This window comes from Planctobacterium marinum (genome assembly GCF_020687805.1).
GTDB classification, from domain to species: domain Bacteria; phylum Pseudomonadota; class Gammaproteobacteria; order Enterobacterales; family Alteromonadaceae; genus Planctobacterium; species Planctobacterium marinum.
The window spans coordinates 941,589-999,259 of sequence record NZ_JAJEWQ010000001.1; the positions used below are offsets into that span (position 1 = coordinate 941,589).

A 57,671-nucleotide genomic window follows, 5' to 3' on the forward strand; every position below is an offset into this window, starting at 1 on the left:
TTCCAACGAACCGGAGAGCGGCCGCTGGTTTTTTACACCATAGTGAACAAAGAAGTGCGGGAAATCATCTCCAGATCGGAGGGGATCCACTATAACTTTTTGGACCAATATATAGCACCACTGGAAAAAACCCTGGGCGTACCCTCTAAGCCGGAAAAACACCGCACCCACAGCATCCACGAAAAAACCTATGATATTCGAATCGACGCAGTAAACTTTGCCTTGGCGAATGATGACGGTACCAACCTCAAAGAATACGGCAAAGCCGATATTATTTTAGTGGGTGTATCTCGATCCGGTAAAACCCCCACCAGTTTGTACCTGGCACTACAATACGGTATCAAAGCCGCCAACTACCCCTTTACCGAAGACGATATGGGCGATATTTTAAAATTACCACCGGCCCTTCGTCCTTACAAAAATAAACTGTTCGGCCTCACTATTTCCGCTGAGCGATTGCATCAAATTCGCTCGGAGCGCAAAGCCAATAGTCGATATGCCTCAAAACAGCAATGCCGCATGGAAATCAGAGAAGTTGAAAACATGTACCGCAAAGAAAAAATTCCCTTTCTGAACAGTACGCATTTTTCGATTGAGGAAATTTCTGCAAAAATATTGGCAATCACCGGTCTGTCTCGTCACAAATACTAGAGCGTGTTAACCTCTGCTATACGAGATTTGTTCTATATATGAGCGCTTTAATAAGGTTCCGCGATGAAATTTGGGCAATTTGACGAGTCTGTTTTTCAGTATCTGAAAAAGCTAAAAGACAACAATAATAAAGACTGGTTTAACGACCATAAACAGGAATATGAAGACCTGGTCAGAACGCCAGCCCTGAATTTTATTACGGCTATGGAAAGCTGGATCAAACTCATCTCACCACACTATGAGGCTATCCCCAAAAAGATGGGCGGCTCACTTATGCGGGTTTATCGCGATGTGCGTTTTTCCAAAGATAAATCACCCTATAAAACCAATGTCGGCATCCAGTTTCGCCACGAAATTGGTAAGGACGTGCATGCACCGGGTTTTTATCTGCATATCGAACCCGGTCAGGTGTTTTTAGCAGCTGGCGCCTGGGCTCCCGCTTCTGATGCATTAAAAGCCATCAGAGATTTGATCGTAGCCAAACCAGGCCCTTATCAGGATGCCATTAGCCATAAACCCATGCTGCAGCATTTTGAATTGCAGGGAAGTAAACTCACAAGACCGCCCAAAGGCTATGACAAGGAGTTGCCACTGATTGAAGAAATCAAACGCAAAGACTTTATTGCCGTGGCAGAGTTACCGGAAGCCTTTATTCTGGAACCGGCATTGCCCGAACGGGTTGCAAAACTATTTGGTACCACTCAGCCTTTTATGCGGTTTTTGTGTGAAGCCTTAAAACTGAGGTTTTGATTGCTGAGGGTTTGACTACTAAAATGAAAAAAAGCCCAATCAGAGTTGATTGGACTTTTGATTTGTCTCATTCCAGTGGCATTTACGCCACTTAATAAACTTATTGTTGTTCTACTTTTTGGTTTACCTGGCCAAAAATAGACTTGCCGTCTTTGTCGAACATTTCGATTTGAATAGTGTCACCAAACTGCATAAATGGCGTAGTTGGCTTACCGTCTTCAATCGTTTCAATCATGCGAATTTCAGCAATACAGCTGTACCCAACACCACCGTCTTTTACTGGCTTTCCTGGGCCACCGTCCAGCTTATTGGAGACAGTTCCAGAGCCGATAACCGAACCGGCGCATAGAGGACGAGTCTTGGCCGCGTGAGCCACCAACTGACCAAAGTGGAAGGTCATATCGATGCCCGCTTCAGGCTTACCAAACATCTCGCCATTGTAGTGAGAAACCAACGGTAGGTGCACTTTACCATCTTGCCAGGCATCGCCTAACTGATCCGGCGTAACACACACTGGTGCGAATGCACTGGAAGGCTTAGACTGGAAAAAACCAAAACCTTTAGCCAACTCATTGGGGATCAGGCCGCGCAGTGACACATCATTCACGATCATAATCAATTTGATGTGCTTCAATGCATCTTCAGCTGTAACGCCCATTGGTACATCATCAGTAATAACGGCAACTTCCGCTTCAAAGTCGATACCAAATCCATCAGCCTGAGGCATGATGATGTTGTCATTCGGCGCTAAAAAAGAATCAGAGCCGCCCTGATACATCAGCGGATCAGTCCAGAAACTTTCCGGCATTACCGCATTACGCGCTTTGCGCACCAACTCAACGTGGTTTACATAAGCACTGCCGTCAGCCCACTGATAGGCACGAGGTAATGGCGAATGACATTGCTTTTGGTTGAACTCTTCACCAGCAATTTCACCATTTTCCAGTTGTAAATACAAAGACTGTAGTTTTGGCTCTACATTTGCCCAGTCGTCCAGTGCTGCCTGCATGGTTGGCGCGATTTCTGCGGCACTTACCATTTTGGTTAAAGAGGCGTTTACGACAACTAACTGACCATCACGGCCGTGCTTTAAACTTGCTAATTTCATCAGGCATTATCTCCCTGTTTTGCTTTGAAGCCTTCACCATTGTGCAGCCAGTCGGCATGCTTAGGGGCTTTCTTAGTTTGAGACCATTCTTCTATCATGTCCGGGGCGACGCGTTTTAACTCCGCCAACATAGCCGGCTCAGAAGTATTGCAGGCCAGTTCAATTCGATGACCATTTGGATCGAAGAAATAAATAGACTGGAACAAAGTGTGATCCGTCGGACCTAACACGTCCAGTCCGGCCTTTTCCAGGCGAGCTTTAGCTGCCAACAAGGTGTCCATGTCTTCCACTTCAAAGGCAATATGCTGTACCCAGGCTGGAGTGTTTTGATCACGTCCCATTTCCGGCGAATTAGGAATTTCAAAAAACGCCAAAACGTTACCCATACCGGCATCCAGAAACACGTGCATGTAGGGGTCCGGCGCACCTGTAGAAGGCACATTGTCTTCGGCAATGGCTAACTGAAAATCCATATCCAGGTGTTTTTGATAAAACTCTACTGTCTCTTTCGCATCTTTACAGCGATAAGCGACATGGTGGATACGCTTTAGCATTATTCTGCTGCCTCAGTTTTGGTTTTAATCACACCGCGATTGACCTGGTCACGTTCGATAGATTCGAACAAGGCTTTAAAGTTACCTTCTCCAAACCCTTCGTCTTGTTTACGTTGAATAAATTCAAAAAATACCGGCCCCAGTACCGTTTCAGAGAAAATCTGTAACAACAAGCGAGGCTGTCCACCTTCAGTGGTGCCGTCCATCAAAATACCACGCTGCTGCAGCTCTGGTACATTTTCGCCATGACCTGGTAAACGCTCTTCCAGCATTTCATAATAAGTTGCCGGTGGCGCTGTCATGAACTTGGTGCCCTGCTTTTTCAAACGGTCCCAACAAGCGTAGAGATCATCACAGGCAAACGCAATGTGCTGAATACCTTCACCATTGTATTTCATCAGATATTCTTCGATCTGACCGCCACCGCCAGCTTCTTCGTTCAGAGGAATACGGATTTTACCGTCAGGAGCCGTCATAGCTTTGGAAGTCAGGCCCGTGTACTCACCTTTGATGTCGAAGTAACGAATTTCACGGAAGTTAAATAACTTCTCATAGAAGTCTGCCCAATATTGCATACGACCGCGGTATACGTTGTGAGTCAGGTGATCCAGTGTATGGAAACCACAACCTTCAGGTTTGCGGTCAACGCCTTCCAACCATTCAAAATCGATGTCATAAATGGTTGAACCTTCTTCGTAACGGTCGATCAGGTATAAAGTGGCACCACCAATACCTTTAATTGCAGGTAAGCGTAGCTCCATTGGACCTGTGTACACTTCTACCGGCTGAGCACCTTTTTCCAGAGCCAATTTATAGGCTTTTTGTGCATTCTTAACGCGAAATGCCATACCGCAAGCTGACGGACCGTGCTCTTCGGCATAGTAGAAAGCATGGCTCTTGGGCTCATAGTTAGTGATGAAGTTGATATCACCCTGACGCCACAATTCCACTTGCTTCGACTTGTGAACGGCTACTTTGGTAAAACCCATTGATTCGAATACGGGCTCCAGAATTCCGCGCTTAGGCGCCGTAAATTCAACAAATTCAAAACCATCCAACCCCATTGGGTTCTCAAACAAATCCGCCATTTCACTTCTCCACGTTAATATTATTCGAAGTTAATGTTCCTGTAGTGTAGACCAACAGCAACCAACTTAGTTGTAATTGCAACCAATTTAGTTGTAGGTACAACTATTGTCAAGGTAGACTCAGTTATCCTTGTATTGTTGACGAGTAAAACTGTATGGCTAAATTGCCAGATTCCTCAATACTAAAGCTGGAGCGTTATCTGCCCTATCGGCTCTCTATCTTGTCTAACAAGATCAGTAGTCTGGTGGCGCAGACCTACAAAGATAAGTTCGCCCTCTCTATTACCGAGTGGCGTATTATGGCGGTTTTGGGGGAATACCCGGGTATTTCAGCGGACGAGATTTCGGCCAAAACCCAAATCGAAAAATCCATTTTGAGTCGGGCTATCGCCAAATTGCTGAAGCGCAATTTGATTGAACGCAGTGTAGCTGCTGATGACAAGCGCCGCTCTGAAATTGTACTTTCTGATACCGGAGCAGCGGTTTATAAGGAGATTGTGCCTCTGTCTTACCAGCACGAGAACGACATTTTGCAATGCTTGACGGAAGAGGAACAAAGGCTGTTTAGCGATTTACTGGACAGGTTATACCATCACGCCGAGCGTTTATAATCAGGAGCAAGATTCAACGGTGCCAGGTTTAGGTACTTTTGCCCTGACCTGAGTTGCTTTTACCCGTTTGACCGTTTTTCATTCACCGGAATCGGCGATCTTACTGTAGTTTAGGGATATAGCCCTAATTTCCACAGTGCACTACTTGTTTTTCACGAAATTCATGATAAAACCCATATAGTCGATAAAAAGATGCACCTCCTCAATGACTTGGATTCAATAACATCATGGTAGATAAGGCCCTGGCGGCAAAATCAAAGGTACTCGTCATCGATGACCAGGAACTGGCCATCGGCTACATTAAGTATCCGCTGGAAAAGTTAGGCTTTCATGACATTACTATCGCCGACCGGGTGCAAACCGCTATGGATTTGATCAATACCCGGGTTTACGACCTGATTATGTGCGCTTATGAGTTCCGCAAGGAAAAAGACGGTTATTTTTTATTCGACGAGCTGAAGCGGCGCAATATGCTGTCAATGTTAACCACCTTTGTATTTGTCAGTGCCGATACCAGTAAAGAACTGATCCACAGTATTTTGGAATTACAACCAGACGACTTTCTGGCTAAGCCCTTCACCATAAAAGACCTGGACCGACGCCTTACGCGTGCCCTCTCCCGCAAGCGGGCGATGCGTAAAATTTACCGCTACATGCACGATAAAAAATTCAACAGTGCCTTAGAATCTGTTAACGAGTTTTTGGCTGATTCGGCACATGCTGATTATTTCCCAACCGCGCTGAAGGCCAAAGGTGAAATACTGCTTGGCATGAACAACGCACAGCAGGCGGTGGACTTTTATCAGGCAATAGTCGACATTCAGCCCCACTCCTGGGCGCAAATGGGTCTGGTAAAAGCCTTGCTGCAGGCAGACAAGGTAGAAGATGCCGAAAAACTGATATTGCGATTAGCAGTAAAACCAGATACTCAGTTGCTGGCCTATGATTTATTAACCGAACTGCAAATTTACCAAAAGGATTTTGATACTGCTCTGGAAAGCTCAGTGGTGGCTTCAGAAGTGTCTCCGAGAAACCTGAACAGGCATCAAAAAACAGTGGAGCTGTCACGGCTCACTAACGATCATAAAACCCTGTTCGAAACCACGAAAAAGATCGTACGCTACGCCAAAAACTCAGTGCATGACAAACCCAACATTTATCTGGATGTGGCCAGAGCCGGAATTGATTACGCCATGACCACTGAGGACGAGCAAACAGTTAACCTTACCAAAGAAGCAAACGATTACCTGACACACTTTTCAGAAATTGCCCAGGGTGGTGAAGTTCAAACCCAAATGGATGTTTGTAACGCCCGTATATTACAACTGCAAAACGACACCAAAGGCGCAACCGAACTACTGAAACAAATTCATTCCGACAACTGGCAGTCGCACAGCGAAAGCGATCTGCTGGACCGTGCAAAAGCACTACACTCGGTGGGCATGCACAAAGAAAGCGCCGAAATTATCGCCTTTCTGGCGGATAAGGCCGTTGAAAAGGACGGTGAAAACTCGGTTCATGCTCAGTATCTGCAACAAGAAAAACGCCTGAAGCACGATATTCTGCTTACCCCGAAAGAACTGAACAACAAAGCTGTGGAATACTATCAGCGTGGCGACACCGAGAATGCCATGGATGTCTTTGGCAAAGCCTTTATACTGATGCCAAAAAATACTTCCATTGCACTCAACCTGTTGCAAACACTCGGCATGAAAGCACAATCCAGCAACCTGGCCAAAAGCGACAAGGAAATACTAAAGCAGTGTATTTACACCATTGAAAATGGCGAGCTAACCGGTGAACAGAAAGAACGCTACCTCAAGGTAAAATCTTATTTATCGGATATGAGTTAGTGCTTTTACCTGTAAATTAACTGGAAAAGCGGTCTGCATAAACTTGAACAACCAATCCTTGCCCACATAAACTAAAATCTACCCTTTTCTGCCCTTAATCCGGAACTCTCAAATGCGCAGTAACCGTTTCCCTGTTGATGAAAACACCGATTTAAATTGGCGCGTCCTGTTGGATTTATGGCCTTATTTAACTGAATTTAAATCGCGGGTGATACTGGCATTGTTGTGTCTGATTGCCGCCAAGCTGGCCAATATTGGTTTGCCTTTTGTGTTGAAACACACAGTTGATGGTCTGAATACCGATGATACCACTACCCAACTTCTTGCTGTGACCTTATCGCTGGTGGTGGCTTATGGGGTGTTGCGATTATCAACAGTTTTATTTGGTGAAATTCGGGATGTTTTGTTTGGACGTGTCACAGAGCGAGCAATGCGCCGGGTGGGACTCAAAGTTTTTCGTCATTTGCACGCCCTGGACCTGGATTTCCACATCAACCGACAAACCGGTGGATTGTCCCGCGATATTGAGCGCGGCACGTCAGGCATTGGTTTTTTAATGCGTTTTATGGTGTTTAACATTGTGCCTACCCTGTTTGAAATTATGGCTGTGGTAGGGGTGCTATTTGTTCAATATGGTGTTGAGTTTGCCGCCATTATTCTGGGTTCGGTGGTGGCTTATGTCAGCTTTTCCATGAAAGCCACTGACTGGCGTACTCGCTTTGTCAAAGAAATGAATCATGCAGACTCATCTACCAATAGCCGTGCCATAGACAGCCTGCTGAATTACGAAACAGTGAAATATTTTAACAACGAACAATACGAAACCAGGCGCTATGACAAAGACCTTGCTGACTGGGAAGTCGCCAGGCGAAAAAACCGACTATCCCTGTTTGCCCTGAATGGCGGACAGGCATTTATCATCGCTGCGGCCATGACAGGCATGATGGCGATGGCCGCCTATAACGTTGCGCACGGTACTATGACCATAGGTGATTTTGTGCTGATCAACGCGATTACCATGCAGATATTTATGCCGCTGAATTTTCTGGGGTTTGTTTACCGGGAGATACGAGGCTCACTGGCAAACATCGAAAACATGTTCAACCTGTTAAAAAAGCAACCTCAGGTGGAAGACAAGCCGAATGCACCAGCCATCAGTATACAAAGCGGCCAAATTAGTTTTGAACAGGTTAATTTTCACTATCATCCCGACCGGCCCATTTTAAAAAATATCAGCTTTATGATTGAACCCGGTCAAAAAGTGGCGATTGTAGGTCCCAGCGGTTCCGGCAAATCAACATTGATTAAACTGCTGTTCCGCTTTTATGACGTCACGTCAGGACAGATTAATATCGACGGGATAGACATCTCAGCAGTCACCCAGGATTCATTGCGACAACTGATCGGGATCGTGCCGCAAGACACAGTATTGTTTAACGACAGTATTCTGGAAAACGTTCGCTATGGCCGTACCGATGCTTCAGACGAAGAAGTACGCCATGCCTTGCAATTGGCCCACCTTACTCAATTCATTGACAACCTGCCCAAAGGTTGGGACACCAAAGTGGGTGAGCGCGGACTGAAACTATCCGGCGGTGAAAAACAACGGGTTGCCATTGCCAGAACCATACTCAAAAAACCGCCAATATTGTTGTTTGACGAAGCCACCTCCTCCCTTGACAGCCAGTCAGAGCGAGCAATTTTATCCGCGTTTAACCAAATTGCCCGTGGGCACACCAGTATTGTGATCGCCCACCGACTATCCACGATCGTGGATGCCGACAAGATACTGGTACTGAAAAACGGTGAGCTGAAAGAATCCGGCAAACACGCTGAACTAATCGCCCAGCAGGGCGAATATTATGCACTTTGGCAGGCGCAACAAAAAAGTCATACCGACACAAATACAAGGAACAACGATGTTTAGCGATGTAAATCAACAGGAACTGCTGGAAACCATCAACACCATCATGCCCTTTGGTAAATACGCCGGACGGCCTTTGCTGAAATTACCTGAACCTTACCTGGTGTGGTTTAACGACAAAGGCTTTCCTGATGGAAAACTGGGCAAACAGTTGGCACTGATGTACGAAATCAAACTCAATGGCCTGGAAGGCATGTTAATGCCTTTACTTCGGGAACAAAATTAGCCGATATATTTGTTAGATTGGATTTCTGTGCTTAAATAGTAAAGCGTCTTATTCATTTTAAACGGCAGTAAATGAAGTATGTTAAGGATCCGACTGTTATTGATTTTTACCCTGAGTATTTGCCACCCGGCTTATGCTGAGTTTAGCTATGAAGGTCAGGGGCTGTTGCGTTTCCCAACCGGCACGGAAGTCATCTTTAATTTTGGATTCGCCTTTCAACAATCCGGATACAACAATGTATTTACCGCCGGAGAGCAGCAAATGGAGGTCACACAACGCCCGGAAAAATACTCTATCTGGCTAAGCATGAACCAAAACCACGAGGTGTACGTACAAGAGTTCGCGACTTCGTATTTCCGGGAGTTTGAATGGACGTTGGGTGAGCACAAAATTGCTTTACAGAAGAAGGTCCTTTCTCCTAAACGGTCGATTGGCGACTATGTACTAACCATAGATAACATCAGCTACTTTTTTAAGGGTAAGCAGGGGTCTGTTGATATCCTTTTTGATGATGAAGGTATTGCCAGCATCGAAGCCAACGGATTTGTCAAAGATTTGGGATTAAGCGAATAGCCAGTGAGCCACTCGTAACAAAACAGAAAGTAAGCTGGACAATCCATTAAACAACTGTATATTTAACCAGTATCATCAATTTTTGTTATTGACCATGTTTGCAGCATCAAGAAATCATAAGAAGACCGACAAGCCCTACTCTGTGCGTAAATCAGGCCTGAAAGAGAAGTTCGTAGATCGACAAATTCTGGCTATTCACAAAGTCATGGTGGAAAAACTCATCAGCCATCCTGAATTGCGTAAGCAAGTTGTTCAAACCATTGAGGAACGTTATCAGCAAGGGCGATTAAGGCATGGTGCCTATCTTACCTGGATATGTTTAATGGATAATATTGAGGATCACGACCGGTTTCGGGCAGGTGCGCTGGAAGATACTCCGAGAATGAATAAGCTGCGTCGACAAACCCCGTTTGTTGGCATACTCACCGAAACTGAACGGCAACAAGCTATTGAGGATGACGCTTGCGGTAATACCAGTATCGAGACGGTGTTTTAATGAACTGCGAATGTATATCAATCAGAAGATTGAGATGGCATGACCTCACCAGCAAAAATGCACTATTGAAAATCCTCAAACCTATACCCAAAATTAACAATATCGTCCTTAAACACCTCTGTTACTAACTCCTTGCCAAAATCGGAATAGTACTCGCTGTAATGTAAGTGATTAGAGTCGTTTACTATGGTAGAAAATGGTTGAATAACACCAATTTTGAGTAAGAACTTTTTGCTGTCTTGCGCATAGTTTTCAAAGCGACCAATATCGTTGACCAATAAATTACCTTCTTCATCTGTAAGCTGAAGCCATTGACTAAAACTCAACCAATCGCCACGAAAACTTTCAACCTTTTGAAGAGAGGCCTTTTCAAGAAACTCATCAAACCCTTTCCAGTGAGGCGAATCAGGATATAATTCCAGATGCTTACTATTCTTGTTGTAGTTGACTTTATTTAGGGCCGTTAAGGCGTGCCAGGAAACCAGCCTTTCCCAAGGATTACGTACGATGGCAAATTTGTACAAATGATCGAAGTCTGCACCAATGATCTTTTGCACTTCTTTCATGGATGAATGCTGTAAAAAAACACGCTCTGCGTCCGGAACATGCTCGCTAATATGCTTAAATAGTGAGGAACCACCGGTTCTTGGGACGTGGCAAAAAAGAAAATTATGTTGTTGTGATAAGTACATGCCTGTATTTTTTCTCTGCAAAAAATGGAGCTTTTTCTCTATTTCGTCTGATAGTCATGTTTAATAAAACTGTTTACCAGGCAATCACACATTTCATCCAGATGAGACACATCCGCATATACACCATCGATCAGTAATCTGGCCAGGCCATGCATGGTGGCCCAACTCACCTGCGCCAATCTGAGGCTGTCCTCCTGAGCGTTCAGTATTCCTTTTTGCTGCCACTGACGTACCAGTTCAACATGAGCCTGAAAACAGGGATAAGCCACTGACTTCAAATCCGGTGTAGCATTATCAGACTTCCAGATAGTGCGACCAAACATCAATTCGTAAATTTCCGGGTTTTCAGAGGCATAGTAAAGATACACCTTCACCATCGCGCGATATTTTTCTGCATCGTTCAATTCCGTGCAGTCAAGAATGGCATTCAGACGTGACTGCCAGCGCTTAAAGCCTTCCTGAGCGATACCACACAACAATGCACTCTTGTCCTTAAAATGATGATATGGCGCCGTGCGAGACACCCCAACCCGATCGGCCAGTTTGCGCAAACTCAAGCCCTCTATACCGCCATCCACCAGCATTTCAGTGGCGGCTAACAATAGCGTATTTCTCAGATCACCATGGTGGTATTGCTTTTTATCCTGCACTGACACTGCGCTTGTCATGCCAATATTTCTCGCTTGTAGTTTTCACTGGTTACCGACAGAAAGCTATTAAACCACAGTATCAACAAAATTCACATCTTGACAGTGTCAACATCAAGGTTTATTTTGAATGCATCTTGACACCGTCAAGTTAAAAGTTAATTGGAACTTATTGAGCTTAAAACCCCTGACATTGATAGCAACATGCGGAGCAGACCCTATGCACTCACAACCTAACGCCCACTACCCTCATTTATTTCAACCATTAGATTTAGGTTTTACCCAGTTGAAGAACCGCGTGCTTATGGGATCAATGCACACTGGTCTGGAAGAGGTGCCTGGTGGCTACAAACGCATGGCTAAGTATTTCGCAGCAAGAGCCAAAGGCGGTGTTGGTTTGATTGTGACTGGCGGAATCGGGCCTAATGCCGAAGGCTCTACTCATCCCGTTTGCAAATTACTGGATAACGACGCAGCCGTCACTGAACACAAATATATTACCGACGCAGTACATGCAGAAGGTGGCAAAATTTGTATGCAAATCCTGCACACTGGCCGCTATGCATTTAACGACAAGCTGGTAGGTGCCTCTCCTATCCGTGCCCCCATAAACAAATTCACGCCTAAGGAACTGGATGCCACAGGCATTGAAAAACAAATTCAGGATTTTATTTTTGCTGCCACTCAGGCCCAAAAAGCCGGCTACGATGGCGTTGAAATCATGGGGTCAGAAGGCTACTTCTTAAATCAATTTATTGCCGCACGTACTAATCAGCGGAATGACGACTGGGGGGGTGACTATCAAAACCGCATTAAATTACCGTTGGATGTAGTGCGCAGAGTGCGCGAAGCGGTCGGCGAACAATTTATCATTATTTACCGCCTGTCGATGCTGGATCTGGTAGAAGGTGGTTCCACCTTTGATGAAGTGGTACAACTGGGATTAGCCATAGAACAGGCCGGGGCTACCATTATCAATACAGGTATTGGCTGGCATGAGGCCAGAATACCCACTATCGTCACAAAAGTACCACGAGCCGCTTTCACCTGGGTGACCGCCAAATACAAAGAAAAACTGAACATTCCGGTGATCACTTCAAACCGCATTAACACGCCGGAAGTGGCTGAACAGGTTTTAGCCAAAGGGGACGCCGACATGGTCTCCATGGCCCGCCCTTTCCTGGCAGACCCTGATTTTGTTATCAAAGCCGAACAAGGCAAATCCGAAGAAATTAATACCTGTATCGGTTGTAATCAGGCCTGCCTTGATCATGTATTCGAAGGAAAAATTGCCAGTTGCCTGGTAAACCCACGGGCCTGTCATGAAACCGAAATTTCTCTGGATAAAACCCAGACTCCCAAAAACATTGCCGTAGTGGGCGCCGGACCAGCAGGTTTGGCTGCAGCGACTTCAGCTGCACAACGAGGCCACAACGTGACCCTGTTTGATTCCTCCGGCGAAATTGGCGGGCAATTTAATATGGCTAAAAAGATCCCCGGAAAAGAAGAGTTTTACGAGACATTGCGTTACTTTTCCGTGCAACTCAAAAAACAGCGAGTCGATGTCCGGCTTAACACCCGGGTTTCGTCAGAAATGCTCAATAACAGCGACTTTGACGAAGTGATTATCGCTACAGGTATCTCCCCAAGAACTCCCAATATCGAGGGTATTGAGCACCAAAAAGTAGTGAGTTACATCGATGTGCTGACAGGAAAAGTAATACCCGGTAGAAAAGTGGCAGTCATTGGTGCCGGTGGCATCGGTTTTGATGTCAGTGAGTATCTGACCCATTCAGGCGAGCCCAGCAGTCAGAACATTGCAGGCTTTATGCAGGAATGGGGGGTAGATATGGCGATGCAAGCCAGGGGCGGAATAGAGGGCGTACGGCCACGCCTATCTGAATCTCCCAGAGAAGTGTATTTACTGCAACGAAAAAGCAGCAAAGTGGGCGCAAATCTGGGTAAAACCAGTGGCTGGGTGCACAAGGCGGGTTTACTGAAAAAAGGCGTACAAATGTTAGCAGATTGCCAGTATCACAACATTGATGACCAGGGGCTACATCTGACTATTGCCGGGGAAACAATAGTCCTGGATGTAGATCATATTGTCATTTGTGCCGGTCAGGAGCCATTGCGTGAACTGACTGAGAGTTTGACCAAACCGTATCATTTAATCGGCGGTGCCGACGTGGCGTCAGAGCTGGATGCCAAACGCGCCATTAATCAGGGTACGCGCCTGGCAAGTACTCTGTAAATAAACCGGCAATAAACCTTTGCCTCATTTTTTGCGTACTAAGGCCACAAAGTTCAACTTCCCTGACAGCGGAGAGCGATATGTGGTGTGCAGATTGTGAGGCAATCAACCGATATTTTTTTGAAGAAACCCGATTTTTCCTGTTCTCACCAACGACTGAAACTCAGTCAAAACTGGAGAAACTATTCAGCTCACTGGATTTTGAACAGGAGATCCTGGACACCCATTGCTTAACCGTTGTGTGCCACTCGAGTCGAATTGAGATGTTGTTGCTGGGAATTTATGGCGAATTACAAGGGCCGGAAAAAGCAAACACGAAAATCACCTCAACCTCAGGAACCCGGCAGCTTAATCTGGAAGCCGTGGGCAGACTGCTAAGTGCAGACACCTTTATCAATCGCTATAAGAGCCTGTGGATTGTAGATGCTGTTGAGCAACACCGATACGAAAGTTGGTTTCAGCCAATTATTTACAGTGCCGATGCAACTAAAGCCGCTCCCCGCATCTTCGCTCACGAGGCCCTGTTTCGGCTCAGAGATCAGGACGACACCATCATTCCACCCGGATATGTTTTCTCTGTGGCTGATAAATCGGATCTTTTGTTCTCGCTCGACCTGACGGCCAGACGCTCTGCAATAGAACACGCCGCTTCTGCCCGGCTTAAAAGCAAGGTGTTTGTCAATTTCAATCCATCCAGCATATACGACCCATCCTATTGTTTACGCTCCACGGCAGCAGCCATTTCTCAGGCGGGACTGGAGGCCAGTGATGTGGTTTTTGAGGTAACCGAAACCCACAAAGTAAACAATCTGGCGCACTTAAAAGGCGTTCTGAATTTTTATCGCAATGCCGGATTTAAAGTGGCCTTAGATGACGTGGGTGCTGGTTGGTCAGGGTTAAATTTACTGCATGATTTAATGCCAGACTTTGCCAAAATAGACATGGCTTTAATACGCGATATTGATTCACAACCGTCTAAACAAAAAATCGTAAAACATCTCATCGCCAGTGCCAAAGAAAATGGTATACAGATAATCGCGGAAGGCATTGAAACAGCGGCAGAAGCGGAATGTCTGGTGGCACTTCAGGCTGATTATTTACAAGGGTTTCTGTTTGGCAGACCCGCGTTTAAAGCACCGACAAAATGAGTAGTAATTACCTTTGTCATACAACTTTCATCGGGGATTCGCCGTTTTGTAAAGAGCACCGGGCAAAATGGCGGCGTTTTCAAGGTATGCATTGTTCCATGTGCTTTGAATCCACGTTTGCAATACCTCGTCGCTATCCATTTAAGTTGTAGGGTTTTTCATGATAGAAGTTAATTTCAACGAAAGAGAGTTGGTCAACAGGCGAAATGATGCATTGAGGCGCTCCATCAAGCACATAGGCAATCCGCAATTTGAAGCCGAGTTCAGGGCAGCATCACAGGCATTAAGCAGTATGGCTTTTCAAAAACGACAAAATATTGAAAGCAATATGATTAGCCCGCAATTGCACACATTTACCAATAACTCACCAGTTTAAGTCTCAAGGTCATAAGCTCAGGGTGTCAAAGATCTTGAAATCACATCAAGAACTCTGACACCATGAAATTATTAATGCAGGAAGCGACATTCATTGGGTTGGTCAAAATCAGCGATCAGGTCATGGCTGATTTTTTTAGCTTCGTCTACCATCACTGTCATGGCATCCATGATATCCAGGAACTGCACCAGTTGTTTCTCGGACAAGGTTTCTGACAAGGCTTCGATATTGATAATAAGTTGTCTGGTTGACATGACTGACTCCTGATTTCGTCAACAATTTGGCAAATGGCAACTTTGCCGCACAAGTGTTAAGACTTAATCAAGCTTCGTGCCAACCAAACCTTTGGCGCTAATATTCCTGGTTACCAAGCATACTGGCGAGGTCCTGAGCCAATGTTGTTCTGGGCCGTTCAACTATACGCCCCAGTTCTTTATCCCCCTCTAACAGAACGATAGTGGGCGTGTATTTGAGTCGGTTTGCTTTGGCTTTTCCCGAAGGTTCTTGCTTTGTTCTGTCAACAGCCAACAGGGTGAGCTTCTGCAACTCAACACCACTGCTATCGAGCAATTTAAGGAGCCTTGGTATCTCCCGCTGACTATCATGGCACCAGTTGCCAAACATCACTAACAGTTCCTTACCCGTCAATTTTTTGATGTGTTCAATATCTGCCGGTGAAGGCTGGTAATCCTGATACCCGGATTTAAATTCAGGGTAACTGGCTAAAATCTGTTGGGGTGTCAGGTAACCTACCGAATCAGCAATAGCGGAATCTTTCTTGCCTGACGCATTAAAAGCGATTAACACTGCCAGCATCAGCACAGCGCCTTGCCACAAGCTTTTCATAGTTTGATTGTCCTGGTTATCACATTCATTTTCGGGCAACAGCATAATTGTGCCTGGTTGGACTTGCAACACACCACAACGGCAAATCTAATCCTGACATCAGGCAAATGCTCAAATACAAGTGAATTTAATATCATTCATTTTTGTAAATAATATGTTAAGTTGACGAAAGTCAGACCTCTGACTAGTATCTTTCTCGACCCATTTGCAAAGGATAAACGGACATGACTAAGTTGACATTAGTATCAGCAGGATTGTTAACCGCCTCGTTGCTGGTAACAGGCTGCTCATCAGACAGCAACAACCCGCCCGACAGTGTGGCTAATCCCCCTTCCCCTTCAGTACAACCGCCTCCGACACCCACGAACCCTACTATTCCGGCACCACCCGATCCGGTTACGCCTGTACAGGCACCGGCATTCGCGGAAGGTACACTAACAGCGGATATTCGCCGCACCAGTTATGGTGTGCCCCATATTACCGCCAATAGTTTAGAGGAGTTAGCGTTCGGTAGCGGATATACGCAGGCCGAAGACCACCTTTGTATTCTTGCTGATGTCTTTGTAAAGGCGAATAGTCGACGCTCAGAATTTTTTGGACCACATGCCAGCATTAATATCGCAACGGGCGAAATTAGTGCTGCCGATAACGGCAACCTAATTTCCGACTTTGGTTATCTGGCAACGGGGATCAGAGCTGCTGCGGAAGCCAATATTGACAATTTACCCGATAGATCACGCGCAATGCTCAGTGGCTTTGCTCAGGGGTACAACAAATACCTGACTGAGTTGGCAAGCAACCCTACTCCGAACCTGCCCTGTGCGGGGCAGGCCTGGGTAATGCCGATTGAAGGTGTCGATTTACTGACTTATATGTATTCCATCGCTTTACTGCCTGGCGCCGCAAACTTTTTCGATTTAATGTTTTTCGCCAATCCAGGCGACAGTGATGAGTATCTGCCGCGCCTGGCGACGGCGGGTAAATCCTCGCAACAGGTTACTGCAGCATTGCAGGAAATCAACAAAGTTGCAGCGTCGCAAAAAGCCCATTTAACCCTGCCAGACAGAATTGCCGCGGGCCTGGGTTCCAACGGTTGGGGACTGGGTTCAGAAATGACAGAAAATGGCAAAGGCATTGTCCTGGCTAACCCCCATTTTCCCCATACCGGTCAAATTCGTTTTTTCCAGTCGCACCTGACAATTCCGGGTGTCATGGATGTTACCGGCGGTTCCCTGATCGGTATGCCTGGTGCAATCAATATTGGCTTCAATCAAAATCTGGCATGGACTCACACCTTCTCAACCGCTGAACACTTTGTGGTGTATCAATTGCAACTCGGCGAGGACCGGGAAACCTATATTTTTGACGGGCAAGCTTTACCCGTTGAAAAACGTACTGAGCAAATAATGGTGAACATTGGTACGGCAGTTGTGCCCTTTGAGAAAGATATCTACGTTACCGCGCGAGGCCCGATGATTGAAGCACCGCCAACAGCGGCCCCCTTTGTCTGGGACGACAATCAGGCGTTTTATGTGCAGGATGCCAATATGTACAACAATGACGTCCTGGAACATTGGGTGTCCATGAATCTGGCCCGCAATCTGGCGGAATTTCAGCAGGCCTTTAAAGATTACGATGGTGTCATTTTTAACAACACCCTCTACGCGGACGATCAGGGTAATGCCTGGTACATTGATGATTCAACGGTACCGAACCTCACATTGAACGCGGAAACCGGTGTTGCCAATGATCCCACATTTGCAGGTCTCAGAGCTCAGGCAGGGTTTACCGTGTTGCCAGGTAGTTCCAGTATTTTCGGGTTCACCAATGCCGAACCTTATGAGAATGCCCCTAAATTACTGACCAATACTTATGTGCAAAACTCGAATGATTCATTCTGGTTAACTAACGCAGAAATGCCCCTCAATGGCTATGTCTCGCCGCTCTATGGCGATACTCATACACCGCAAACGATGCGCTCCAGAATGGGCCAGAAACTGCTCAAAGACAGTAGTGGTGAAGATGGCAGATTCAATGCAACTGAAGTTGAAAATGCGTTATTTTCAAACCGCTCTTATTTTGCAGAGTTAGTATTGGACAATCTGCTGGCTAATTGCGAGCCGGATGAAAGCGGGCAACGCAATGTCGAAATAGCCAACGGCGAAACGGTTGATGTTGTGCCTGCCTGCAGCACACTCACAGCCTGGAATGGCATGCAAAATAGCGACAGTATCGGTGGCGGTTTGTTGCGGGAATTTGCCTATGAATTCTGTAGCAACAGTACCTGCGTTAATGCGCTGAGTGATGATTTTGATAGCGCAAATGCCACCACAACCCCGTCGGCACCGGCCAGTTATGACACGGCGTTGGTAGCATTAGCAACCGCCTGGTATAATCTGAATGAAGCGGGCTTTAATCCCGCCTCGCCATTAGGAGCAATGCAGTTTACCGAAAAGAGCCTGCCGGACGGCTCGCCATCAGGAGCAGTTATTCCCTGGCCAGGCGCAAACAACCGGGAAGGTGGCTTTAATGTCTTTGATTACAATTACAGCCAAAGCCGCGACGGTACGTTGTTACCTCACCACAGTTATGACAGAGTTGACTCGGCGGTTACCGGACAACCCCTCGCCTCAGGCCTAAGCAGTGCCGGCTATCATGTGCGCTATGGCTCCAGCTGGATGATGGTGGTGGAGTTTACCGATGATGGTCCACAAGGCAGAGGCGTTTTAACATTCTCACAATCCAATAATGCGTTTTCACCTCATTGGAATGACCAGTCAGTGCTCTATGCGCAAAGCAATGGTTTACGCCCTATCCTGTTTACTGAGGATGACATCGCGGCAAATACCCTTAGCAGCATGACACTTACCAACGATTAATCGTTACCCAAAGAAAAACGCCTGTATGCTGACATACAGGCGTTTTTTTATACCATGTTAAAATGACCGTTCGCGTTATCTGGCCAGGTTTTCAGCCAGCAAATGTTGGTGCAGCTCCTTTATCACACCGGTACTGGCTTCTTCATCCACCAGAAACGAGATATTGTGTGGATTCGCGCCGTAACTGATCATTCTGATTCTGACGGTTTCCAACACCTCAAATATTTTGCCAGCACCACCGTGTTTCGCGTGTAGTTTATTGCCAACAATCGTGATCAGGTCCAGCTTTGGTGTTACCTCTACAATGCAGATTTTTTCCAGTTCTGCTAACGCCCGGGTTGACGCCTGCGCCAGATTGGTAGCATGCCAGGCGTTGAAAGTCAGAGATATAAAGGTTTCTGATGTAGTAATTAAATCGATACTCAACCCAAACTGATCCAGGATGTTAAATACCTTGCCGATAAACTGCGTAGTACGTTCCATTTTAGGCGTGTGCAGTGTTACCAATTGCTGCTCTTTGCGTCGGGTTATTGCTCTGAATGTCGGTTCAAACTGACAATCTTTAACGATAGTGGTGCCGCCCTGCTCAGGGGCACGGGTACTGCCCACAAATACCGGAATATTTTGCCTTAACGTTGGCGCTAATGTTGCTGGATGTAGTACTTTCGCACCAAAGTTTGCCATCTCTGCAGCTTCGTCATAGCTCAGTTCAGCAATGGGATAGGCTCGTTCATCGATACGTGGGTCAGTGCTAAACACCCCGGCCACATCAGTCCAGATCTCACAGCGTTTTGCGGATAACGCTTCAGATAATAAAGCGGCAGTATAATCGGAACCGCCCCGGCCTAACGTCGTAGTGTCTCCCCAGGCGGTTTTGCCTATAAAGCCCTGGGTTACCAAAACCCGCTCTGCAAGCAGTGGGGTCATGTCTTTTTGGGCGCGAATGGCGAGTTGCTCAATATCGGGTGTAGCAGAGCCAAAATTGTCGTCGGTCAGCATCACCTGTCTGACATCGAACTCCAGAGCCGCCACGCCACTTTCATTAAAACAGGCAGCCAGCAACAAAGAAGCCAGCCGTTCACCGTACGACAGTAATTCATCCTGTAACATCGGGCTTTCATTGATGCCATCAGCGTAGACGACCTTTTGGATGCCGGCAAACAGGTTGTCCAATTTAGGCTTAACACTTTGCTTGTCGTTGAGTTGTTCATAAATGTCAAAAATTTGCTGCTCTATTCGCTGCAAAATAATCTCTTTATCTTCTCCGGACATGGGCGTTTTACCCAATTCCACCAGATGGTTGGTGATGCCCGCCGGGGCACTGGTTACCACCAGTTTGCAGTCTGTATTCTGGGAAACGATACGCACACAGTTTTTCATAGCCTCAAAATTTGCGACGCTGGTGCCACCAAATTTTGCTATGACCAGGGAAGAATCATGCATTTATAAAAAGCCTCAGTTTAATTACCGGTACAGTTTAATCATAGTCAGGTTTATAAGGGTAACAATTTCTCAGTATTTAACCCAGAGGCCATCTAATACTTTAGGCTAAAATGCTCAATTGGGGGGTTCCAATGCCGATAAAACTTATGAGACGATGCGTCTTGAAACATGCCAACAAGGCATAACCGCCCCTTGTAAACTAGCTTGAGAGTGGTCCGGATATGCGCTTTGTTGGTATTGATTCCCTTCCAACGTTTTGGGCGGATGTGGTTAACTTAGCTAAATTGGCTAGGTAGCATCCGCCTGTTTTCCAAAGCGCTCCTGATATTCTTCTTTGGCAATACCATAATTCCCCAGTTTCAGGTTGCCTGACTCAACACTGAGAAAGCGGTTCTGTTGCAATTGTTCACTGGTTTTCAGCAAATAAGCTTCAATATCTTTGTCCGATGTGTCGTCATTCTTTAAGGATTGTGCATAATCCCGGGCGGTCACCTGTTCACTGAGCTCTGACAGCATCATTACCTTTTCCATGCGCTCACTAAGCCTGCTGTCACGATTCAGATAATCAACCAACTTGTTTAAAGATTTATTGTCGGCTTGTTCAGAAGCCAGTTGCCACTTTCCATCAGATAGTTGCAGTGGCGGAATGTTAGACAGGTTGAGATCTTCAGTGACACTTTTCAGTTCATTTTTGACCTGCTTAAAATAGAAATCCAGCATGTCATTAACTTTGTCACCGGTGACACTGCTTTCACCGCTAATTATCTGATCAACCATGTTGTCGATAGACTGCACGTTGACCAGGCTATTTTGAATGGCATCCACATCCTGAGCACTGTTCTTTGCTCCTAAATTCTGCATGTCACTGACAAATTGTGCATTGGATCGTTGATCGTCGATGTACTGGAAAAGTGAAGTCGCCTGCGAAGCTGTTGTTGATAACATAATAAGTCAAAAATTCGTTAACCCTGCATCTGTTCAGCAATAACCGGACCAACTTAATAGCTACAGCCAAACTTTCCGGGGCCACCTGTTCTGACCCGTTCAGCCGTCAATTGGCGCATCGAAAATTAACATCAAAACCTGTCCAGATGGTCATAAACCATTGAAAGATTTAATAATTTCGTAGCCATTCTGTCACATTCTCTATTTTTAATATTGGGCCTGACTTTCAGCCCAAATGTGCAAATTAAAATAGGATTAATCATGAAACGTACACTTCTTTCTTTGGCAGTGATTGCTATTCTGGCCGGTTGTTCCGGCGATGATGGTGACGATGGTGCAATCGGTCCACAGGGACCACAAGGTGCTCAGGGTGACACTGGCTCACCAGGTACCCCAGGACAAGATGCCACATTAGGTGTAAGCATGAGTGTTGTAGGGCGGGCACAACTGAATCCTGAAGACCCCGAAGGCGCGGCAGAAATCGTACAATACCATGCAGCCACGCAAACTGTGTTCGCTATCAATAGTGCTGCCGATGCACCTACTGTTGAAATGATTGATATTTCCGGACTCACCGCAGAGGCATTGAGCAACCCGTTAACCAGCACAAATTTAACGTCAACCGCGCTGGTACTGGAAACCAGCGCCAATGGCATTGCATTAGGTGGACCCAACAGCATTGCCGTATCAGGTGACTGGATGGCGATTGCTGTCGCTGCAGATGCGCATGCCGATAACGGTGTAGTGTTGTTTTACAATGGTCTTGATGCCGCTACACCGGTCTTTGTTAAAGCCGTTACCGTTGGTAATCTGCCGGACATGGTCACTTTCACGCCTGATGGCAGTAAAGTGATTGTTGCCAACGAAGGCGAACCTGCCGGTGATTATTCGGTTGATCCGGAAGGCTCTGTGGCCATTATCAACATGACTGATGGCATGCCAGCAGATACCGCCACTATTCTCAACTTTACTGCCTACAACGGTATGCAGGACGCTTTAGAAGCTCAGGGAATGCACTTCCCTAATCCCAATGGCCGCACCATCAATGGCAACCTTATCAATGTGTCGGTTGCTCAGGATTTAGAGCCGGAATACATTGCTGCCACGAATGAGGTGGCCTACGTTGCACTGCAGGAAAATAACGGTCTGGCGATCGTAGATTTAACCGACAATAGTCTCGAAGTGGTGGGTTTAGGCTTTAAGGATTGGAGCGACCTGTTGATTGATGGTATGGAAGATGGTGCTGTTAGTTTCGGCTCCTACGACAACCTTTATGGAATGTACCAACCCGATACCATCGCAACCTACAGCTGGAACAATGCTGATTTCGTCGTTACCGCCAATGAAGGGGATGCCAGAGAATATTTCTTTGACACCCTAAATGCCGAAGGAAACCAGGACGAAGACTTGTGTGATGTCGCTGGCGGACAAGACTTTGACGAAGATGATGGCTGTCTCTCCTACACGGATGAAACTCAGGGCCGCCGCCTTGATTTTGCAGCAGGTTCATCACTGGCAATGAACGCCGGTGACGATCCCGAAGATTTTGACTTTACCGCCTTCCCCATTGGTCGCCTGACAGTAACCGCGGAGCTGGGCGACAGTGACGGCGATGGGGTATACGAAAACATATATGCCTACGGTGCTCGCTCTTTTACCATCTGGGATAGCAATGGTCTGGTAGTATTCGATTCCGGTGATGATTTTGAACGCATTACTGCATCGGTACACGGTGATGAATTCAATAACAACGACGATGCAAATGAAGGTGATTCACGCTCTGCCAACAAAGGGCCTGAACCGGAAGCTCTGACGATTGGTACTGTGGGTGACAGAACCTATGCCTTTATTGGTCTTGAGCGTATGGGCGGGATTTTCGTTTACGATATTACCAATCCCTACAACACGCAGTTTGTTGAATATGTGATCAACCGTGACACCACTGAAGGTGCAAACTTGACAGGTGATTCCGCACCGGAAGGCATGGTCTTTGTCTCTGCCGATCAAAGCCCCAGCGGCAATGCACTGGTGGTCATTGGTAATGAAATCAGTGGCACAGTAACAATCTGGCAAGTTACTCCAAACTAAAAATCAGACAAAATGATAAAGTGATAAGGCGCCCCGGCGCCTTTTGCTGAGTTCAGTATTGTATGATTGCCCATTCTTTGGGCAATCCGGCTATGAATCGTTTGACAAACCCTAAGAAGCTGAGAATATAGAACATTAATTCTTTCTCATACGAGTGCTCAGCGTTCTTATTTTATGGCAACAATCAAACAAGTTTCCGAACTGGCTGGTGTATCATTAGCAACAGTTTCCCGGGTCATAAATGATACCGATCAGGTAAAACCCGCCACCCGCGCCAAAGTCGAAGATGCCATGAAAAAGCTGGGTTACCGCCCCAACTTTATTGCTCAGTCACTTGCCTCCAATAAAAGTAATACCGTGGGCTATGTTGTACCGGAATTACACGGATCGTTTTTTGGCGACATGTTATCCGGTTCAGAAAGGCTGTTAAAGAAAGCCAAGAAGCATCTGTTTATCGCTGCCGGACACAGTAATGAAGAAGATGAAATCAAGGCCATCGAATCCTTACTTGGCAGACGATGTGATGCACTAATCTTGCATCTGGAAGCGGTCTCAAACGACTATCTTATTGAACTGTCCAAAGACAATGTTGATTTTGTGGTGGTTAACCGTTACATCCCGGAAATTGCCGACCGCTGTATCAGTCTGGATAATGTCAAAGGTGGCTATATCGCCACGAAAACGTTAATCCGCTACGGCCATCGCGACATTGCTTATATTTCAGGTTCGTTGTGGAAATCTGACGCCGCCGACCGGTTGGCAGGTCACAAACAAGCATTACAGGATGCCAATATTCCCTACAATCGCCTGCGCGTATTCGAAGGCAACTTCCAGGCCAGCTCCGGGTATGAGGGAATGCTGTCATTTTTGAACTCAGGACAAGCACCAACTGCGGTGGCTTGTGCCAATGATGAAATGGCTTATGGGGCGGCTGATGCTATCCGTGAACGCGGATTATCTATTCCCGATGATATCTCGTTGGTGGGTTTTGATAACATCGAATTTTCCCGCTTTTCCCATCCAAAACTGAGCACAGTTGACTACCCTACCCGCGCTATCGGAGAAACGGCAGCCAACTGGATATTAAGTCGCATATACGGCCAGGGGCCATTTGATGCTACCCACATTTTTATGCCTGAACTCATAAGTCGGGACAGTATCGCCATGCTGAAGAGTGACAAGGCATAGCGTTTTCAGTTAACTGACCCGGGTTAAATCTGGCAGATCGCGATGGATATCATCGAGTTTTTGCTCTGTCAGGTTGTAAAACTTCATTACCACGGCCACCAGGATAAAACTGATGGCCGGATACAGAGTAAAGGACAACAATATGCCTTGTTTCGCGACATCGGTTTGCTCTGTGTCAGCGACGTAGCCATATGCAGCCAATAACCAACCCGCGATTGCGCCACCGATGGCCAATCCCAATTTAATAAAAAACACTACCGAAGAATACACCAGGCCGTTGATCCTGATACCGCTTTTCCAATGCCCATAATCCACCACATCGGCCATTTTAGCCCAAAGCAATGGCGTACCAATCTGCAAGCTGAAACACCATAAGAAGTACAGTGCAAAAGCTAATATAATCTGCTGATCGCCCACAAAAAAAGCAGCAATGGAAAAACCGGCAGCAATCAGTTGCATCGCAATATACAACTTGATTTTGCATATCCGTTTAGCCAGGTAAGCCGAATACGCACAACCTAAAATATTGCCAATCATGCCCAAAGTCACAAACCAGGTAATCAAATCTTCTCTGAGCAGGTAGTACTTCACATAATAAATGGCCAGCGTTGAGCGCATCACAATGCCGGTTAACACAAAAATGGCGGCCAGACACAAAATTCGCCATTGGTCGTTATGCCATAAAATAGCCAGTTCTTTTTTGAAGTCAGATTTTTGCGTTACCGGTGGATGCACGCGTTCTTTAGTACCGGCAAAACACAATAAAAACAGGATCACACCTAAAATACTCATGGCCGTGATCGTTAACTGATATCCTCTGGCTTTATCGCCTTGTCCTAACAAATCTACCAGAGGGATAGTCAGCGCCGTAACTAACAGTCCACCAAGCATGCCAAATACAAAGCGATAAGACTGGATTGAAACCCGCTCTCTTGGATCAGCGGTCAAGACTCCCCCCAGCGCAGAATAAGGAATATTGATAGCCGTGTAGGCCATCATTAACAACGTATAGGTGACAAAGGCATATATCATCTTGCCATTTTCGGACAGTTCCGGCGTGGTAAAGGCCAGAATACTGATCACCGCAAAGGGGATCGCTAACCAGAGTAAATAAGGGCGAAATTTGCCATATTTGGTATTGGTGCGGTCAGTCAACGCCCCCATCAGAGGGTCAGTGATGGCATCAACGACCCGGACCGCTAAAAACAATATGCCGACGACCGCCGGAGAAATACCGAAGATATCGGTATAAAAAAATGACAGGAACAGCATGACCGTTTGAAAAATGATATTGCTTGCGGTATCCCCTAACCCGTAAGCCACTTTTTCTTTTACTGATACCATTTAGCTTTTCATCCCCAAATAATGCGCACAACACTTACCGAGCCAACAGAAATTCCCGATAGGCAAGGCCACTTTGTTTTATGATTCTTTTTTGATCCTGATAGTCTACGTAAACAATACCAAATCGTTTTAAATAGCCTTCTGCCCATTCAAAATTGTCCATCAGACTCCAGGCAAAATAGCCGCGAATATCTACTCCCAGTGCCATGGCTTGTTCAACAGCATGCAGATGCGTTCTGAAATAAGCAACGCGTGCTTTGTCTACAACGGCACCGTCTTTCAACACATCCGGCATTGCCGCGCCATTTTCGGTTATGTACATGGGTGGTAGCTGATATTGTTCATGAAGTTGCACTAAAATATCCGTTAAGCCTTGCGGGTAAATCTCCCACCCCATATCAGTGAGTGGCAAGGGCTTTTTGGAAGATTCCCGGAATCCCTCCTGTGGATCGGCAACATACCTTTCACGTGTATAGTAATTAATTCCAAGATAGTCCAGCTTTGCCGCTATTATTTCCAGATCACCATCCACAATATCGGGTTTTTCTTCTTCGGGTAGTTGTTCAATAAGCGTGGGATATTCGCCGGTTAGCAGTGGGCAGATGTACCACTGATTAAAGTGTTCGTCGGCCAGTCTGGCGGCAATTTGATCCTCATGGCTATCAGTTTCACCATATCTGGGACTGACATTGACCACGATGCCACTTTCACTGTCAGGGCAATTCTGGCGCAGCTTTGCCATTGCCAAACCATGTGCCAGCAATAAATAATGTGCGGCTTTTTTACCAAACTCACGCCCGACTTTGCCGGGAGCATGAACGCCAATTTCATAGCCCAGGTAAGCGCTACAAAACGGTTCGTTTAACGTGGCCCAGGAATACACGTATTCTCCGAGCGCTTTACTGACCACATCAGCATAATGGGCAAACTGATAAGCCGTTTCCCGATTAAGCCAGCCGCCGGCATCTTCAAGGTATTGTGGCAAATCCCAGTGATACAGGGTGACATATGCTTTAATATTAAGGGCTTTTAATCGCTTGAGAATATTGAGGTAAAACTGAATTCCCTCAGGTTTTACATTCCCCTGTGCATCCACTACGCGGCCCCAGGAAATGGAAAAGCGATAGGCATCAACGCCCAGATGCGATATCAACTCCAGGTCTTCATGCCATAACTCGTAATGATTGCAGGCGATGTCCCCGTTGGAGTTGTCACGAATTGCTCCCTCTTTTGCGCAAAACGTATCCCAAATGTTTCGGTCACGGGTATTAATTCCACCTTCAATCTGAAAAGCAGCAGTGGCGACACCAAAACAAAAGTTCTTCTTTCGTAGCGGAGAATGTGGAGCAATATCTAATTTCATAACAGAGTTTATCCGGCAGAATTCAGCAATAATATAGGCTGCTACTAACGGGCAATCTTCACTACCCGGCTTTGGTTTCGCTTGAGAATCGTCAGCAACCGTCCTGTAAGCGCTTACATTTTCACTCAAAAAAATTTGTTAAGAAAATTTAAATGTAAGCGCTTTCATTTATGTTAATGTGTTGTTACAATGCCGTCAAACAAATATTTCATTTATAGTGAAAAAACACTTAGCACTATTACAAGGCGGACAAGTCTATGGCTGGAATTTCAGCGGGAAATACAAATAACGTGCAACCACAGGATGTGCAGATAAATAATCGCTTTGCACTCATTTCGTTAACTTCTTTGTTTTTTATCTGGGGATTGATCACATCACTGAATGACATACTAATCCCACACCTTAAAGGTGTTTTTGAACTTACCTACACTCAGGCAATGTTGGTGCAGTTTTGTTTTTTCAGCGCCTATTTTCTGGTCTCTATCCCCGCCGGACGGCTCATACAAAAATCGGGCTACCAGCTCGGAATCTTCATCGGTCTGGTAACCGCCGCCGTTGGCTGCTTAATATTTATCCCTTCCGCACAAATTCCTGCGTACTGGATGTTCCTTGGAGCGCTATTTATCCTGGCATCGGGGATCACCATATTGCAGGTAGCGGCTAATCCATTAGTTACGCTGATGGGCAAGCCAGAAACGGCATCAGCAAGACTGAATATGACCCAGGCGTTTAATTCCCTGGGAGCCACCGCAGGCCCAATTGTTGGTGGTATTTTGATTTTCGGTGGAACACACGGTGCGGACGGCGCCTCAGTCGATAAAGTGATCGTTCCCTATCTGGGATTAGCCGTTATTCTTATCGCCCTTGGTATCTATTTTAAAATGATCCACATCCCGGATACGCACACCACGGAAGCCAGCGATGCAGAAGTACCGGCCAACGACAGCATCTGGCGACATAAACACCTGATTCTCGGCGCCATTGGCATATTTACCTATGTCGGTGCCGAAGTGTCCATTGGTAGCTTTTTAGTGAGCTATTTAGGCGAAGCCAATATCGGCAATATGTCAGAAGCACAGGCCGCTAATTACGTTGCCTATTTCTGGGGAGGTGCGCTGATAGGTCGTTTTATTGGTGCCGCTCTGATGAGTTATATCGCAGCCAACAAGATCCTGGCGTTCAATGGTGCAATGTCCATCTTATTACTTGCCGCCACCATGAGCTTTGATGGTGCGATTGCCATGTGGTCGGTTATTGCCGTGGGTCTTTGTAACTCCATCATGTTCCCCACCATTTTCAGTCTGGCCATCAAAAAATTGGGCCCTCTAACCAGCCAGGGTTCCGGATTGTTGTGTTTGGCTATTGTTGGCGGTGCGGTAATCCCTCTGTGTCAGGGCGTACTGGCTGACACCATTGGTATTCAGGCCTCATTTGTATTGCCGCTGGTTTGCTATGTCTACATCGCATTTTTTGGCTTTAAGGGCTTTAAGCCCCGCGGAACTGAATACTAACAGACAACCCGAATTCAAAGGTAAGTTACAATGAGTAAAACACTTTCTCTCCTTGCGTCCAGCATTGCGACATTATTATTGGCAGGTTGCCAGCCGGCAGTTACGGAGCAAAATACCGGCGCAGATACTTCTCGGGCTGAACCTAACGTTCATGCAATCTGGCCAAAACTGGATATCGCTATTAAACCTGATGCCGCTGTCGAAGCCAAAGTGAAAGAACTGCTTTCGGGTATGACATTGCCACAAAAAGTGGCACAGGTTATCCAGCCTGAAATCCGTGACATTAGTGTTGAGGATATGCGTCGATATGGATTCGGCTCCTATCTCAATGGTGGCGGCGCCTATCCGGACAATAACAAACACGCCACTGTATCCGACTGGGTAGCACTGGCGGAGGCCATGTATCAGGCTTCAATCGACGACAGCCTGGATGGTTCCGGCATTCCTACCATGTGGGGTACTGACGCCGTTCACGGTCACAATAACGTGATTGGTGCCACGATTTTTCCGCACAATATCGGTTTGGGTGCCGCGAATGATCCAGACCTGATCAAACGCATTGCGGGCGCAACGTCAATCGAAGTTCAGGCAACCGGTATCGACTGGATTTTTGCGCCTACCGTTGCCGCTGCTCGCGATGATCGTTGGGGCCGAACCTATGAAAGTTATTCAGAAGATCCGGCGATAATCCGGGATTATTCAGAAGCGATAGTGCAAGGCCTTCAGGGTGATGATGAAAGCGACTTTTTTGGTGACGACAAAGTCATCTCAACAGTTAAACACTTTATCGGTGATGGTGGCACAGAAAAGGGCGACGATCAGGGCAACAACATCGCTGACGAAGCAACCTTATTCACTATCCATGCTCAGGGTTACGTAGGCGGTTTAAGCGCAGGTTCGCAAACTGTCATGGCGTCGTTTAACAGCTGGCATGGTGAAAAAATTCATGGCAAAAAATACCTGTTAACCGATGTGCTGAAAACGCGAATGGGCTTTGATGGTTTTGTGGTTGGCGACTGGAATGGTCACGGTCAGATAAAAGGTTGCAGTAATGAAAACTGTGCTCAGGCCATGAATGCCGGGCTGGACGTTTATATGGTACCCACCCAGGCGTGGAAACCACTCTATGAAAACCTGATTGCTCAGGTACAATCCGGAGAAATCCCCCAGTCCCGACTTGATGATGCCGTAACCAGAGTGTTGCGCGTTAAAGTGCGCGCCGGTTTATTCGACAAACCATCACCTGCGAATCGACCTCACGCCAACAAACAGTCGCTGATTGGTGCTCAGGCTCACAGAGATATTGCCCGTGAAGCGGTTCGAAAATCACTGGTGTTACTGAAAAACAATCAACAAACTCTGCCGCTTTCTCCCAATCAGAAAGTCCTGGTGGCCGGTGATGCCGCACACAATATTGGCAAACAATCGGGTGGCTGGAGTATTACCTGGCAGGGAACGGGCAACAACAATTCAGATTTTCCCGGTGGTACCTCCATTTACGACGGTATAGCTTCAGTAGTGACTCAGGCAGGCGGTCAAGTTGAGCTGTCTGAGCAAGGCACATTTACTGAAAAGCCGGATGTTGCAATCGTGGTATTTGGCGAGGAGCCTTATGCTGAAGGCAATGGCGATTTAGACAATGTGGAATATCAACGCGGCAGTAAATCCGACCTTGCCCTACTCAAATCACTTAAAGCTCAGGATATCCCGGTGGTTTCTCTGTTTATCAGTGGCAGACCAATGTGGGTGAATCCCGAAATCAACGCTTCTGACGCTTTTGTCGCCGCCTGGTTACCCGGCTCAGAAGGACAAGGCATTGCCGATGTATTGTTCACCGATAGCCAGGGTGAAATCCAACATGATTTTCACGGGAAACTCAGCTTCAGTTGGCCGAAGACACCTCAACAACAAGCCAATAAGGGCGAGGCAGATTACGCTCCGTTATTCCCCTACGGGTACGGGTTAAGTTATCGTTCTGACGCCAAACCAATCACAATGCTGGCTGAGGACAATGGCAGTTCTGGCGCGACACTGGATGATCGGGCCTTATATCAGGGGGCGGTGAAAGCCCCCTGGCAACTGGCCGCGGTCGATGCTCAGGGGCAACAGGTTATGACCGCCAGTGTGCTTAACAGCGATGCAATCAAGGTCAGAACCCGTGACCGACGGGTGCAGGAAGATGCGTTGCAAATAACCTGGCTCAATGACGCGGCATTTGGTTTGTACAGCCCCTTTCCCGATGACCTCATGGGTTTCCTGGAATCCGGAGCCAGCCTGCAGTTTGACGTAAACGTGACCAGCATCAGTGATAGTGTGCAACTCAAATTGATCTGTATGGATAACTGCGTCAACAGCATAGACCTCACCGCAACACTGAGTGCGGCGCAGGGTAACGCCTGGCAAACCGTGCAACTGCCACTGCAATGCCTGGCGAAGCAAGGTGTTAACTTTACAAAAATTATGTCCCCTTTCGCATTGCATGCAACACAAGGGACGCAGTTGCAGATATCCGATGTCATACTCACCAGTCAACCTGAGGAAAGTGCATCCATACCGCAATCCTGTCGGAGTGAACAATAATGTTAAAAAATCCTAAGTTATTATCGCTTTCCCTGGCGTTATTCGCCTGCAACAGTCTGGCTGAACAGCCAGCGCCGGAAAAAGTTAACTGGCAAGACAAAGGCTGGCAGTTAATTTGGCAGGATGAATTTAATGGTTACCGGGTTGATGAGACTAAATGGAGCTATGAAATCAACTGCTGGGGAGGCGGGAATGATGAGCAACAATGTTACGTAGACAAACCCGGCAATTTTGAGTTTATCGACGGTATCATGCATATTGTGGCCAGAAAAGAAGCCCATACCGGCGCCAGTGAAACAGAAGATTCGCCTGCCTGGGATCCTACCCAGACCCGCACCCTCCCCTTTACTTCAGGACGTTTGCGCAGCAAAAACAAAGGAGATTGGCGCTACGGACGGTTTGAAATGCGGGCCCGGCTGCCTCATGGACAAGGCACATGGCCGGCATTCTGGATGCTACCCACTGATAACGTCTATGGCGGCTGGGCTGCTTCGGGCGAAATTGACATTATGGAGGCAGTCAATATCGGGGTTAACACAGACAAATCTGGCACCCTGAGCCCCGAAGCAGAAACCCGGGTTCACGGCACCCTTCACTATGGACGAACCTGGCCGGAAAATGTGTATTCCGGAACCTGGTACGAATTGCCGGGTAAACTCAGCCCGGCAACGGGATTTCACACCTACGCAGTAGAGTGGGAAGAAGGTGAAATTCGTTGGTACATGGATGATGTGCATTATGCTACGCAGCGCTCTTCCGGTTGGTTTTCGGAATTAAAAAGTGATTCAGGTGAGGTAAAAAGCAATCCAGGCCATGCGCCTTTTGATCAACGCTTTCATCTGATCCTGAATCTCGCAGTGGGTGGCGCCTGGGCATCAAATGTTAACGAAAAAGGCATTGATCACCAGGTCTTTCCACAGCGTTTTAGTATTGACTATGTAAGAGCCTATCAATGTAGTAAAGATCCGGAAACAGGCAAAGGCTGTGCGTCAGTTAGTCAGCATGCCAAAGTCGTTACCGGCAAAGACAGTCACTAGAGCGGGTTGATCTTTACGGTGCCTTTTTGCACACAGGCGCAGTCCAATGGATTCGCAACAGGTAACAGGTTGCACCATTAAATAAACAGGTTTTGTGCGGTCAGACGCAAAACCTGTTGCCCTTCTTCCAGCACCACCTCTAAAACGTCACCAACTGCCTGAATTTGCCACCGTCGGTTAATTTGACAGGCCGAATTTGCATCACCGGTTTCAAAATAGGAGAAACCTTGTAAATCGGTTTCAGCAGCAAACACCAATGTCGTGTTGCAGCGCTGTTTAGGATAATAAACGCGCCCTGTGGTCATAGAATCCGTCAGTACCAGTCGCACGGTTTCGCAGGTTTCACCACAGATTGACAACTGATAGAAACCACCCAGATCTCGACGTTTGTGATGGATTTTGCTGGGTACCGGTGGGGTTTCGGTGGCATTGACCTGTGCAACTAACAGGGGTAACTTCAGTGAATCGAATCCGGTCAGTGATGCATCGTAGTAATAAAACAGCGGCCGCAACGCCACTTCAATCACCTTACCCCATTGCGACTGAAGGTGCTCCGGAAACAAAACCCGTTCCGTCTCGGTTCGGGGTAACCACAAAAAGATTGCTGTCCAGATAAAGGGCACCACAACTAACGGTGACAGAGACGCATTAATTAGTGGATTTATACGCTGCTTCATTCGACGCGCCCGAATCAGAAAACGGGTGCGCACGTACGCAGCCAGGCAGATAAACACAACAAAGGTACTCACCAGCACGGCATAGGTCGGTAAAAACACCAGAGCAAAGCTCTTGCGCATCAGGTTAAACGCTTCCTGTGGTATATCTTTTGGCGACTGCACCAGTTGCCTTGACCAATGCCGGGCAACCTCCCCTTCTAAAGCATAGATGTCTTCGGCATGAACAATAGGGGCAACGGAGGGAAATCTGGCTTTGACGATAGTATTCAGGCAGCGGCTAACAGACAATAAAAAACGCTGCTCTGGCGGGCCTGTTGTTGCCTCAGGTAAGGCCGACAAGCTGCAATGATAAACTTCCGATAGGCGCGCAATATCAAATCGTGTGTAGCGGCTTTGAGTCGTTAAGAATGCCTCAAATTGCGCCACAGCAGTATCGATATACAACGTCCTTTCCGGCTCTGAGCTTTTGGTGTTATCCAGCCCTTCAACAATTGGGTAAAAATCATCAATTTTGTCTTTGAATCCCTGATAAATAGCAATAGCAGGTTTGGCTACTTTGGCGGGCAGGCCGGTGTCGAGCAACATCAGGGCGAGTTCATCAGCCAGCACATCACTGGTTTGCAAAGTGTGTAAATAGCTTTCATTAAGGCAAACATGTAACGGCAAATATAAGCGCACCAATTGCTTATGGCTGTTTTCCGCAAGCCGTTCCGCGCCCACAAACCGGTGATAGTCCGGTAGATTGCCATTGCTAAAGAGTCGGTTAGCGGCATTGCCTAATAAGCTGCAATGAACAATATTTTTAGACGCGTTTTTCTCCATCACCAGGTATAGCTCTTTCATGGCGACATAACCCATAATCGTCACCAGAATAAAACATCCCAACTTGATAGAAACACGACGCACAGCACTGGTTCTGTTCAGGCCTTTATGCAGCGATAAACCGATCAGTACTGAAAGTCCAAGCCCGGCGCCTGAAATAACTCTTCCGGTTGTTTCCAATTGGGTCAGATCAGAAATGTGCTCACTGACATAGAGACTATTCACCAGCACGGTCAAAAAATACATTTCCGCCAGCAAATAGCCCACAACGGCAAACAACAACAAGGGTTGCCAGATAATTTGTGATTTTAATCCGGTTTTAGCAGCAACAGACATGGGTGGTATTGGGAGTTATCCGTATCTAATCGTTTCTATTTTTTACCCGCAAAACGCACTGTAAAAAGCGAGATTTGCGTCGCGGTAAAACACCTTCAAGATTCAGTTTAGTTCAGAATGTTAAAAATATGTTGACTTGAGCAACACATATTTTTAACATTGATGAAAGCGCTTACATTATGCGTTATTTTTTGAAACAAAAATGTAAGCGCTTTCATAAGAAGTACTGCAAGCAAACAAGGAAATTCAGTTTTCCCGTAGCTGAACAGAATTGTTTGACTTGCCCAAATGAGCATTACTCCGTCACAAGCACTTTGCAGCAACACACACGGCTGAGCGACGTAAACGGGGCTAATTAAATAAAATGACTTTGGAGAGCAACATGGTAAGTTACAGAGCGAACAAGCTCACACACATTATCTCAGCTTCCTTACTATCAGCCGGTCTGTTAGGGTGCGGCGGTGGTAGTGACACCACGAATACAATCATAGACCCATCGATCGCAACCCCACCTGTAACGGCCACAGACCAGCCGGACAGTGACTGGGAATTAGTATGGAGCGATGAATTTGACGGCGCCGACATTGATTCTGACAAATGGACCCATGAGGTCAATTGTCAGGGCGGCGGCAACAATGAAAAACAATGTTATACCGATGACCCGCGTAACTCTTTTGTTACTGACGGCATGCTTAATATTGTTGCCATGCCCACCTCCGAAGATCAGGATCTCCCACTGCCCTATACTTCGGCGCGATTAAACACTAAATACAAAGGTGATTTTACCTATGGTCGTTTCGAAGCCCGTATAAAATTACCCCAGGGACAAGGTTCCTGGCCGGCATTCTGGATGCTGCCTACAGATGAAGAATATGGCGGTTGGCCCAAATCGGGTGAAATTGATATTTTAGAAGCGGTTAACCTGGGTGTTGTAGACGCCGAAAGCGGTGTTGCCGAATCTAACATTCACGGTACCTTGCACTATGGATTCGACTGGCCCAACAATATGAGTTCAGGCCAGAGCTATACCCCAACCAGCAACCCGGCTGACGGCTTCCACACATACGCTATCGAATGGCAGGAAGGCGAAATTCGCTGGTATATGGATGGTTACCTGTTTGCGACACAACGCAAATCAGTGGTCAGAAGGCTGAATGACGGTACGGCCGTGGGCCTTTCTCACCGCGGCTGGTTTGTGCCACAATTTAACTCAGTCACCGGCGAAGAAGAAAACGTTTATAGCGCCGCTCCATTTGACCAAAATTTTCATATGATTCTGAATTTTGCCGTTGGTGGAAACTGGCCTGAAAACGTTAACAATTTGGGCATTGATGAAAGTGCCTTTGAAGGCGGTCAGGCCATGCAAGTGGACTATGTTCGGGTTTACGAGTGTTCGTCTGACCGAAACACCGGTAAAGGCTGCGAAACGGTTCGCCCTGGCTATGATGAAGAAGGCGACGGATTGGTAGAAGGCGCAGCGCCTATCCCTACACCGCCAGCTCCACCGTCAGTTGATCCGGTAACCATTTTTGCTGATGAAGAAAATCCAGATTGGCCATTGTGGGACTGCTGCGGCGGTACGACCCCTGAAGTGGTAATGGATGATGCACAACACGGTGCGGTAGCGGAATTTAAAATCCTGGACAACAACGGCACAGTATTGGGCTTTTATGGTCGCGATGCCGGCGCACTGGATGCCTCGCCATCCTTGTCTGATGGTAGCCTGCGCTTTGATATGAAAGTGGTCACAGAACCTACCACCGCCACGAGCTGGTTGTTAAAAGTTGAAGCCAATGGCAATACGTCATTTGCCGAAGTACCTCTGAATGCCAGCACTGAAGGCGCTGATCCGGTATTGGGTGAATGGCAAACCTACACCTTCCCGCTATCCTACCTGTCTGATCAAGGACTGGATGTCAGCGGTATTGATGTCATTATGATTTTCCCGGCCTGGGGCACAGGTGATGGCGCGACATTCCGTGTAGACAACCTGATTGTCGGTCCGGAAGGCAGTGCACCTTCGGTTGAACTGGTACTGTTTGAAGACAGCGCCAATATCGAATGGCCACTTTGGGATTGCTGTGGCGGAACAACGCCGGTTGAAGCCATGGACGATGAAGAGCACGGTACTGTGGCAGAGTTCGAAATTCTGGATAACAACGGTACGGTAATGGGCTTCTTTGGCCGTGACAATGGCCCGTTTGACGCTTCCAGTATTCTGTCTGATGGCGTACTTGAGTTTGACATGAAAGTGGTTAATGCCCCTGCAGGCGAAACCAGTTGGTTGCTCAAGGTCGAAGCGCACGGCAACACTTCTTTTGCCGAAGTTACGCTAAACACCAGTACTCAGGGTCAGGATCCGGTCACCGGCGAATGGCAAACTTACACCTTCCCTCTGCTGGCTTTGTCAGATGCGGGACTGGATGTCAGCGGCATTGATATCGTGATGATTTTCCCGGCTTGGGGAACAGGTGCAGGCGCAACGTACAGAGTAGATAACGCTAAAATCTATGATCCTAATGCTTCCTCAGGTAGCTCAACCGGTCCTCTGTTAGCGGTTTTCGCTGATGCGGAAAACGAAGCTTGGCCGATGTGGGATTGCTGTGGTGGCACTACGCCCGCCGTCGCAATGGACGATGCCGATCATGGTTCTGTAGCGGAATTTCAGATTCTGGACAACAACGGCACTGTGATGGGATTTAACAGCCGTGACAGCGGCGAACCTTTCGATGCCAGTAGCATTCTGACTACCGGGGTATTTCAATTTGAAATGAAAGTGGTATCACCGCCCTCTTCCAGCACAGACTGGTTGTTAAAAATCGAAGCGCATGGCAACACCTCATTCGTAGAAGTGCCTTTGAATACCAGTCAGGAAGGCGTGGACCCGGTAACAGGCGAATGGCAAACCTACACCTTTGACTTATTAAGTTTGAGTGATGCTGGTTTAGACGTCAGTGGTATTGATGTGATTATGATCTTCCCTGCCTGGGGCACTGGTGAGGGTGCAACCTATCGCGTAGACAATGTCTATGTTGGTAACCCCAGTGACATATCGGGCGGTGGTTCAGGTGGCGGCAGCTCTGCCAACGCCGCTCTGACACTGTTTGCCGACAGCGAAAATGAGAACTGGCCAATGTGGGATTGTTGCGGCGGTACCACACCGGCAGTGCAAATGCTGGATGATGGACATGGCGCAGTGGCTGAATTCCAGATTCTGGATAACAACGGCACTGTGATGGGTTTCAATGGCCGTGATCAGGGACAGGTGTTCGATGCCTCAGCGTATCTTTCTGCCGGTAAGTTCCAGTTTGACATGCGTGTGGTAAATGCCCCATCAGGCGACACCAGCTGGCTACTCAAAATCGAAGCACATGGTAATACCTCATTTGTAGAGGTGGCATTAAATACCAGTAACGAAGGTTTGGATCCGATCACCGGTGAATGGCAAACCTACAGCTTTGATTTGCTCACCTTATTGGATGCGGGCTTAGACGTCAGTGGTATTGATGTGGTGATGGTTTTCCCGGCCTGGGGCACAGGTGGCGGCGCCATCTACCAAATCGACAACGCTATGTTCACTGAGAATTAATCACACTGCATCGCAGATTGGAATAACGCAACTCTGCAACCCACACTGAAGCATCAGCTTAGGGTTGCAGATACAGCACACAAAAAAGTAGGGTTATTATGAAACAGACCAACTTTTCAAAAAAACGCCTGTCAGCAACCATTTCCATGTTGCTGGGCGCCACAGCATTGTCTCCATTGTCAGCTCAGGAAGTTGAAGAGTCTGCAGAAGACAGTAATGTTGAAATAATTCAGGTATCCGGTATTCGCGGCAGTATGGCCCGCTCTATGGATATCAAACGCGAATCGTCCGGTATCGTAGATGCTATTTCCGCTGAGGAAATGGGCAAATTCCCGGACACTAACCTGGCAGAATCACTGCAACGGATAACCGGGGTGACAATCAGCCGAAGCAATAACGAGGGTAGTGAAATTACCGTTCGGGGTTTCGGCCCCAGTTTTAACCTGTTGACACTAAATGGCCGTCAGATGCCGGGCACCGGCAACTCTCGTTCCTTTGATTTGGCCAATTTATCCTCGGCAGGTGTCAGCACCTTGTCGGTCTATAAATCCAGCCGCGTTGATGTTCCCAGTGGTGGTTTGGGCGCGACAGTTGACATCGAAACCGGTAAGCCTCTGGCTTCTCCTGGGTTAAAGTACACAGTGTCAGCGAAAGGCATTTATGATGAGTCCAATGAGCTGGGTGATGACGTTACCCCTGAAATTGCGGCCATGTACAGCAATACCTTTATGGATAATAAAATTGGTATTTCTATCACGGCCTCCTACCAGGAACGCGATTTCCAACAACAAAGTGCCAACATTCCCGGCTGGCAGGCGAATACCGGACCATTTGGCGCGGCAACAAACAATATCGACCCTCGCCCTGAAGCTACCAGCGAAGAGCAAGATTTGTTAGATGGTGTAGCCGATGGTCGTGTGGGTAACACCTTTTTACCGCGTCAGATATCCTATGATGTCAATGATGTACAACGCTACCGGACTAACACCCATCTGACCTTGCAATTTGCACCTCGCGACGACATGACGTTCACCGCTGATTACCTCTACAACGAGGCAGAAACATCGCTTGAAGGCTATGGATTCGGTATCTGGTTTAACTTCGGCGGCAACGTCACAAATTACGAGTTGGATGAAAATGGTACAGCGACACGCTTTACCGAAGTGCAAAATGATTTTGCCCATTCGCGCACGGCCAGCACGATAGGTGTCGAGCAAGACTCTGTCGGCTTTAACTGGGAATGGCAAATTAATGATGACTTCCACGTTGAAATGGATTATCACGACTCCAAAGTCACCTACGATGATGGTTTAGATGAAGGCACTAACGCCAGCTCATTGCTGATTATTGCGCCGAACAACATCGTGACCAAAACCTATGATTTCACCAACAGTGAAATACCTCACTTTGAAATGACCTGGCCAAATGGTGCCGCGGAAGCAAATCCGAATGATATTGATCCATTGTTCGCGCAATTCTCCCGCAATATCGGCGAATCCTCTGTGGAGCAGTTCCAAATTGATGGCAAATGGTTAAACCCCAATGACAGTTTCCTGGTTGATGTGAAAGCGGGCGCGGCCTATACAGAGCAATACTTCGGTGGTCGTACCGGGTTTGGTGGAAACCAGGGGCCGAATGGCTACAATGGCAACCAGGCCGTATTCCCCGACAGTATGTTCACCCGGGTGGAAACCGGTGATCTGCTGGACGAATTCGCCGGTGGTGGTAGCGCACTAGGTACCAATTATTATTACGACTGGGATCTGAGTGAGGCGCTGTCCCGATTGCAGGCATACTTTCCAAACTTCAATTCTGACCCATTCAACACGTCAGGCCAGATATCGCAGGGTGATATCAATGAAGAAACCCTGTCGGCTTATCTCGCTGCCAAGATGGAGTTTGAAATTGCAAACCGCATCCTGGATGTCAATGTCGGTATTCGTTACGAAGAAACCGAAATACTCAGCACCAATTTGCAACGTGCCGAGGACTTCCTGGTGTGGTCAAACCCCACCGAATGGCAGTTGAGATTCCGCGAAGGAGATGATGTCTTCGTTTCAGGTACGGGTGAATATGATGTGCTGTTGCCCTCTCTGGATCTGAGATATGAAATAATGGACGACATGTTTGTTCGTTTCTCCACAGGTAAAACCATTTCACGGGCCTCATTGGGTAATATGAGCGCCGGGCGTAGCCTGTCCCCTAACCCCAAACCTGGCAGCAGAACTGGTGGCTCAGGTAACCCCGGTCTGGAGCCGTTTGAATCCACAAACCTGGATTTGTCGTTTGAATGGTATTACGACGAGGCCAGTTATGTTTCTTTGGGTTATTTCAGAAAAGATGTTAAGAACTTTATCGTCAATGGAGCGAATGTTCTGACCTTTGACGGTTTACGCGATCCCTTTATCGGTCCGCGAGCAACGGCTGCGATTTCTCAATTGGAAGCTGAAGGTATTCAACCGACTGTCACCGCAATTTGGGAACGCATCATCGAAAATGGTGGTGGTGTAGATGACGATTGTTGTCAGACCCAGATTGTTCGCCAGCAGGATGATGATCCACTGGTAGAGTGGCTGGTCAATCAGCCGGTTAACGATCCTTCTGAAAAAACGGTTGATGGTATCGAGTTTGCGATACAACACATGATCGCAGATACCGGCTTTGGGGTTTCATTGAATGCCACGGTTGTGGACAGTGACTCTGAATATGACAACGACCTGTTAGTGGTGCAGGAACCACTGCCAGGTGTCAGTGATTCAGCTAACTTCCAGGTATTCTATGAAGATGATCAGTGGTCAATCAAGCTAACCCATACCTGGCGTGATGATTATCTGATTGGTGTTGGCCAGGAGCAGGGTTCTGCAGATGCGCCACCTCAGTACTTCCGTGATACCAGTATTACTGATTTCAGCATCAACTATGATCACACTGAAGAGCTGACTATCTTCCTGGAAGGCTACAACATTACCAATGAAACCGAAGAAGGTTACGGTCGCTATCGCAACCAATTCCTGTTCGGCAGACAGTACGGACCGCGTTATGCGCTGGGCGTCAGGTACACCTTTGAATAACAACAAAGGCAATTAAATCAAAGCCGCCTTGTGCGGCTTTTTTTTAATGTTGTACACTTTAAAAAAGTGAATTTGGAGTCCGATTTGGATAAAGAGATCAGAAAAGTGGTTATTGTCGGTGGAGGTTCCGCTGGCTGGCTTACCTGCGCAGTACTGGCAGCGGAACACTGTGCCAATTCAGAAAATGGCTTACAGATAACCCTGATTGAATCACCGGATGTAAAAACCATTGGTGTCGGTGAAGGTACCTGGCCCACCATGCGGGGTACGTTGCGCAAAGCCGGTATTCGCGAAACCGACTTTTTCAGAGAATGCGATGCCTCATTCAAACAAGGGGCCAAATTTGCCCAATGGGTTACCGGTGCAAAGGACGATGCTTATTACCATCCGTTGGTTTTGCCGCAGGGTTATAGCGATATAAACCTGGTACCCTTCTGGACGGAGCACGCTGATAAAGTCTCTTTTGCTGATGCAGTTTGTTTTCAAAGCCACCTTTGCGAACAGGGGCTGGCTCCAAAACAAAACACCACACCAGAATATGCACATGTTGCGAATTACGCCTATCACCTGGATGCCGGTAAGTTTTCCACTTTTTTGCAGAAACATTGCACCGAAAAACTGGGTGCCGTGCATATTTTAGATCACGTAGAAGGCGTCAACAGCCATGACAACGGCGACATCGCTTCACTGCAAACACGACAACACGGGGCATTGCAGGGCGACCTGTTTATTGATTGCACCGGTTTTAATGCCCTGCTGTTAGGTAAACATTTTGGGATCCCCTTCAAAAGCTGTAAAGAGGTGTTGTTTAATGATACCGCCCTTGCGGTACAGGTTCCCTACCCTGATGAGCAAAGTGCGATAGCCAGTCACACCATTTCAACAGCCCAATCGGCTGGCTGGATCTGGGATATCGGATTACCCACCCGACGAGGCGTTGGCCATGTTTATTCCAGCGCCCATCAATCGCAGGACGGCGCGGAGCAGGAGCTGCGCAACTACCTCAGCGCAAGTATCGGCAAAAAGGCCAATGATTTAACCCTCAGGAAGATTGATATTCAGCCAGGTCACAGAGAAGTGTTTTGGCATAAAAACTGTGTTGCAGTAGGTCTGTCAGCCGGATTTTTAGAACCTTTGGAAGCCTCTGCATTAGTGTTGGTAGAGCTTTCAGCGGCAATGATAAGTGAGCAAATGCCCGCAACCCGGACCGTCATGGACATAGTCGCCAGGCGCTTTAATGATAAATTCCGCTATCGCTGGGATCGCATTATTGACTTCTTAAAACTGCATTATGTGCTCACCAAACGCACAGATAGTGATTACTGGCTCGACAATTGCCGCGCAGAAACCATTCCACAGGAACTGCAATCCCTGTTACAACTTTGGCGTTATCAGTCTCCCTGGCATCAGGATTTTACTCAGATAGACGAGGTATTCCCGTCTGCCAGTTATCAGTATGTGCTGTATGGCATGGGTTTCCATACCCAGCCCGGTGCTACGCAAAGACGCTCCGCCAATGAACGGTTAGCGCAACAGCACTTTGCCAAAAATCAGGAAATGACCCGAAAATTGCTCAGTGGATTACCCACTAATAGAGAATTGATCAATAAAATAATAAACTACGGGCTGCAAACCATTTAAGCGTGGTTTTTGCAAACCACGACGAAGAATAATTTACCAAATTAGGGAGCCATGATGGCCAACCACCAATTATTAGACAATATTACCCACAAAGACATCAAAGTTATTACCGCACAACACCCTCAATATGGCGATAACCACAGTTACGCCAGAATTGTTCCCTCGGAGTTAAAAGCGGCACAAGCTGATTACCCATTATTTTTCAGAAAGAACAATGAAACCGGGCAATTCGAAATCATTGCCATGTTCGGTATGGCGGAACAAGAAAACCTGTTTTTGGATGACAATGGCTGGCACGCCCACTACCTTCCCCTTTCGGTGCAACGTCGTCCATTTTTGATTGGCTTCCAAAGTTCTAATGATCCCGCCACCCCTGAAGATAAAGCCGTAGTACACATTGATATGGACAGCCCCCGCATCAGCCAGACTGAAGGCGAGCCGCTGTTTTTGGAGCAAGGCGGACAAAGTCCCTATCTGCAACACATCAGCGCCGTGCTCAATGCTCTGCAACAGGGCTGGATGCACACTCAGGCGTTTGTCGAAACCTTGCAGTCACTGGAACTTATGGAGTCGGTCAACCTGAAAGCGAAACTGGACAACGGTGAAAATGTTGAGCTTGCTGGCTTATACACCATTCATGAGGATAAACTGCGGGAACTCAGCGGCGAACAGGTGGCCAGCCTGCACAAAAATGGCATGCTGGAGCTGATTTATATGATGGATGCCTCACTGCAAAATATCGCAAGATTGATAGCGCTTAAAAATAAAAGACTGGCCGCAAAATAGTGCAAAGCATGGCCGAAATTGCGGTTGCTTGTGAGCAGACCTTGCCAGAGGGTCTGCTGGAAAACGCCGCCCCCGTGATTTTGCGGGGCTATGTGAGCGAATGGCCAGTAGTGCAACAATGCCATAACAAGCCAGACGCTGTTATGGCGTATTTAGCGGGTTTTTACAATCACAAGCCCGTGCATGTAATGCGCACAGACGCCAGCAATAACGGCCGTTTGTTTTACAACGAAACGCTGACCGGATTTAATTTTAGTCGCAGCAAAGACTCGTTAGATCAGGTTTTTAACGAATTAAAACAAAGCGAACAATCCGAGCGGGATACCCTCTATGTTGGTTCGACTGCGATAGATCACATTCTGCCGGGCTTTCGTCAGGACAACGACTTACCCGCCTTGCACAGCAAAGCCTTAGTCAGTATCTGGCTGGGTAATCAAAGCCGTATCGCGGCTCACTACGATGCCCCGGATAATATCGCTTGCGTCGTGGCGGGAAGACGCCGGTTTACTTTGTTTCCTCCGGAGCAAATTAAAAATCTGTACATTGGACCGCTGGATTTTACCCCTGCCGGCCAGCCAGCCAGCCTGGTGGATTTTCACAATCCGGACTTAAAACGCTTTCCCTTATTTGAAGAGGCACTGCAGCACGCTGTAGTCGCCGATTTGGGGCCTGGTGACGCAATATACATCCCCAGCATGTGGTGGCACCACGTCGAAGGACTCGCAGACTTTAACGTGCTTATCAATTACTGGTGGCGACAGGTAGACAATTTCATTGGTGCCCCTGCAGATGCGCTAATGCATGCAATTCTCAGTATCCGGGAACTGCCGCCACAGCAAAGAGCATACTGGCGGGAGGTGTTTGAGCACTATGTGTTCTCACCTGAAGAACAAGCACACATTCCACCGGCTAACAGGGGGATCCTGAATCCACTGGATAATAATACTGCCCGTTATTTGCGTGGACTGCTATTGAACAAGCTCAACCGCTAATTCCCTCCAGTGAAGACTACCCAGCTTTTCGGTAGTTTATCTATACAAAACAACGATTTAATCCTGTTTTATGGTCAATCTCTTACAAGGGTTCGGGAAATTAGCTAATAGCTCAGCAATGCGGATTGCCGGACAATTGCCTCAGAGTTCATTGCGTAACAGCAAAATGCGCAATGTAAAACGGTGAAGCGAAAAAAGCAGTGCAGTTTTTTTCACTTCAGCCGATACAAGCGGAATCCAGGGGAAAAACTATCGGTACTCACTTAGGGTATTGATTATAAACATAATAATGAATAACACTAAAAAACAACAAACCACAGAAAGGATCATTACTTATCTGTTTCAGATGACAGTATGCTGTGGTGTATTTTTGTTGTTGATGGTGCTCAGCCACAGTGTTATTGCTCAACCTGCCATCGTTACTACGGATAGCAATGTTGACCAGGCCAGACAAGACATTGTAATCGCTGTTTTTGATGATCATGAAAAACAAATTAAGTCATCCAGGCCTTATGGGCTTTCCTGGCGATTAATCGAAATGGCCGCTGAAGCCGAAAAAGTAAATCTACTTCCTATCGCGACCACTTGGCAATCCGCCATGAACCGACTCAAGGATGAACGCCTGGATCTGGTGTTTGGCGCATTTAAAACTGAGCAGCGCAGCCAGTGGGCCAGTTTTAGTTTGCCACTGGCGACCGATTATTCAGCCTTGTTTACCACCGTAGAAAACCCCGTGCGGGAATATTCAGACATTAACCTTGAGTACGATACCGTAGGCGTCATCTCCAATTCGGTCCAGGAAGATCTGGCTCATGAGTTTGGCTTTGAACACATCTATTCGGCGCGGGAAAGACAACACCTCGTCAGGCTGCTGCAGTCGGGCCGGATCAACTATATATTGCAAAGCCACGGTGTCACCGTCCACTATTGTGAATACAAGGCGCCATGCCTGCAACAGGTTGGTGATCCTCTTTCAGTTAACTACAGCCGGGTTATGGCAAAACAAGGAACCCACGCTGCCGGCACTTTAGAGCGTATTAATCAGGGACTGGCGAAGCTTTATCTGTCCCAGGATGTGCAATTTCTGTTTGCTGAATACGGCTATTCCGATGATTACTACCAGCAGTGGAAACTAAAACTCGAGCATGAGCTGCCAAACAAACCAACATTGTATACCGTCCAGTAAGTCACTCCTGAATACCCTGTAAGACAGCTCCAGCAGCTGACAGCGCCTGCCGCAAGGCGGTGTAGTCCCCTTTCGGTCCCGGATAAGTTTGAAAATCAAAAGCAAGTCATGACGGTTGTCATATGGATAAATTTTAAGCTAAGCTGTTCTTGATAGTATAAAAAACCACCGGAACTAACAATATGCCGCTACGCCGTTATCTGTTTATAGTGACGTTAATAATGTGCTCAACGGGTACATTAGCCGAAGACAAAATGCGCCTGGCTGCGCCGTTTTTCCCACCTTATACTTACTTTGATATTGACGGGAAACTGGACGGACTCTGGATCAAGCAACTCAAGCCGGTATTGCAGATTGCAGAGATTGAATTCAAAGCCATCAATACCCCAATGGCCAGATTCTACTCCTCTATCGCCACCGGAAAAGTGCAGTTGAGCGCGTTACCCAAAGGCGTACCCGGTATGGACAACGTGATATATAGTGACTTGCCGTTTGCGCGATTTGATTTGCGTGTGTTCTGGTTAGACGATCGACCGGATATTTCAGGGATTTCACAACTGGCCAATCAAAAAGTTATTCTGACTCGTGGATATAATTATGGGGGTTTTCTCGAAGAAGCGCTGACCACAGAGCAACAACAACATTTTGTGGTAGCAAACACTAAACCTGAAGCGATTGAACTTCTTCTCAAAGGCGAAGCTGATTATGTATTGGGCTACTGGGCGCTGATGGATTATCTGCAAAAGAATATGCCGGATGTGCAACTCAACAATAAAAAGATTTCAGAAATCCCGATTTACTTTGTTATCCACAACAGCGTCACTGATGCCAGGGGCATTATGGCTCGCTTCAATGCTGCCCTGGCAAACAAATAAAAACCAGGGTAATTTTGCCCTGGTTTTCAGTTTATTATTGTGCAATGGCCTAACGCGGCGGATCCACCCGTTCGTGATGTGAGCCGTTGACTCTGAACCATCCGGCAATAGATATTCGCTCGCGATTAGCCGGTAAAACTTCATGGGGAAATTCCTCACTGAGAAACACTGCAACCGTGCCAAAGGTTGGTAGCACTCTGCTCCCCTCCATGTCATGGTCATCTTTATATAACACCAGTTCACCGCCATCCTGATGGGCCCACTGGTGATTCAGGTAAGCCACCACCGATAACACCCGGTTAGATTCGCCTGCAAAGGCGTCCCGATGACGTTTATAAAAGTCCTGTTTGCCGTAAATGGCAAAGTGGCTTTCAAATGAAAATAACCCCAAAAACAATCGGCGATTTAAATAGGTCTGCAAGGCAGATGTCCATTGCAACCATTGCTGGCCTGCTGCTGAGTCACCGTTTATCCAGCATATTTCATCCCGGCGCACAAATTCATTCAAATTGTGCTCGTTGGCCCTGCCAATCCCGGCAGCTTCAAACTCTGCATGATGCATATGCACCACTTGCTGATACAGGCTTTCTGTCAGCGCTGCAGGTAACGCGCAGGGATTGATACTGAAGCCTTTTTCCTGAATGTCCTGTGCGATCTGCTCGAACAAGAGTGCGTCATCTTCAGCATCAAAATGTCGTAATTCGGCAATCGCACTCATCGGATACTCGACAACAAATAATCTACCACCTGGTCACGGGGACCACTTTGGCAAAATGGCGCCGGTCTGTATTTTGGTGGCAGGAAGATTTCCCGGGAAATCAGTTCATCCAGAATATCGATAAATTCAAATGAGGTTTTTCCGATTAGTAATGGGTCAAGATTACGCTGCTGATGTAATCGTATCGCCTGACTTAAACCGCTCAAATACAAATAGTCTTTGGTAAAACCGCCACCGCGAAATACCCGTGCGGTAATGGTAAACGCCCTGTCCGGATTTATTTCATAGCGCTCGGTCAACTCGTGATAAACATCATTGAAGTTGTCTCCGTGGATCATGCGATTCACCGCTATTACCCGCAATGCCAGGGTGTGCAGACGGGAAACCAGAATATTGCCCCCCAGATGCTCAGACAAAATTGCCAGGCCTTCCTGCGTGTAAGTATTGCCTGGTAAACCGATCTTCAGTACTTTTAACGGCTGAATATCAGCATTGGCACTGGTTACAATATGCACACCTAATTCGTGATCAATAAGTGCCTGGAGCTCTTTTTCACCAAATCGTCGGGTTGGATTGATTTTCAGGGTTTTACCGCTGACCAGCGCACCAGCCACGATTTTATCGGTGACAATGATTTTGCAATCAATGCCGTAGCTCTGTGCAGCATCGGTAAAACGCTGCACAATTTGCTCCGGCTCGTAGCTGAGCATTGGTTCTTCGTCGTGTACTCTGGCGTGCAATATAAACTGCGCGTTATTGATATCATCGTCACTGGGTTGGCCATAATACCGCAGGGAATTATATAAAAACTCTTCGGTGCCGATACTGGTCAGCAAATCAATACGCTTTGCCAGCTGGTCGATAACCCGACGATACATCAGCTGAATACTGGCATCGCGGACTTCATCCACCGGCAACCGATATAACGCCTCTTTGAACAAAAATGGGTCCAGGTCCAACTGGCGATAGCGAAACGCCGGACGATACTGATGAGGACGGCGCATAAATGCGGCCTTTTCCTGCTTCAGATTTAACGGGTTGATATAGTCCAGGGTGTCCATGTTTCTGGCTAATTTATACAGCTCGTTATCCAGTACCTGAACTTCTTTGGGTAGCGCGGAAGACAAGACCGTTGCGGCTTTAACACGGGAACGACGTTTACGCTTTTCGATCATCACAGAAATATGCTGGGTAATCACCCGTTTTAGCTCGGTTTTTAACTGCTCAATCACCAGTGGAAAATGTTCACCGGTCAGTTCATCCATATAAACCTTTTTCAGTTCCAACGGAATACACAGGCAATTGGGGAAAAACTGTTTTACAAAGCTGGCCTGATAACCTAAACCAGAAAAAACGTCATTCACTGCCACCAGATTTTCCACATTAGGCAGAGAAACGCCTTCCAAAAGCCCCACTAATCGACCAATGTCATTGCGCCATTTGCGCATGTTGATTTGCTCAGTGCCAATGTTAAATACCGGTGTGGGTTGATCACGGCGTTGATAATTGTATGAATGGATATCGTACAGCACGGCAAAACCGTGCAGGGCTTCCAACTTTTTAAGCAATGCCCGTAAAATGCGATAGTAGGTGTCGTGCTTTGCCGTAATGGTGGCAATTTCGGATTTAGCCAGCGGCTCATTCCAGACATTTTTGCCCCAGGCAACAGAATAAATGCAATGTTCCGGTACGCGATTCAGATCGTACTCATAACGAGAATCTTCGGCCTGCAATACTATGGGCAACGAAGAGATAAATTCACCGGTCAGTGGATCTTCTTCGTAATACCGCTCAGCATTGCTTAAGGCGCATTTTGCCAATAGCGATTCCGCCATACGCGAACCGTTGTGAATGGCCGTAGCAATAAATGGCTGATAATCACTGATGTGAATAGTCAGGCTGCCGTCAAGCAACTGCGCAACGAAACTCTCACCATGATTGATTTTGTTGATGACCTGCTGTTCAGATAGCGTCTGCATCTTCGATTACCTTGCGAAATTCACTTTTACGACTGATCACCAACTCTTTGGCACTCACGACACTTTCCGCAAAGTCTATGATTTGCTTTTGCAGTTTGACGCGGTTTAAACGGTTGATACGGGTGATACCACCAGGGCTCAGGACATTGACTTCAATGAGTTTGCCGTTAATGACATCCAGCCCCACAAAATACAAACCATCACGCACCAGTTTCGGTCCAATGTGTTTACACAGGCGTTTTTCCTGTTTAGTGAGCGCGTGTTTGACTTCCTGACCACCGGCGTGAATATTAGAGCGCATGTCATTCTCAGACGGCACACGACGCATCGCGCCAATGGGTTCACCATTGAGCATCAAGATGCGCACATCTCCTTTTTCAGCCCCCTCCACATAATCCTGTAGGATCACGTAGTTCTTATCATCAGCGACATAGAATTCCAGCAATGACTTCACCGAACTGTGAGCTGACTTTTCCACCATAATGACGCCACTGCCACCGTAACCGTTCAGGGGTTTCATGATCATGCGCTCATTGGGGTTTTCTTTCAGTACCCGCAACAGGTAATCGATATTTTTAGAAACGTGAGTGACCGGGATAAACTCATTGTGCGGATCATGCAACGACGCGGTATACAGCTTGTTATTCGCCAGACGCAAACCGTCGATATCATTCATGATAAAGGTATCAGAGCGCACTGAGTCCAGGAAGTTAAGTGCCATGGTATCCAGTGGTGGGTTGGCGCGCATAAAAATTACATCAAACCCGGCCAACGGCAATTGTACTTTGCGGAATTGAGCATTTTTGTAAAAGGCTGCGATATTATTGGACACCACACCTTTTTTTAGCACACGGCAAAATGCGCTGGCGATACTGTCCCGCATCGTTAAATTATTGGGAGTGGTTACTGCAACAGTATGACCACGAGACACCGCCTCATGAATCAGACGCAAAGTAGAATCAGAATCGTGGGAGATCTTTTCCCACGGATACATTAAAAAACAAATTTTCATTAAACTTCCGAAGTCAGCAAACTAATCTTTGCGTGCTGCTTTGATGTAAGATTTAACCGCCTTGAGGCTGGGAAATGGCGCATAACCTTCGGAGCTCATTTCGTCATTAATGGCGCGTAAAATTTCTTTGTCGCTGGCATCGGTATCCTGCATGGCGTCCATACAGTAGTCATATGCGTCTCGAACGATTTCTACGTCAGGTTTTTCTCGTGTCATTGTCTTCAAAAATACGTTGTTGGTTGTTCACAAAAGCCCTGCAATTAAGCCTGAGTCGGCGGTTGAATAAATGCAGGAAATTGCGCGAAAAGTAGATGGAAATGGCGGCGTTGAACAACGAATTATAATGATGGTGACGACAAATAATTTTAATAACCGGTATTGCGGTTTCACTGCGATGCGATTACAGCCCGCCTTTAAAGACATTTTGCTGAGTAATGACATCAATTCCCGGCTTTATGGTACCTGGCAACAGGCCGCTATTCCCATAACCCAGAGTGAAGAACAGCGAGTTAGCTTTTTAATCGATATCAGACTTCCTGCAGGTTTCGCCAAAACATTGGCAGATTCCGAAGTACACACAACGGCCGGTTGGTTGGAAGAAACAGCCGGTCAACTCGACAACTTATTGGGTCGGGCCACAACACAGCGAACCGAGTCAATGAAAAAACACTTCCCAAGAGAATTTGATAGTTTCTTTTCCAGGGCTAAATAGCCCTGGTTTTCGCTTATCCTTTACGGATCATTGTGATAACCCGGTAAATAAATGGGTTCAAGAGAATGAGCTTCATCCATCCATTCCACTACAAAGGGCCGACTCTGTAATTGTTCGAACCACTTTTGTACCAGTGGCCAGCGTCCGTCAGGCGGATAATGGGCATTAAAGCGGATAACAGAAGGCAACAGCATAATATCCGCCAGCGAAAAGTCACCAATCAGATAGTCACCTGAAAATGAGGCGATGGTGTGCTGCCAGATATCGTATACCTTATTGAGTGTGGCAATTTCGTCCTGAGTTAATGCTCGCTTTTCTTTATAGAAGGCGCTCTCAAAAAACAAACACGAACACACCCGACCAAACGTAGAATGCTGCCAGGCGGCAAAACTTCTGGCCTTAGCGCGTTGTTTGGCATCTGATGGTAATAAACTGCCATTCCCTATCTCATTGGCGTATTCCATTATCGCCATCGAATCAAAAATAATAAATCCGTCATCATCCAGTACCGGCACAGCAGCGGGTGGGGAGAACTCCCCAATTCTGGCCAGGTTGTCCCATCGTTGAGGACGACGGATATCTACCATCACCTCATCAAAATCTATTGCCTGTTCTTTCAATGCTAGCCAGGCCCGAAATGCCCAGCTAGAGGCATTGCGATTACCTGAATATAAAACTCTTTTCATTTTCAACTCCTTAACTGACACCACTATTATAGAGTGCTGCTGTGCAGTTTGTGGTTCAAAACAGGCGGTATATTGACTATTATTAGTCATATTAACTACTTTTATGCAGATAATCCCCATGGATGATTTTGACATCGCTATTCTCAAACGCCTGCAAACTGACTGCAGCCAAAACAGTCTTGAGATTGGGGCAGAAATAGGCCTGTCGGCCTCTTCTGTACAACGAAGAATAAAAAAACTCAAAGATAGTGGCGCCATCAAATCAGAAATTGCTGTTCTGAATCCGGACAGTTTTAAAGGGCTGGTCACCGTGATAGTAGAAGTGGTTTTACACAAAGGCGGAACCGCCGCTATTAACCGCTTTTCAGAAAAACTAAATAACACTAATGCCGTACAACAGGTTTTTTATATTGCAGGCCAGGCTGACTTTATGATCATTATGGTTTGTCAGGATATGGCGCACTTTGAACAATTGTCACAAGGATTATTTATGGACAATGAAAACGTAGCGAAATTTACCTCCAATGTGGTTATCGGCACAAAAAAACAAAGCCTGGCGCTAATGCTGTGATGGTGCCTTTCGCAAAATCCTGAGCACCCGGTCATAGAGAATACCGGTTAACATCACCAAATCGTTGCCCGTGGTACTGACAAACTGAATCACCACCATATCTTCCTGCGGATGGTATCTGGCAATACTTTGATAACCCAGTACCCAACCATTGTGATTGTAGCCATAGAGAGAGGCATACAGCTGCCGCTCCTGTTCAGTAAAGAAAGCGCCCTCGTTTAAAGCGCGCAAAAAGATTGCCACCTCTTTTGCAGTAGCCACATACCCCTGGTCCAGGTGCCGCAGATCATCGTCATAGCCCAAGTGATAACCACTCATTAATTCATTTTTATTGACCTCCCCTACAGAGAAAAACGTGCGGGTTAACCCCAATGGCGCTAACAAAGTGCGTTCAATATATTCACCATGGGGAGCGCCCGTTATTGCGGCGATAATCAACTGCAGCAACAGGTAATTGCTGTTGGAATAGGCGTAGTCAGTATCGGGAGCAAAATCAGCGGGCTGATCCAGGATCAGCTCCTGGATATCAAAATCCAATTCCCCCCAATGAAATCGTTTGTGCTCGGTAAAATTGGGGATGCCACTGCGATGTTGCACCATCATCCGAACAGTAATTTGCTCAGCATGTTCAATTCGTCCTCGGGTAAAAGGCAGATAGTCGGCTAAATGCTTGTCCAACACCAACTGTCCCGCTGCCGCAAGTTTCGTGATGGCCGCAGCGTCATAGAGCTTAGCTATACTGCCGATTTTAAATAAGGCATCAGGGCGAACCGGCTGCTGACTGACACGGTTATCGACTCCACTAACAAAATAAGTGGGCTCAGATCCCTTTTTATCAACGTATACAAGCACACCATCAATCCCTTGCTCAACTGCGTTGTTCAGCTCCTGCTGTACTGTAGCCGGAAGCGGTTGAAGGTAATACCAGGCATACTCCCAGGGGGCAAATAGGTAGATACTCACAAATGTCACCATGGCAGCGACGACTCTCATGATGTTTGTGATAAATTTTTGATTTTTCATTGTAGCTGACTGAAGAAACTAAAGCTGCGCCATTTGGTATGCCAAACTTAACAGCTTGCTCATCATTAGGCTATTTCGCCAGCGTTTCTGCCCGGATGCTCCTGACCAAATAGCCTGGCCGGAGGAAGTTTCAGCGGTATACATCTTCCAACAGCTGTTGCGCCAGTTCAGCTAAATGCCCGGGATCATTGTTTGATTGAGCATAAATTCTCAGGCCGGTGATACCCATCGCCAGATAACGACCACGTTGCTCTGCTGAGCGGCTGCTGTCAATTTCATTATGCTGTATTGCTGTTTGCAACACGTTTACAAACCCCTGGTGCCACCCGGCGATATTTTCCGCTACCGCTTTTTCCACCACAGGATTCACCTGCGCCATTTCACTGAGCGCTTTTTGCGATAAACAAACACACTGATGGCCCTGTTGCGTTAGATCCTGTACGGTTTTATTGAGATACCGGCGCAACCCTTCTTTGACAGAAGGTGCATTTTCAAAGAGTTGCACAAACTCTTTACTGCGATCATCACTGTATTGTTGCAAAGCACAAAGCAACAGGCCCTGTTTGTTTTCAAAAGCACAATAAATAGAACCAGGGTGCAGGCCGGTAGCTTTCTTTAAATCCAGCATACTGGTTTGACTGTAGCCCTTGGTAGCAAACGCCACAATGGCGGCCCTTAACACCTGCTCTTTATCAAACTCCGCACTTCTCATACCAAATCAACTCGCTACAACACCCATTTCAGGCCAATTTACCCTACTTCCAGGTGACATTGTATTCTTATTTGAATGGACATTCAAAATATTACTTGAATGCCCATTCAAATAAGCGTATCTTGAATGAGCATTCAAAATTAACTGACGGAACCGAGATGACTGAAAACTTATTTCACCCCTTTGCATTAAACCAAACCATTGCGCTTCAAAACCGAATTGCCATGGCGCCACTTACCCGCTGTATGGCTGATGATGATCTGGTACCCACTCAATTATCAGTAGATTATTATGCCCGCCGTGCTGAAACGGGTTTGATCATTACCGAAGCCACGATTATCCGCGCCGATGGTCAGGGCTACCCCAATACACCAGGCATATTTACTGATGCGCAAATTGCCGGCTGGAAAAAGGTCACTGAAGCGGTTCACGCCAAAGGCGGCAAGATATTCCTGCAACTCTGGCATTGTGGCCGGGTTTCCCATCCTTACTTCTTTGATGGCGAATTTGTGTTAGCCCCGTCAGCCGAGAAAGTTGAGGGTACCGTACCGCGTATGAGAGAACTGGAATATCAGGTACCTAAACCCGCCTCTGCTGTTGAAATCGCACAACTGGTGGCGGATTTTGCCAAAGCGGCTGAGAACGCCATTGAAGCAGGCTTTGATGGGGTAGAAATTCACGGTGCCAACGGTTATCTGCTGGATCAGTTTTTACACCATGATGCTAACAAGCGCGAAGACGAATTTGGCGGCTCGCCAGAAAATATGGCGCGCTTCCCATTACAGGTCGTCGACGCTATCGTAGCTAAAATCGGTCATGAACGCACTGCCTTGCGGGTGTCGCCGGGTGCCTACTTTAATATGCAGGGTCACCCAGATGATCGGGGCGTATTTGAATACCTGTTGACCGAGCTGGAAAAGCGCAACCTTGCCTATCTGCACCTGGGCTTATTTGATGACAGTATGGAATTTGAATATCTGGGCGGTTCAGCCACCGACTTTGTGCGCAAACACTACAAAAATACCCTGATGGGTGTTGGCGGTTATAGTGCCGAAACGGGCAGCAAGGCAATTGAAGAAGAGCGCTTTGATTTGCTGGCCATTGGACGCCCGTTTATTGCCAACCCGGATTATATTACTAAGGTGAAAACCGGTGAAGCACTCACCGAGTATAACGAAGCCATGCTGGCCGAGTTGTATTAACCTGAACAGGTTCGAAAATAACAAACCAGGGCTATTTAGCCCTGGTTTTTCGTTTCTGAGAAGGGAAATAATTGGGTTTATCCGGCATTCACATTGCCCAGATTTGCGATTTTCACCGGCATCTGACTAATACTGTTGATCACAGACATGGTGAAGCCTGGCCCCTCGTTTTCCAGTACCCCCGAGGGCAAATAAAATATGGTTTGTGAAGCAGACGGGTACAATGCAGCATCCAGTGTATGCCAGGTGTTTTGATGATGAGCTTCCACCCAGGCGTGACCAAAGGAGTTCACCGAATCGTCTTCTTCCATAACGACGGTGCCCAGTACCACTCTGGCAGGAATACCCAGCGCACGAGCCAGGGCGGCGGTCAGCACCGCAAATTCAGTGCAATCACCACTGCGGGAAGCGGCAACTTTAGACGCAATATTAAAATTGTGTACATAGGTTGGGTTGTCAATATAACGGCTTACAAATCGGGTTATATCCACCAATTGCCATCCGGCCTCGCTGTGCTCCGCTTTAAATTGTGCCACAAGCGCGTTGACTTCAGGTTCATCAAAATCCACCACAAAACTGTTCAGCAAGTACCTGTCGGTAACGGGTCCGGTGTACTGTGGTGTGCTGGATAATCGTATCTGCAGCACATTGTGTTGTCCTTTGCTGGCAACCACATGCTGCCAACCATCGAAGCTGGACAGCGTTTTATCAACGTTACTGACTTCGATTTCAAACTGAATCTGATTGTGCAGCGGCAAAGATAACCCTTGTGCCAACTGCAGCGGAACCTGGTGCAATGGCGGCGTGTCCGCATGAACAGTACCGACAAGCAAACTAACGAGCATCAACAGACTCCGCTTCATGGCAACACGGGCTCACCAACAACCGAAATTAATTCAATGTCCAGTGTCACCGGTCCTTGTGCCATTGAGCCTTTGCGCAATATCCCCTTGTTGTCGGACAAAAATTGTAAGGCAAATGGCCCCATATCCATTTTCAAATTCGCCTCTTCATTATCAGTTACTTTACTGAAGCTCACTTCAGTAACTGTTACCGGGTCCGCTTCTGCCACCCACATACTCTGTGACACCTGGCCCTGTTCAGAGTCCAGCAAATCCAGTGATACCAGGTAACTGCCATAGTCTGACAACAAAGCGCCTTCATGGGATAACACCGCCGAGACAGGTTTGCCCTGCATTTCCCCTGCCACTTGCCATTTACCCTCGGATTGGCTGAGGTCAAACTGAGAGTTCAGAGTGCTGTTTTCTATGGTGTGGGTAGAGGCATTGATCAGTGCACCTTCCGCGGTACTCCAGGAGATATCGACACCGTCAGTGCGCGAAACATTCGAAGCGTCTACAGGGGTCAGCAGTGCTGTTTTGGTGTGGGTTTTAATGTCGCCGTCCTGGTCAACTGAGTGGCTTTCGTAACCAAACCCGATGGGGATTCCGTTAAAGCTCAACCTGAATACCGGTTCAAAAAAGGTACTGCCTGAGGGCGATTTCTGGAAAAGTTTCACAAAGGACTCAAAAACCCGGTAAAAACTGTCTCTGTACCCCAACTCATTATGCATACACACTTGCAGGCTTTGCTCCGTCTCAGCGGATAAGCCCTTAATTAATCCGGTAACCCGTTCCTTATTTTCACCGTCAAGAATGTACAGGGTATCCAGTGATAAAAAAGGCGTGTTGTTGATAACGCCGGTATCTATGGCCATGTTGTATTGACCAGACAGGGTCTTTTTATTCAGTTCCTCGACACCAGACAATCCTACTTCGACCACCGCATACAATGAATTTGCCGGACCATCAAAACTGGTAAAACTGTAACACTCCAATGGCGAGCCGGTACCGATATCAATTAAGTAGTACCAATAGCCGTCTCCCGACTCCGCCAATGTCGCCTTACCAGGCACTTTGCCATTCACTTCCAGCGCGTCGATGGTAATGGTTGAACTGTCGCTGATTGTCAGCTCTCGTTGCATATCGTTTTGAAACCATTCGGGAAAGGTATTGATATCAATCAGGTCTTTGCCAAACGTACTGCTGCTGACAACAGACAAGAGTACAGCGGTACAAAATAGGGATTTCATACAGTCATTCCTTGAATCATTATTAAAGTGTTTCAGAGGATACACACTAACCGCCACAGAAGAAACTGGCAATTATTGTTAACTCAATGTAAAAATGGACATGCAGGGTTTCCCAACTACACTAAATTCAGTGGGCTAAGCTCGTACACACAACGATAATACTAAGTAATCAGATGAGAGGCGGCATGAACTATTTTGTTACCGGAATCACCGGTTTTGTAGGACAGCAATTTTTAGCGTCATTAAGCAAGCGAGAAGGAAAAATATTCGCGCTCGTGCGACCCGGATCAGTGAAAAAAATAGAGAAAATGCGCTTTGAGCATGGTCTCTCAGCAGACAAGTTAGTTGCGGTAACCGGCGACCTGGGCGAGAAGTTGTGTGGTGTTGACCCAGCACAACTTGACAGCGTCGAGCACTTTTATCACCTGGGTGCCGTTTACGACTTAACTGCCGATCAGGCGCAGCAAAAAGAAGCCAATGTAACAGGCACCAAAGAGGCCATCGCCCTGGCCGAAAAGCTCAATGTAAAATGCTTTCACCACATCAGTTCTATTGTTGCCGCGGGTTTCTATCCGGGTGTATTCAAAGAAAATATGTTTGAAGAAGCCGTGGGCGTCGAGCAAAACCCTTACTTCCAAACTAAACATGAATCAGAAGCTCTGGTGCGTACCGAGTGTAACGTGCCATGGCGTATTTATCGCCCCGGTATTGTGGTAGGTAACTCGAAGACCGGTTGGATTAACAAGATTGATGGCCCTTACTACTTCTTTAACCTGATTAATACCATCGCTGAAATGCTGCCACGTTGGGTGCC

General features: G+C 47.1%; 48 protein-coding genes and 1 pseudogene (2 of these 49 cut by a window edge). 28 read left to right on the forward strand and 21 right to left on the reverse strand.

Annotated features, from left to right (window positions below; genetic code table 11):
- Together ppsR and LJ740_RS04290 are read left to right on the forward strand one after the other, a co-directional pair.
- Positions 1-651, forward strand: partial view of a posphoenolpyruvate synthetase regulatory kinase/phosphorylase PpsR gene (gene ppsR, locus LJ740_RS04285; protein WP_229527805.1) — the 3' portion only. Its footprint begins 162 nt before the window's first position; 651 of the gene's 813 nt are visible here — the last part of the coding sequence; its start codon lies off the left edge, out of view; it ends in the stop codon at positions 649-651.
- Between the two features lie 63 nt (positions 652-714).
- Positions 715-1,401: a DUF2461 domain-containing protein gene (locus LJ740_RS04290; RefSeq protein WP_229527806.1), complete on the forward strand. Its 687-nt coding sequence runs from the start codon at positions 715-717 to the stop codon at positions 1,399-1,401.
- 100 nt (positions 1,402-1,501) lie between these two features.
- Here LJ740_RS04290 and LJ740_RS04295 read toward each other — a convergent pair whose 3' ends face one another.
- The 3 genes from LJ740_RS04295 to hppD are packed head-to-tail and all read right to left on the reverse strand — an operon-like array spanning position 1,502 to position 4,151.
- Complete coding sequence (locus tag LJ740_RS04295; protein ID WP_229527807.1) at positions 1,502-2,509, reverse strand: fumarylacetoacetate hydrolase family protein; 1,008 nt, start codon at positions 2,507-2,509, stop codon at positions 1,502-1,504.
- Positions 2,509-3,063 (reverse strand): VOC family protein, encoded by a 555-nt coding sequence (locus tag LJ740_RS04300; RefSeq protein ID WP_229527808.1) that lies wholly within the window; start codon positions 3,061-3,063, stop codon positions 2,509-2,511. The genes LJ740_RS04295 and LJ740_RS04300 overlap by 1 nt, the downstream gene beginning before the upstream one ends.
- The gene (gene hppD, locus LJ740_RS04305; protein ID WP_229527809.1) at positions 3,063-4,151 is read right to left on the reverse strand and encodes a 4-hydroxyphenylpyruvate dioxygenase; all 1,089 of its coding nucleotides are present in this window, start codon (positions 4,149-4,151) and stop codon (positions 3,063-3,065) included. The genes LJ740_RS04300 and hppD overlap by 1 nt, the downstream gene beginning before the upstream one ends.
- Before the next feature lie 155 nt (positions 4,152-4,306).
- On the opposite strand from hppD, the gene LJ740_RS04310 reads away from it, so the two are divergent.
- From LJ740_RS04310 to LJ740_RS04335, 6 genes are all read left to right on the forward strand, one after another.
- Positions 4,307-4,762 (forward strand): MarR family winged helix-turn-helix transcriptional regulator, encoded by a 456-nt coding sequence (locus LJ740_RS04310; RefSeq protein ID WP_229527810.1) that lies wholly within the window; start codon positions 4,307-4,309, stop codon positions 4,760-4,762.
- Between the two features lie 227 nt (positions 4,763-4,989).
- Positions 4,990-6,615 (forward strand): response regulator, encoded by a 1,626-nt coding sequence (locus LJ740_RS04315; RefSeq protein ID WP_229527811.1) that lies wholly within the window; start codon positions 4,990-4,992, stop codon positions 6,613-6,615.
- Between the two features lie 112 nt (positions 6,616-6,727).
- Positions 6,728-8,542 carry an ABCB family ABC transporter ATP-binding protein/permease gene (locus LJ740_RS04320; RefSeq protein WP_229527812.1) on the forward strand — a complete coding sequence of 605 codons (1,815 nt, stop codon included), beginning with the start codon at positions 6,728-6,730 and terminating at the stop codon, positions 8,540-8,542.
- Positions 8,535-8,765 (forward strand): DUF3820 family protein, encoded by a 231-nt coding sequence (locus LJ740_RS04325; protein WP_229527813.1) that lies wholly within the window; start codon positions 8,535-8,537, stop codon positions 8,763-8,765. Before LJ740_RS04320 ends, LJ740_RS04325 begins: the two co-directional genes overlap by 8 nt.
- 78 nt (positions 8,766-8,843) lie before the next feature.
- Entirely contained in the window at positions 8,844-9,338 is a 495-nt protein-coding gene (locus LJ740_RS04330; RefSeq protein ID WP_229527814.1) for a hypothetical protein, read from the forward strand.
- Between the two features lie 94 nt (positions 9,339-9,432).
- Positions 9,433-9,834, forward strand: a complete 402-nt coding sequence (locus tag LJ740_RS04335; RefSeq protein WP_229527815.1) for a hypothetical protein — start codon at positions 9,433-9,435, stop codon at positions 9,832-9,834.
- 62 nt (positions 9,835-9,896) lie between these two features.
- On the opposite strand, the gene LJ740_RS04340 is transcribed toward LJ740_RS04335, so the two are convergent.
- Together LJ740_RS04340 and LJ740_RS04345 are read right to left on the reverse strand one after the other, a co-directional pair.
- Complete coding sequence (locus LJ740_RS04340; RefSeq protein WP_229527816.1) at positions 9,897-10,526, reverse strand: sulfotransferase family 2 domain-containing protein; 630 nt, start codon at positions 10,524-10,526, stop codon at positions 9,897-9,899.
- Between the two features lie 38 nt (positions 10,527-10,564).
- The gene (locus tag LJ740_RS04345) at positions 10,565-11,194 is read right to left on the reverse strand and encodes a TetR/AcrR family transcriptional regulator (protein WP_229527817.1); all 630 of its coding nucleotides are present in this window, start codon (positions 11,192-11,194) and stop codon (positions 10,565-10,567) included.
- Between the two features lie 199 nt (positions 11,195-11,393).
- Between LJ740_RS04345 and LJ740_RS04350 the strand changes: the two genes are divergently transcribed.
- From LJ740_RS04350 to LJ740_RS04360, 3 genes are all read left to right on the forward strand, one after another.
- A complete protein-coding gene (locus LJ740_RS04350) occupies positions 11,394-13,427 on the forward strand; it encodes an NADPH-dependent 2,4-dienoyl-CoA reductase (protein WP_229527818.1) in 2,034 nt (677 codons plus the stop codon).
- An 80-nt stretch (positions 13,428-13,507) separates the two neighbouring features.
- A complete protein-coding gene (locus LJ740_RS04355; RefSeq protein WP_229527819.1) occupies positions 13,508-14,575 on the forward strand; it encodes an EAL domain-containing protein in 1,068 nt (355 codons plus the stop codon).
- Between the two features lie 160 nt (positions 14,576-14,735).
- Positions 14,736-14,951 carry a hypothetical protein gene (locus LJ740_RS04360; protein ID WP_229527820.1) on the forward strand — a complete coding sequence of 72 codons (216 nt, stop codon included), beginning with the start codon at positions 14,736-14,738 and terminating at the stop codon, positions 14,949-14,951.
- A 71-nt stretch (positions 14,952-15,022) separates the two neighbouring features.
- Here LJ740_RS04360 and LJ740_RS04365 read toward each other — a convergent pair whose 3' ends face one another.
- Positions 15,023-15,205, reverse strand: coding sequence for a hypothetical protein (locus tag LJ740_RS04365; RefSeq protein WP_229527821.1), 183 nt, complete (start codon positions 15,203-15,205; stop codon positions 15,023-15,025).
- Positions 15,206-15,302: 97 nt separating this feature from the next.
- A complete protein-coding gene (locus LJ740_RS04370; protein ID WP_229527822.1) occupies positions 15,303-15,842 on the reverse strand; it encodes a thioredoxin family protein in 540 nt (179 codons plus the stop codon).
- 179 nt (positions 15,843-16,021) lie between these two features.
- Between LJ740_RS04370 and LJ740_RS04375 the strand changes: the two genes are divergently transcribed.
- Entirely contained in the window at positions 16,022-18,676 is a 2,655-nt protein-coding gene (locus tag LJ740_RS04375; RefSeq protein ID WP_229527823.1) for a penicillin acylase family protein, read from the forward strand.
- Between the two features lie 75 nt (positions 18,677-18,751).
- On the opposite strand, the gene lysC is transcribed toward LJ740_RS04375, so the two are convergent.
- On the reverse strand, positions 18,752-20,119 hold the full coding sequence (gene lysC, locus LJ740_RS04380; protein ID WP_229527824.1) for a lysine-sensitive aspartokinase 3: 1,368 nt from the start codon (positions 20,117-20,119) through the stop codon (positions 18,752-18,754).
- A gap of 288 nt (positions 20,120-20,407) precedes the next feature.
- Positions 20,408-21,064 (reverse strand): hypothetical protein, encoded by a 657-nt coding sequence (locus LJ740_RS04385; protein WP_229527825.1) that lies wholly within the window; start codon positions 21,062-21,064, stop codon positions 20,408-20,410.
- Positions 21,065-21,325: 261 nt separating this feature from the next.
- On the opposite strand from LJ740_RS04385, the gene LJ740_RS04390 reads away from it, so the two are divergent.
- Both LJ740_RS04390 and LJ740_RS04395 read left to right on the forward strand, forming a co-directional pair.
- On the forward strand, positions 21,326-23,152 hold the full coding sequence (locus tag LJ740_RS04390) for a choice-of-anchor I family protein (protein WP_229527826.1): 1,827 nt from the start codon (positions 21,326-21,328) through the stop codon (positions 23,150-23,152).
- A gap of 174 nt (positions 23,153-23,326) precedes the next feature.
- Entirely contained in the window at positions 23,327-24,340 is a 1,014-nt protein-coding gene (locus LJ740_RS04395; RefSeq protein ID WP_229527827.1) for a LacI family DNA-binding transcriptional regulator, read from the forward strand.
- Between the two features lie 9 nt (positions 24,341-24,349).
- Here the strand turns inward: LJ740_RS04395 and LJ740_RS04400 are convergent, their stop codons facing one another.
- Positions 24,350-25,684, reverse strand: coding sequence for a glycoside-pentoside-hexuronide (GPH):cation symporter (locus LJ740_RS04400; RefSeq protein ID WP_229527828.1), 1,335 nt, complete (start codon positions 25,682-25,684; stop codon positions 24,350-24,352).
- 34 nt (positions 25,685-25,718) lie between these two features.
- Positions 25,719-27,047, reverse strand: a complete 1,329-nt coding sequence (locus tag LJ740_RS04405) for a GH1 family beta-glucosidase (RefSeq protein WP_229527829.1) — start codon at positions 27,045-27,047, stop codon at positions 25,719-25,721.
- Positions 27,048-27,304: 257 nt separating this feature from the next.
- Between LJ740_RS04405 and LJ740_RS04410 the strand changes: the two genes are divergently transcribed.
- From LJ740_RS04410 to LJ740_RS04420, 3 genes are read left to right on the forward strand one after another with little or no spacing between them, the layout of a single operon-like run.
- A complete protein-coding gene (locus tag LJ740_RS04410; RefSeq protein WP_229527830.1) occupies positions 27,305-28,558 on the forward strand; it encodes a sugar MFS transporter in 1,254 nt (417 codons plus the stop codon).
- A 30-nt stretch (positions 28,559-28,588) separates the two neighbouring features.
- Positions 28,589-31,138 carry a glycoside hydrolase family 3 protein gene (locus LJ740_RS04415; protein WP_229527831.1) on the forward strand — a complete coding sequence of 850 codons (2,550 nt, stop codon included), beginning with the start codon at positions 28,589-28,591 and terminating at the stop codon, positions 31,136-31,138.
- On the forward strand, positions 31,138-32,175 hold the full coding sequence (locus LJ740_RS04420) for a glycoside hydrolase family 16 protein (RefSeq protein WP_229527832.1): 1,038 nt from the start codon (positions 31,138-31,140) through the stop codon (positions 32,173-32,175). The genes LJ740_RS04415 and LJ740_RS04420 overlap by 1 nt, the downstream gene beginning before the upstream one ends.
- A 77-nt stretch (positions 32,176-32,252) precedes the next feature.
- Here the strand turns inward: LJ740_RS04420 and LJ740_RS04425 are convergent, their stop codons facing one another.
- Positions 32,253-34,010, reverse strand: a complete 1,758-nt coding sequence (locus LJ740_RS04425; protein WP_229527833.1) for a hypothetical protein — start codon at positions 34,008-34,010, stop codon at positions 32,253-32,255.
- Positions 34,011-34,392: 382 nt separating this feature from the next.
- Between LJ740_RS04425 and LJ740_RS04430 the strand changes: the two are divergent.
- The 7 genes and pseudogenes from LJ740_RS04430 to LJ740_RS04460 form a co-directional block, all read left to right on the forward strand.
- Positions 34,393-37,053 (forward strand): annotated as a pseudogene (locus LJ740_RS04430) (family 16 glycosylhydrolase); the annotation flags it as partial.
- Positions 37,054-37,697: 644 nt separating this feature from the next.
- The gene (locus LJ740_RS04435; protein WP_229527834.1) at positions 37,698-40,670 is read left to right on the forward strand and encodes a TonB-dependent receptor; all 2,973 of its coding nucleotides are present in this window, start codon (positions 37,698-37,700) and stop codon (positions 40,668-40,670) included.
- 84 nt (positions 40,671-40,754) lie between these two features.
- Positions 40,755-42,311: a tryptophan halogenase family protein gene (locus tag LJ740_RS04440; protein ID WP_229527835.1), complete on the forward strand. Its 1,557-nt coding sequence runs from the start codon at positions 40,755-40,757 to the stop codon at positions 42,309-42,311.
- Positions 42,312-42,365: 54 nt separating this feature from the next.
- Entirely contained in the window at positions 42,366-43,097 is a 732-nt protein-coding gene (locus tag LJ740_RS04445; RefSeq protein WP_229527836.1) for a SapC family protein, read from the forward strand.
- A gap of 8 nt (positions 43,098-43,105) precedes the next feature.
- Positions 43,106-44,089 (forward strand): cupin-like domain-containing protein, encoded by a 984-nt coding sequence (locus LJ740_RS04450; RefSeq protein ID WP_229527837.1) that lies wholly within the window; start codon positions 43,106-43,108, stop codon positions 44,087-44,089.
- Between the two features lie 289 nt (positions 44,090-44,378).
- Positions 44,379-45,275: a substrate-binding periplasmic protein gene (locus tag LJ740_RS04455; protein ID WP_229527838.1), complete on the forward strand. Its 897-nt coding sequence runs from the start codon at positions 44,379-44,381 to the stop codon at positions 45,273-45,275.
- A 182-nt stretch (positions 45,276-45,457) separates the two neighbouring features.
- Positions 45,458-46,150, forward strand: coding sequence for a substrate-binding periplasmic protein (locus LJ740_RS04460; protein WP_229527839.1), 693 nt, complete (start codon positions 45,458-45,460; stop codon positions 46,148-46,150).
- Between the two features lie 49 nt (positions 46,151-46,199).
- On the opposite strand, the gene LJ740_RS04465 is transcribed toward LJ740_RS04460, so the two are convergent.
- From LJ740_RS04465 to LJ740_RS04480, 4 genes are read right to left on the reverse strand one after another with little or no spacing between them, the layout of a single operon-like run.
- Positions 46,200-46,868, reverse strand: a complete 669-nt coding sequence (locus tag LJ740_RS04465; RefSeq protein WP_229527840.1) for a 2OG-Fe(II) oxygenase — start codon at positions 46,866-46,868, stop codon at positions 46,200-46,202.
- On the reverse strand, positions 46,865-48,847 hold the full coding sequence (locus LJ740_RS04470; protein ID WP_229527841.1) for a flavohemoglobin expression-modulating QEGLA motif protein: 1,983 nt from the start codon (positions 48,845-48,847) through the stop codon (positions 46,865-46,867). Before LJ740_RS04470 ends, LJ740_RS04465 begins: the two co-directional genes overlap by 4 nt.
- Entirely contained in the window at positions 48,831-49,859 is a 1,029-nt protein-coding gene (gene gshB / locus LJ740_RS04475; protein ID WP_229527842.1) for a glutathione synthase, read from the reverse strand. Before gshB ends, LJ740_RS04470 begins: the two co-directional genes overlap by 17 nt.
- A 21-nt stretch (positions 49,860-49,880) precedes the next feature.
- Positions 49,881-50,075, reverse strand: a complete 195-nt coding sequence (locus LJ740_RS04480) for a hypothetical protein (RefSeq protein ID WP_229527843.1) — start codon at positions 50,073-50,075, stop codon at positions 49,881-49,883.
- Between the two features lie 178 nt (positions 50,076-50,253).
- Here LJ740_RS04480 and LJ740_RS04485 point away from each other — a divergent pair, with 178 nt between their 5' ends.
- Entirely contained in the window at positions 50,254-50,571 is a 318-nt protein-coding gene (locus tag LJ740_RS04485) for a hypothetical protein (protein WP_229527844.1), read from the forward strand.
- A gap of 20 nt (positions 50,572-50,591) precedes the next feature.
- On the opposite strand, the gene LJ740_RS04490 is transcribed toward LJ740_RS04485, so the two are convergent.
- A complete protein-coding gene (locus tag LJ740_RS04490; RefSeq protein ID WP_229527845.1) occupies positions 50,592-51,257 on the reverse strand; it encodes a glutathione S-transferase family protein in 666 nt (221 codons plus the stop codon).
- Between the two features lie 118 nt (positions 51,258-51,375).
- Between LJ740_RS04490 and LJ740_RS04495 the strand changes: the two genes are divergently transcribed.
- The gene (locus LJ740_RS04495; RefSeq protein ID WP_229527846.1) at positions 51,376-51,828 is read left to right on the forward strand and encodes an Lrp/AsnC family transcriptional regulator; all 453 of its coding nucleotides are present in this window, start codon (positions 51,376-51,378) and stop codon (positions 51,826-51,828) included.
- On the opposite strand, the gene LJ740_RS04500 is transcribed toward LJ740_RS04495, so the two are convergent.
- Complete coding sequence (locus tag LJ740_RS04500) at positions 51,817-52,851, reverse strand: serine hydrolase domain-containing protein (protein ID WP_229527847.1); 1,035 nt, start codon at positions 52,849-52,851, stop codon at positions 51,817-51,819. The two genes, LJ740_RS04495 and LJ740_RS04500, sit on opposite strands and share 12 nt — an antisense overlap.
- Before the next feature lie 130 nt (positions 52,852-52,981).
- A complete protein-coding gene (locus tag LJ740_RS04505; RefSeq protein ID WP_229527848.1) occupies positions 52,982-53,563 on the reverse strand; it encodes a TetR/AcrR family transcriptional regulator in 582 nt (193 codons plus the stop codon).
- Positions 53,564-53,721: 158 nt separating this feature from the next.
- Here LJ740_RS04505 and LJ740_RS04510 point away from each other — a divergent pair, with 158 nt between their 5' ends.
- Complete coding sequence (locus LJ740_RS04510; RefSeq protein WP_229527849.1) at positions 53,722-54,765, forward strand: alkene reductase; 1,044 nt, start codon at positions 53,722-53,724, stop codon at positions 54,763-54,765.
- Positions 54,766-54,842: 77 nt separating this feature from the next.
- Here LJ740_RS04510 and LJ740_RS04515 read toward each other — a convergent pair whose 3' ends face one another.
- Together LJ740_RS04515 and LJ740_RS04520 are read right to left on the reverse strand one after the other, a co-directional pair.
- Entirely contained in the window at positions 54,843-55,610 is a 768-nt protein-coding gene (locus LJ740_RS04515; RefSeq protein WP_229527850.1) for a transglutaminase-like domain-containing protein, read from the reverse strand.
- Positions 55,611-55,624: 14 nt separating this feature from the next.
- A complete protein-coding gene (locus LJ740_RS04520) occupies positions 55,625-56,857 on the reverse strand; it encodes a hypothetical protein (protein WP_229527851.1) in 1,233 nt (410 codons plus the stop codon).
- 185 nt (positions 56,858-57,042) lie between these two features.
- On the opposite strand from LJ740_RS04520, the gene LJ740_RS04525 reads away from it, so the two are divergent.
- Positions 57,043-57,671, forward strand: the 5' portion of a protein-coding gene (locus LJ740_RS04525; protein ID WP_229527852.1) for an SDR family oxidoreductase. 1,411 nt of this gene lie beyond the right edge of the window; 629 of the gene's 2,040 nt are visible here — the first part of the coding sequence; it begins with the start codon at positions 57,043-57,045; the stop codon falls past the right edge of the window.

Bases quoted from the DNA above. Each gene is read 5' to 3' on its own strand.
- LJ740_RS04290 (WP_229527806.1), top strand. From the start codon at position 715: ATGAAATTTGGGCAATTTGACGAGTCTGTTTTTCAGTATCTGAAAAAG.
- LJ740_RS04295 (WP_229527807.1), bottom strand. From the start codon at position 2,509: ATGAAATTAGCAAGTTTAAAGCACGGCCGTGATGGTCAGTTAGTTGTC.
- LJ740_RS04300 (WP_229527808.1), bottom strand. From the start codon at position 3,063: ATGCTAAAGCGTATCCACCATGTCGCTTATCGCTGTAAAGATGCGAAA.
- hppD (WP_229527809.1), bottom strand. From the start codon at position 4,151: ATGGCGGATTTGTTTGAGAACCCAATGGGGTTGGATGGTTTTGAATTT.
- LJ740_RS04310 (WP_229527810.1), top strand. From the start codon at position 4,307: ATGGCTAAATTGCCAGATTCCTCAATACTAAAGCTGGAGCGTTATCTG.
- LJ740_RS04315 (WP_229527811.1), top strand. From the start codon at position 4,990: ATGGTAGATAAGGCCCTGGCGGCAAAATCAAAGGTACTCGTCATCGAT.
- LJ740_RS04320 (WP_229527812.1), top strand. From the start codon at position 6,728: ATGCGCAGTAACCGTTTCCCTGTTGATGAAAACACCGATTTAAATTGG.
- LJ740_RS04325 (WP_229527813.1), top strand. From the start codon at position 8,535: ATGTTTAGCGATGTAAATCAACAGGAACTGCTGGAAACCATCAACACC.
- LJ740_RS04330 (WP_229527814.1), top strand. From the start codon at position 8,844: ATGTTAAGGATCCGACTGTTATTGATTTTTACCCTGAGTATTTGCCAC.
- LJ740_RS04335 (WP_229527815.1), top strand. From the start codon at position 9,433: ATGTTTGCAGCATCAAGAAATCATAAGAAGACCGACAAGCCCTACTCT.
- LJ740_RS04340 (WP_229527816.1), bottom strand. From the start codon at position 10,526: ATGTACTTATCACAACAACATAATTTTCTTTTTTGCCACGTCCCAAGA.
- LJ740_RS04345 (WP_229527817.1), bottom strand. From the start codon at position 11,194: ATGACAAGCGCAGTGTCAGTGCAGGATAAAAAGCAATACCACCATGGT.
- LJ740_RS04350 (WP_229527818.1), top strand. From the start codon at position 11,394: ATGCACTCACAACCTAACGCCCACTACCCTCATTTATTTCAACCATTA.
- LJ740_RS04355 (WP_229527819.1), top strand. From the start codon at position 13,508: ATGTGGTGTGCAGATTGTGAGGCAATCAACCGATATTTTTTTGAAGAA.
- LJ740_RS04360 (WP_229527820.1), top strand. From the start codon at position 14,736: ATGATAGAAGTTAATTTCAACGAAAGAGAGTTGGTCAACAGGCGAAAT.
- LJ740_RS04365 (WP_229527821.1), bottom strand. From the start codon at position 15,205: ATGTCAACCAGACAACTTATTATCAATATCGAAGCCTTGTCAGAAACC.
- LJ740_RS04370 (WP_229527822.1), bottom strand. From the start codon at position 15,842: ATGCTGTTGCCCGAAAATGAATGTGATAACCAGGACAATCAAACTATG.
- LJ740_RS04375 (WP_229527823.1), top strand. From the start codon at position 16,022: ATGACTAAGTTGACATTAGTATCAGCAGGATTGTTAACCGCCTCGTTG.
- lysC (WP_229527824.1), bottom strand. From the start codon at position 20,119: ATGCATGATTCTTCCCTGGTCATAGCAAAATTTGGTGGCACCAGCGTC.
- LJ740_RS04385 (WP_229527825.1), bottom strand. From the start codon at position 21,064: ATGTTATCAACAACAGCTTCGCAGGCGACTTCACTTTTCCAGTACATC.
- LJ740_RS04390 (WP_229527826.1), top strand. From the start codon at position 21,326: ATGAAACGTACACTTCTTTCTTTGGCAGTGATTGCTATTCTGGCCGGT.
- LJ740_RS04395 (WP_229527827.1), top strand. From the start codon at position 23,327: ATGGCAACAATCAAACAAGTTTCCGAACTGGCTGGTGTATCATTAGCA.
- LJ740_RS04400 (WP_229527828.1), bottom strand. From the start codon at position 25,684: ATGGTATCAGTAAAAGAAAAAGTGGCTTACGGGTTAGGGGATACCGCA.
- LJ740_RS04405 (WP_229527829.1), bottom strand. From the start codon at position 27,047: ATGAAATTAGATATTGCTCCACATTCTCCGCTACGAAAGAAGAACTTT.
- LJ740_RS04410 (WP_229527830.1), top strand. From the start codon at position 27,305: ATGGCTGGAATTTCAGCGGGAAATACAAATAACGTGCAACCACAGGAT.
- LJ740_RS04415 (WP_229527831.1), top strand. From the start codon at position 28,589: ATGAGTAAAACACTTTCTCTCCTTGCGTCCAGCATTGCGACATTATTA.
- LJ740_RS04420 (WP_229527832.1), top strand. From the start codon at position 31,138: ATGTTAAAAAATCCTAAGTTATTATCGCTTTCCCTGGCGTTATTCGCC.
- LJ740_RS04425 (WP_229527833.1), bottom strand. From the start codon at position 34,010: ATGTCTGTTGCTGCTAAAACCGGATTAAAATCACAAATTATCTGGCAA.
- LJ740_RS04435 (WP_229527834.1), top strand. From the start codon at position 37,698: ATGAAACAGACCAACTTTTCAAAAAAACGCCTGTCAGCAACCATTTCC.
- LJ740_RS04445 (WP_229527836.1), top strand. From the start codon at position 42,366: ATGGCCAACCACCAATTATTAGACAATATTACCCACAAAGACATCAAA.
- LJ740_RS04450 (WP_229527837.1), top strand. From the start codon at position 43,106: ATGGCCGAAATTGCGGTTGCTTGTGAGCAGACCTTGCCAGAGGGTCTG.
- LJ740_RS04455 (WP_229527838.1), top strand. From the start codon at position 44,379: ATGAATAACACTAAAAAACAACAAACCACAGAAAGGATCATTACTTAT.
- LJ740_RS04460 (WP_229527839.1), top strand. From the start codon at position 45,458: ATGCCGCTACGCCGTTATCTGTTTATAGTGACGTTAATAATGTGCTCA.
- LJ740_RS04465 (WP_229527840.1), bottom strand. From the start codon at position 46,868: ATGAGTGCGATTGCCGAATTACGACATTTTGATGCTGAAGATGACGCA.
- LJ740_RS04470 (WP_229527841.1), bottom strand. From the start codon at position 48,847: ATGCAGACGCTATCTGAACAGCAGGTCATCAACAAAATCAATCATGGT.
- gshB (WP_229527842.1), bottom strand. From the start codon at position 49,859: ATGAAAATTTGTTTTTTAATGTATCCGTGGGAAAAGATCTCCCACGAT.
- LJ740_RS04480 (WP_229527843.1), bottom strand. From the start codon at position 50,075: ATGACACGAGAAAAACCTGACGTAGAAATCGTTCGAGACGCATATGAC.
- LJ740_RS04485 (WP_229527844.1), top strand. From the start codon at position 50,254: ATGCGATTACAGCCCGCCTTTAAAGACATTTTGCTGAGTAATGACATC.
- LJ740_RS04490 (WP_229527845.1), bottom strand. From the start codon at position 51,257: ATGAAAAGAGTTTTATATTCAGGTAATCGCAATGCCTCTAGCTGGGCA.
- LJ740_RS04495 (WP_229527846.1), top strand. From the start codon at position 51,376: ATGGATGATTTTGACATCGCTATTCTCAAACGCCTGCAAACTGACTGC.
- LJ740_RS04500 (WP_229527847.1), bottom strand. From the start codon at position 52,851: ATGAAAAATCAAAAATTTATCACAAACATCATGAGAGTCGTCGCTGCC.
- LJ740_RS04505 (WP_229527848.1), bottom strand. From the start codon at position 53,563: ATGAGAAGTGCGGAGTTTGATAAAGAGCAGGTGTTAAGGGCCGCCATT.
- LJ740_RS04510 (WP_229527849.1), top strand. From the start codon at position 53,722: ATGACTGAAAACTTATTTCACCCCTTTGCATTAAACCAAACCATTGCG.
- LJ740_RS04515 (WP_229527850.1), bottom strand. From the start codon at position 55,610: ATGCTCGTTAGTTTGCTTGTCGGTACTGTTCATGCGGACACGCCGCCA.
- LJ740_RS04520 (WP_229527851.1), bottom strand. From the start codon at position 56,857: ATGAAATCCCTATTTTGTACCGCTGTACTCTTGTCTGTTGTCAGCAGC.